This window comes from Jiangella asiatica (assembly GCF_004349065.1).
Lineage (GTDB): Bacteria > Actinomycetota > Actinomycetes > Jiangellales > Jiangellaceae > Jiangella > Jiangella asiatica.
In genome coordinates this window covers 1-57671 of the sequence record NZ_SMKZ01000002.1, presented here as the reverse complement: position 1 = coordinate 57671, position 57671 = coordinate 1, and the positions used below count along the sequence as shown (strand labels likewise).

The following is a 57671-nucleotide window of genomic DNA, read 5'->3' as shown; positions in this document are numbered from 1 at the left end:
ACGGTGCGCGGCCGGCTGATCGGCGGCCTGCGCGACGGCGTCCGGCTCACGCGGTGTGGCCGCGCCCCTGCCTGGACCTGGCGGCGCGGCCGCGGTCGGCGTCGAGCCCGTTCCCGGCGGCTGGCCCGCTGCGTCGTCGGGCACCGACGGCGCACCTGGTGCCGGGACGGCCGGCGCCTGCGGGCTCCGCGACGTGACAGTGGCCCCCGGCGGCAACGAGGCACCCCCGCCAGGGCCGGCGTCCTGGTCCTCCGTTCTCGCCTCGGCGCGTGCCTCCCGCTCGGCGGCGGCCCGCGCGACCCGCTCGCGGACATCGTTCCACCAGCGGATCACGCGCTCCATGCGGTCCAGCACAGGGGTCAGCCTGACACACGCGATCAGTGGCCTCGCGATTCGGCCCGGATTAGTCGACGCCGCCGCGTCATGATGCCATTGCTCCCCCGTCGTGATAGAGCAAGGGACGATTCCGAAGCGTGCGTGAAGGCGGGGGAATGCCGGAGATGACGGGCTGTGACCACGGCGGCGTGCCGATGCCGTCGCTGCTGACCGCATGGCTGGAGCGGCCGGGGCGGGCCGCGACCGGTTCGCGAGGATCGGGTGAGACCACGATCTCACCCCACGACGTGGGGGCAGCGTCCGGGGCGCTGCCCCCACCAGGGGTCGAGGCGGTGCTCGACGCGCTCGCTGCCGACCCGCCGGATGCCGAGGAGATCTCTCATGCGCTGACGGTGTTCGCGTGGGAGCGCGCCGCGGAGACCCGCGACCTGACTTGCGTCATGGCTGAGGTCGACGAGCTGTGGGCCACCTTGGAGGACGCCGGGGGCGTGCCGCTGCGGGCGCCCGCCGCCCGGCACCGGCTGGTCGACGCGTGGGTCGACGCCGTCGCTGCCGAGCGCGGGTCGCCGGGCATCGACCCGCTGTCGGGGCTGCACACCGCCGGCTACCTCTACGGCCGGGTCCAGGAGCTCGACCGGCTCTCCGGCACCGAGCCGACGGCGCTGGTCCTGATCGTCATCCGCTGGGCCGGCGCGTCCGGGCCGTGGCTGCGGATCGCCCGCATCCTGCAGGCCGCCTCGGCGCTGCGCTCGCGGGTCCGGCCGGACGCGACCCTGAGCCAGGTCGGCACGACCATGGCGCTGGCGCTCGTACCTGACGATGCGCGGGCCCGAGTGGAACGGATCTCCTTGACGAAGGCGGTCGAAAACGGTGAACTGAGCACTGCACACGTACAGGTCGACGTCTTTGCTGTCCCGGACACCAGAGCACGATTGCCTGAACTCGTGACACGGCTTCGTGGGGGGGCTAATGTCGATCACGCCGTTGGGCTGCCCAGTTACCGCCACTCAGGGACCGGATCCCTGGACTGACCTGCCCGAAGGGGATGGATAGCGAGATCAGGTGACCACACCAGCAGATGCCGCCGGCGATGAACAGCTCATCGCGCGCACGCGCGCGGGCGACATGGCCGCCTACGACGAGCTGTACCGCCGTCATGTCGACGACGCCTCGAAGGTCGCCCGCATCGTCACCGACAACAGCGACGAAGCACAGGACGTCGTCGCCGAAGCCTTCACGCGGGTCCTGACCCGGCTACGTGAAGGCGGTGGTCCGGACCTCGAGTTCGCGCCCTACCTGAAGACGGTGGTGCGCCGCCTGGCCATCGACCGGCACCGCAGCTCGCAGCGGGCCAATCAGGTGGCCGACCCGTCCATCCTCGACATCCTGCCGCACACCGACGACCCCATGGCCCGGTCCACCGACCGCCAGCTGGTCCGGCACGCGTTCGAGACGCTTCCCGAGCGGTGGCAGCAGGTGCTGTGGCACACCGAGATCGAGGGCCGCTCCCCGGCGTCGCTGGCGCCGGCGCTGGGCGGTTCCGCCAACTCCGTCGCGGCGCTGGCCTACCGGGCTCGCGAGGGCCTGCGCCAGGCCTACCTGGCGGTGAACTTGTCGGCCGAAGTACAGCCGGAGTGCCGGCCGTACGCGCCGAAGATCGCGTCCTACGTCCGCGGCACACTGTCCGCGCACGACACCCGCGAGATGAGCGCCCACCTGGCCACCTGCACGCACTGCCGCGAACGCCGCGACGAGCTGCTGCTGCTGGTCTCGGACATGCGGGGCGTGCTTTGGCCGGCTCTGCTGCTTCCCGCGTCCGGTGTCGGTGCGGCCGCGGTGGCCGGTGCCGGCGCTGCCGGTGGCGGCGTGCTGGCGATCCTGTCCCCCTCCAGATGGGGCAAGCAGGCCCGGCAGCTTGCCGTCGGCGGTGCCGCCGCCGCTGCCGCCGCCGCGATCGCCATTGCCGCGTACGTGGCGGTCAACGACGACGGACCGCCCGACGAGCCGGCCGCGGGACCGTCGGCCACATCCGAGCAGGAGGAGCCGGGCGGCTCCGACGACGCCGACCCACAGCCGACCGAGCCGCCGACGGAGGAGCAGCCGCCCGACACCGAGCCCGACCAGCCGCCGGTGCAGGAGGAGGAGCCGCCGGTCGAGGACGAGCCGGTCGAGGAGGAGCCCGAGCCGCCGGTGGTCGACCCGCCCGACGTCGAGCCGTCCGAGCCGTCGGACGAGCCGACGTCGCAGCCGACCGAGCCGCCGACGGAGGAGCCCAGCGAAGAGCCGACGGACGAGCCCAGCGAAGAGCCGACGGACGAGCCGAGCGAGCCGCCGGCCGAGGAGGCACCGAGCATCGAGCAGCAGCCGCAGCCCAACCCCGTCGTCGTGGCCGGCGAGCCGGTCGTGCTCACCGTCGAGGTGTCGGGCAACCCGCCGCCGCAGCTGCAGTGGCAGTTCGCCGACCCCGAGTCCGAGCAGGCGCCGGCGCAGACCACGGCCGCGGCCACCAGCGCCGCGCCTGCGACGTTCATGCTGGCGCCGTCCGACGCGCCGAGCTTCGTGCCCGCCGTCGAAGGCGAGAAGCCCGACGACGACTCCGGCGCGCCCCCCGACCAGGAGCCGCCGGAGGAGAACTGGGTCGACATCACCGGCGAGAACAGCGACACGCTGGTCATCCCGGAGCCGACGTCGGAGATCGACGGTCGCGCGTACCGGGTGCGGGCCACCAACCCGCTGGGCACCATCACGACCGAGCCGGCCGTGATCTCGGTGCAGTACATCCCGGAGATCGAGAGCCACCCGCGGAGCGCCACCGCGGACGAAGGCCAGGAGGTCACCTTCGAGGCCACCGCGAAGGCCAATCCGGAGGTCGCCAGCATCACCTGGCAGGTCCTGCCCCCCGGCGGCGACTGGCGCGCTCCGCGACCCGAGGTCGCCACGACGCGTCAGGAGGGCACCACCTCGACGCTGCAGGTGACTGCCGACCGCGACCTCGACGGCTACCAATACCGAGCGGTCTTCACCAACGACGTCGGCGGGGCGATCTCGGAGCCGGCCGGCCTGACCGTGCGGTGGGCGCCCGAGGTCACCGAGCATCCTGCCGACGTCGAGGCCGAGCCCGGTGACGACGCCGAGCTCGCGGCGAGCGTCTCCGGCAACCCCGAGTCCACCTGGCTCTGGGAGACCGCGCCGGCCGCGGACGGGCCGTGGACCGCGGTGGACGACGCCACCGGCACCGGCAACGCGGCCACGCTGGCGCTGCCCGGGTTGGAGCTGGCCGACGACGGCACGTTCTACCGGGCCGAGTTCACCAACGAGCTTGGGACTGTCACGACCGATCCCGCCGAGCTGGACGTGGTCCGCGCCGGTCGGTTCGAGATCGACCTCGGCGACCAAGGCACCCGCTGCATCGTGGTCGGCGCCGACGGGCAGCCGCGGGCCGGCGACTGCGCAGACTCGCCGGCCCGGGCGTGGGAGGTGCCCGAGGACGGCACCATCCGCTGGCTGGACACCGGCCGGTGCCTCGACGCGACCATCCCGCTCGACGCGGTGATCCTGGCGCCCTGCGACGGCAGCAGCAGCCAGCAATGGACGCTGGACCCGACGTCGGCCGCGGCCCAGAGCGTCAAGAGCGACGCGTTCCCCGGCTTCGTGTTCGACATCGAGCAGGTGGCGCCGGACGGACGGCTCATCCTCTTCCCGCATCACGGGGGCGTCAACCAGCAGTTCCGGTACGTCCTGCCGTAGCGCGCAATCGGGTCCAAGCGACCCGACAGGGCTGCGATCCCGAGGGGGTCACGCTGGCGCCACGTTGGTGTGCCGGCGTGACCCGCTCGGCCGCGTTGTCTGCCTGCCCAAGGCCCCGCCGGCGCGGCGGAGACCCTCGCCGAGGGTGACGACGATCAGGTCAGAACGCGTGGTTCACCCGGTTCGTCCGGCCACGCGGCCGGCCCGCGGAAATTTCTCGAGATTTTCCGCGTAGGCGCGTCATCACCAGCCCGCTCCACTGTCCAGGTGATCAAAGGCACTGATCCATCCAGGACGGCGAAGGGGGAAATGGCCGCATGACTGCACTGGCCGATCACATGAACACGCACGCCGAGGACTGGTTCGAACTGCGGGACGCATGGCGGGCGTACGCCGCCTGCCGAGGCATGGACACAGATCTGTTCTATCCCGAGGGCCGCGGCAGCACCCTGCGCGCCCGGGAGCAGATCGCGAAGAACATCTGCACGACGTGCCCTGTCGCCCAGCAGTGCCGGGAGGCCGCAGCGGCCCTCCCGGAGCGCTACGGCATCTGGGGCGGGCTCACCGAGAGCGAGCGGGGCTGGTCGCGCCGCTGAGCCGGCGCACAGCTCCGTCCCGACCGCCCCTTGCCCACAGCTCGCGGTCGACACGAACACCGTCGCTGCCGGGTTCAGACCCCGCCCCCACGGCCACCGACCACCCCTTCACCGGCCGGCCGCCTGATCACCGGCCGATCCGCGCGAACGCCGGGCCCGCACTCCGCCGGCCGGCAGGCTCGCCGATGAGCATCCTCACTTCCCCCAGCGCAGACCCGCGCCGCGCTCACCGCTGCCCAGACCCCCTGGCACCGGCAGCGGCTGCCGCCGGTGAAATGCAGATGTGACCTGTCAGTGCCACGTGCTAGAACTCCAACGGTGACGACCGCGCGGACCGAGTTCACCGTCGCCGGCCGCAGGGCGTTCGACCGCCGCGGTCCGGTGCGCTGGATCCTTTCCCACCAACGACGCAATCCATGGCACCTCGCCGGCTTCCTGATCGGCTCGGTCGTCATGGTGGTGCTCAACTCCGCCATCCCGGGCCAGGTCGGTGAGGCGTTCGACATCGTCCTCAGCGACCGGTCCGACCGCGACGCCGCCCTGACCGCCGTCGTCGTCGCCCTGCTGGTCATCGTGGTCGCGCGGACCGTGCTCGACTTCGTGGCCAGGCTGTGCACCGAGGTACTGGCCAAGCGGATGGAGCGCGACGCCCGCGACGAGCTGTACGTCAGCCTGCTCGGCAAGAGCCAGACGTTCCACAACCGACAGCGGGTCGGTGACCTCATGGCCCGCGGCGCCAACGACGTGCGGCAGTTGGGCACCATGTTCAGCCCTGGCATCGACCTCCTGGTCGACTCCCTCACCCAGGGCATCGTGCCCATCGTGTTCATCGCGTTCCTCGACCCCCGGCTGCTCGTCGCGCCCCTGGTGTTCGCGGTCGCGTTCGTCGTGTCCGTCCGGTGGTTCACACGCCGGCTGTCGCCGGTGTCCGCCCGGCTGCGCGAGGACTACGGCAACCTCAACGCCGGGCTCAACGAGACCATCCGCGGCATCGAGGTGGTCAAAGCCACCGGCCAGGAGGAGCAGGAGGAGGACCGTTTCGAGGGCAACGCCAGCCGCTACCGGAACTCCTTCGTCGAGCAAGGGCTGATCCAGGCGCGCTACCTGCCGACGCTGCTCCTCTCGATCACGACCGCCGGAGGGCTGCTGCACGGACTGTGGCTGCTCGACGCCGGTGAGCTCACGCTCGGCCAGCTGATCACCTACATCGGTCTCATGGGACTGCTGGGCTTCCCGGCGTTCATCTCGATCTTCTCGTTCTCGCTGGTGCAGAACGGCATCGCCAGCGCCAACCGGCTGCTGACGCTGATGCGCGAGGAGACCGAGCTCGACCACAACGAGCGCGGCCACGCCGCGGAGATGCGCGGCGCCATCCGCTTCGAGAACGTCACGTTCTCCTACGGCGGACAGGCGGTGCTGCGCGATCTGTCCTTCGAGATCGAGCCGGGCCAGACGGTCGCCGTCGTCGGCGAGACCGGCGCGGGCAAGACCACGCTGACGAAACTGGTCAATCGCATCTACGACGTCACCGTGGGCCGCGTCCTCGTCGACGGCACCGACGTGCGCGATTGGAAGCTGGACTCCCTGCGCTCGCAGATCTCCACCATCGAGCAGGACATCGTGCTGTTCTCCCGGCCGGTGGCCGAGAACATCGGCTTCAGCCGGGGCCAGCAGGTCCACCGCGACGACATCGTGCAGGCCGCGAAGGACGCCAAGGCCCACGAGTTCATCACCGCGCTCGACGACGGCTACGACACCGTCATCGGTGAGCGCGGCGTCACCCTGTCCGGCGGCCAGCGGCAGCGGCTGGCCATCGCCCGGGCGCTGCTCACCGACCCGGCCATCCTCGTCCTCGACGACTCCACCAGCGCCATCGACAGCGCCACCGAGGACCAGATCCAGCGGGCCATCCAGCGGGTCCTCGAGGGCCGCACCACCCTGCTCATCACCCATCGGCTGTCGCAGATCCGGTGGGCGGACAAAGTGCTGCTCCTGCGCGGCGGCCGGCTAGTCGACGAGGGCAGCCACGACGAGCTGCTCGCCCGCAGCGCGCTGTACCGCCGCATCTTCGCGCCACACCGGCCGCGCGTCGACTCGCACGACGACGTGGAGGTGACCGGCTGATGGCCTTCATCATGGACGGCCTCGACGCCGAACAGTACGACCGCACCTACGACGACCGCGAGCTCCTGCGCCGCATCGTCCGGTACTTCCGGCCCAAGCGGGCCACCATGGGGCTGGTCGCGTTCGGCATCGTGGCGCACTCGCTGATGCAGGCGGCACTCCCGGTGGTCATCAGCGCCGGACTGGACCGCGTCGTGGACGACCGCTCCACCGGCCTGGTGGTGGCGCTGGTGGCGGCCGTCCTCGTCGCCGGTGTCTTGAGCTGGGTGTTCAACTTCATCCAGCGCTGGTACACCGCGAAGGTCGTCGGCGACGTGGTCCTCGACCTGCGCGAGGACGCCTTCGCCGCCGTCCTGGAACGCGACATGTCCTTCTACGACGAGAACCCGTCCGGCAAGGTCGTCAGCCGGGTGACGTCGGACACCGAGGACTTCGCCACCGTGGTGACGCTGACCCTGAACGTGATCAGCCAGGTCTTGATGGTCGGGCTCATCACCGCGCTGTTGTTCGCCCGCAACGTCGGCCTCGCGCTGATGGTCATGGCGGTGGTGCCCATCATCGTCGCCATGGCGCTGGGCTTCCGCCGCATCGCCCGCGACACCACCCGCCACCAGCAGCGGTCCCTGGCCCGCGTCAACGCCACGCTGCAGGAGACCATGAGCGGCATCTCCGTGGCGAAGAACTTCCGCCAGGAGCACACGGTCTACGACGAGTTCCGGCCCATCAACGGGCAGAACTACCGAGTCACCCTCAAGCAGGGGTTCGTGTTCGCCGCCATCTTTCCGGCCCTGTTCGCGGTGGCCGGCTTCGCCACCGTCATGCTGGTGCACGTCGGCGGCGGCCGGGTGCTCGACGGCACCATCTCCGCCGGCGACTGGTACCTGTTCCTGCAGAGTGTGTTGCTGTTCTGGCTGCCGCTCACCTCGATCGCCTCGTTCTGGTCGCAGTTCCAGCAGGGCCTGTCGGCGTCGGAGCGGGTGTTCGCGCTCATCGACGCCGAGCCGCTGGTAGTACAGCGCGACCCGCGCCCGGTGGGCCGGCTGGCCGGCCGGATCGAGTTTCGCGACCTCACGTTCGGCTACACGCCCGACCGGCCGGTGCTCGACCACTTCGACCTCACCATCGAGGCCGGCGAAACGATCGCGCTGGTCGGACACACCGGCGCCGGCAAGTCCACCATCGGCCGGCTGCTGGTGCGCTTCTACGAGTTCGGCGGCGGCAGCATCCTCATCGACGGCATCGACCTGCGCACCGTCGACCTCACCAGCTACCGGCGCCAGCTCGGCGTCGTGCCGCAGTCGCCGTTCCTGTTCTCCGGCACCGTGGCCGACAACATCCGTTACCCGCGTCCGGACGCCACCGACGACGAAGTCCGGGCGGCGGCCGGCCAGGTGGCGGACGGCGACTGGATCGCGGCCCTGCCCGACGGCTTGGACACCGAGGTCGGCGAGCACGGTTCGGCGCTGTCGATGGGTCAGCGTCAGTTGGTGGCGCTGGCCCGGCTGCTCCTCCAGGACCCGTCCATCGTCATCCTCGACGAGGCGACGGCGAGCGTCGACCCGCTGACCGAGGCGCAGATCTCCGAGGGCCTCGACGTCGCGCTGGCCGGCCGCACGTCCATCGTCATCGCGCACCGCCTGTCCACCATCGAGCACGCCGACCGCATCATCGTCATGCGCGAGGGCGCCATCGTCGAGGAGGGCACGCACGAGTCCCTGCTCAGCGCCGGCGGCGCGTACTGCGACGTCTACAACACCTACTTCCGCCACCAGTCGCCCGACTACCAACCCGGATCCGGCTTCGTCAGCGTCACCGCACCCTAGCCGGCGCCGCGGTCCTCGCCGTCATTGGCTCGGCACGAGGTCGCGCAGGGTCTGGTCGATCTCGGTCGTGCAGCGCCGGGTCCGGTCGCCCCGCGGTCGGAGAAGCCCGCGCTCGCCGGCCAGGTGGAGCTCCGCGATCTCGGCTGCCAGTGGAGCCGGCAGGCCGGCGTCGGTGAGCGCGGAGATCCACCCCAGGCGTGGGATGGTCACGACCCGCAGCTCGGTACCGAGCAACGCGCCGAGCTTCTCCGCGACCTGCCGTTCGGTGTAGTGAGGGCCGTCGAGGTCCACGACCTCGCTGGCCGATGGCGGCGCGAGGAGGCTCTGGGCGGCGACGGCCCCGACGTCGCGGGTGGCGATCAGCGGCGTCGGCATGTCGGCGACGTCGCCGAACACCGGGTAGATCCCGGCGTCGATGGCCGCGCCCAGCACGTCCTCGACCTTCTCCTGGAAGTGCGATGAGCGGATTGCCGTCAGCACCGTGCCCGTGGCGCGCAGCCTGTCCTCCAGGTGGTGCAGCCAGCGGACCGGTCCGGTGCCGTCGGCCAGGTCGGCGCCGACCGACGACAGCATGACGACGTGGGTGACCGGCTCACCGGCGGCGGCCGCGGCGGCGACCCGGTCGGCCACCGCGGCGGCCAGGGTGTCGGCGAGCCGGCGTTGCTCGGCGTCCGTCGTGGTTGGGCTGGTCGGCAGCATGGCGAAGACACCGCGGCAGCCGGCGAAGGCGGCGCTCAGCGCCTCCTGGTCGGCGAGGTCGGCGACGGCGACCTCGGCGCCGCGCGTTTTCCAGTCCTGGCCGTTGACTTCGTCGCGGACCACGACCCGGACCGGCGCACCGGCGGCGAGCAGTTCACGAGCAGTAGCGCCACCGACGTGGCCGGTGGCTCCGATGATCGCATACATCAGCGGGTTCCTTCCTCGGCTGGATGGATCGAGTTAGTCCCAGTGAAGCCGTCGCGGATCGAGACGATCCATATTCGTTCGACTCGATTCCATGTCAAAGCGTCTAAACTGCTGATCATGGACGCGCTCGCCAACCTGCTCGACGGTGTCCGGGCACGCAGCGCCGCCTTCTGCCGGGCCGTGCTGGAGCCGCCCTGGGCGCTGCGCATCGCCGACCGTGCGCCGCTCGCCCTGGCCGCGGCCGTACACGGGCACGCCTGGATCGTGCCCGACGACGCCGAGCCGCTGCTGATGCGCACCGGCGACGTCGTCGTGATCAAGGGACCGCACCCCTACACCGTCAGCGACCACCCGGAGACCGAGCCGTCCCTCACGCTTCATGCCGGCAACCGCCTGACCGACGCCGACGGCCGGGACGTCACCGGCGAGCTGAACCTGGGCCCCAACACCTACGGCCACGGCGCGGACGGTTCCGCCGTCGTCGCCAGCGGCACCTACCAGGTCACCGGTGACGTCGGCGCGCGCCTGCTCAGCGCCCTGCCGCCACTCGTGCACGTTCCCCGCGCCGACGCCCGGATACCCATCCTCACCATGCTGGAGCAGGAGGTCGCCGCGGACGAGCCGGGCCAGCGGGCGGTCCTGGACCGGCTGCTCGACCTCACGCTGATCGCCACCCTGCGCGCATGGTTCGCCCGGCCCGACGCCGCGGCGCCGGGCTGGTACCGCGCACACAGCGACCCCCTGGTGGGCCCGGCGCTCGAATTGATCCACGACGATCCCGCCCGGCCATGGACGGTGGCCCGGCTCGCCGCCGCGACCGGCGCCTCCCGCGCGGCGTTCGCCCGCCGGTTCACCGACCTCGTGGGCGAGCCGCCCATGACCTACCTCACCGGCTGGCGGATCACCCTCGCCGCCGACCTGCTGCGCGGGACCGACACCACGATCGACGCCATCGCCCGGCGAGTCGGGTACGCCAACGCCTTCGCACTCAGCGTCGCCTTCAAACGGGTCCGGGGCATCACGCCTCGGCAGCACCGCGGCCAGGAGGCCGGCGCCGACGACGGTCCCGGCCAGTTGAGGCTCGCTGGAACCGCACGCGGCAGGACGCTCTGACCAGCTGGCCGGGAGCGTCGCCGGTAGCACGACCTCGATCTCTGACACCAGGACTCTGTGCGCTACACCACGCATGCAAGCCTCCGGACGCACACGAACACCTGGTGATGTCAGAGATCGTGATGATCAAGCGGCCCGTGGCCGCCGGGCGCTGGCGCCGAAACGATCTCACGCTAACCCGGTTCCACACCACAGACAGCCCTCACAGCCCAACAGGCACAGACCCGGGTGAGCGCAAGGACCCCGGGCCACCACCCGACCGCCGGCCCGGCCCTGACATGCAAAAGCCCAGGCCACCGACGCCTGATCCGGCCTACGTGGTAAACGGGGGCAGTGTCCTGGCCCAGCACATGGGGAACCCATGTCTTACGACATCGGAAACCGGCGTGTCGGGTCACTGAAGACCTCAGGGCCGGGACAGCCTCGGTCGTGTCGAAGGCCAGAGTCGTCATCACTGCAGTCGTCGAGGGTCGTAGCCGGGCCGAGGTGGCCCGCACTTACGAGGTCTCCAAGGGCTGGGTCTCCAAGCTCGTGGCCCGCTACCGGGCCGAGGGCGAGGCGGCGTTCCAGCCACGCTCGCGGGTCCCGAAGGCCAGCCCATCCGCGACAGCACCGAGACCATCGACCTTGTGCTCAGGCTGCGCAAGCAGAACGGCCTTGCACATCTCAGCTCACCACCGGATCACCGCACCGATCGTGCTGGCCAGCTTCGACGATGCCGCAGCCCAGCACAGCCACCCGGCCTCCACGCTCACCGATAACGGCATGGTTTCCGTCCGGTTCGCCGGCGGACGCGGCAGCAGGACCAAGCTGGTGCCTGGCCTGTGCCATAATTACGGAATACATTCTGCAGAATGGGGAAGCGATGCCCGGACAGTCCCTCGCTCCACTCATCGACCCTGGCGTAGTGGTGATCGCCCGACTCAGCGGAACCGACGGTCTGGACGACGCCGCGGACGCCGCAATACGCGGCGGCGCTTTGGCTCTAGAGGTGACGCTCAACACACCGGGAGCACTGCCGTGGCTGGAACGGGCCGCCGCTCGATACGGCGAGGACATCCTGCTCGGTGCAGGGACCGTCCGCACGGCAGGTCAGGTGCGTGACGCCGTTTCCGCCGGGGCCCGGCTCATCGTGTCGCCTGGAACGGTGCCCACCGTCGTGGCCGCGACGAAGGACGCCGGGGCCGCGGCCATGCCGGGCTGTTACACCGCGACAGAGATCGAAGCGGCCGTGGCGGCAGGAGCCGACCTGGTGAAGTTGTTCCCGGCCGGTATTTCCGGTCCGCAGTACGTCGCCGATCTGACTGCGGCGCTCGACGATGTGCAGCTGGTCGTCACAGGCCGGGTGACAGCCGAGGACGCCGGCGCGTACGTCTCCGCAGGCGCGACCGCGGTGGGCATCGGAACCTGGGCCTTGTCCGACAAGCTGATCAACGAAGGACGCTGGGACGTCATCGAAGGTCGCGTGCGACAGACCTGTCAGCAGATCGCCGGAGCCCGGCCAGTCCCCCCGCCGGTCGTGTCGTGACCTTCCTCAATGGCGTCCAGATCGCCGAGATCCGGCCTGTGATCGTCGGCGCGACCGAGGGTTCCAACTGGTTCTTCGTCGAAGTGGTGTCCACATCCGGCGTGTACGGAGTCGGCGAGGCAACGCTGAACGGCCGAGAAACAACGGTCAGCGCCGTCATCGCCGAGTTGGCGCCCCGGTTGCTCGGTTTCTCCGTTCTCGACGACCAGGTGTTCCAGCCGCTGACCGTCACCCAAGGGATGCCGCTGACTCAGATCACCCCACGGAGCGGTATCGAGATGGCCCTCTGGGACCTGCGCGGCAAGCTGCTCGGCCGTCCGGTCGTCGATTTGCTGGGTGGCCGTCAACGCCGGTCGGTCCGCCTCTACGCGAACGTCAACCGCAGTCTGCTGGCCGACCGGTCCCCGGCTGCCTTCGCGGCCGCGGCAGGCGGAGCCCGCGACGCCGGTTTCACGGCTGTGAAGTGCGCGCCGTTCGACGGTGTGTCTGCAGAACTGCTCGGCACTCCAGAGGGCGATCGCCTGGTCGACGAGGGACTCACCCGGCTGAGCGAGGTCCGCCGAGAGCTCGGCGCAGATTTCGACCTCTTCGTCGATTGCCACGGCCGATTCGGGGCCTCTGCACATGAGATGGTCGACCCCATTATGGCCACCGCGGCGCCGGCGTGGATCGAGTCGTTGCTGGGCGATGACGAAGCCGATGGGTGGCGGAGTGTCCAGACACCCCCTGGTGTGCTCAAGGCGGCCGGCGAGACCTTGGCGACAACGCCGGAGCACTTGGCCCTGTTCGACGAAGCGAAGATCGACGTGACCATGCCGGATGTGGTGTACGTCGGCGGCATCAAGCCGTTGCACGACATCACGCGCGCCGTACAGGCGGCTGGACATCGGAGCAGCCCACACTGCCCGCATGGGCCGGTCGCCGTCCTCGCCAGCCTGCACGCGATGTGCGCCGCACCCGACGACGACCTTTTGGAGTACGCGGTAGAAGGCGTCCCGTGGCGAAGCGCGCTCGTGGGCGATGCCGAGGTGTTCCGCGATGGCTGCCTCGTCCTGTCCGACCGCCCCGGCCTGGGCATCGAGCTGGATCGTGAGCTGGTTCGGAGGCACCCGGCGCGAGCACGATTGCGTCCGTTGGGTGCCCAGGCCTAGGTGTACCGGCGACGACACCGCACCCCGAAGGAGTCGAGATGATTGCACGAGATGATCTCTTCGGTCCGCTGACCGGACAGCCGACCGCGTTGATCACACGCTACGCGGATGACGGCAGCGTCGACCCACCAGGCTTCGACAACCAGCCCGAGAATCGGGTGAAATGCCTTGTGGCGGCTGGAACCAGCGGACAGTCCTCGACGCTCACGCCCGACGAGCGGCTTCAGCTGATCAGCACACTCGTCGAGGAAATGGGCGACGACGGCGTGACGATCGTCGGTATCAGCGCCGACCGGCCTGCCGATGCTATGGCATTCGCCGAAGCCGCGGCCGATGCCGGCGACGATCTTGTGCTCGCCACGGTGCCGAAGTACGCCGTCCCGGCGACGCGAGCCACGTGCGAAGCCCGCGTCCTGCCAGCCGACCCGCCGCAGGCTCCGTTGCACGCGGCCTCGGCGAAGCTCCGCCGGGCCATCGAGCACCACGTCACCGGGCTTTCGACCACGTGGAGTTCCTCGTGCGCATCAGTTCGGTGACGGCGACACCCGTGCGGGTGCCCATCTACGCTCCCCGTCTGCATTCCGACGGTGTCACGAGATCACTCGACCGGATCGTCATCGAAGTGAGGACCGACGAAGGAGTGACCGGACTCGGCGAGCTGGGCGGCCGGTCGCCCCACGCCCGGGTTCGTGCCGCCGGTGACGACATCGTAGGCCTCGACCCGTTCGCCACCGAGGAGCTACGTGGGCGGCTGACCGGCGGGAAGTTCGCCGACCGTGGGGGAAACATCCTCTACGCCGGGTTCGAGATGGCCCTGCTCGACATCCAGGGCAAGACGTTGGGTCGACCGGTCTCAGATCTGCTCGGCGGGCAGCTGCGGACGTCGGTTCCCACGACAGCCTATGTCTTCCGGCTGCTCGACCACGACGGACGCCCGGCCGTCCGCACTGCCGACGACATCGTGGCCGAGACGGAGCGGTTGGTCGCGGCGACTGGCTGCACCACGATCAAGTTCAAGGCGGGCTCAGCTGCGTGGGCCGAAGACGTGGCGGTCACACTGGCTCTACGCGATCGCTTCCGCGACCATCAGCTGCGCGTCGATCCCAATGCGGTGTGGTCGTTGGGCACGTCCTTGCGTGCCGCGGCCCAGCTCGCCGAAGCCGATCTGGAGTGGCTGGAGGACCCCGTGCTGGGCATCGAGGGAATGAGCCAGGTCACGGCACGCGGTGGCATCCCCACTGCTACGAACATGTGCCTCACCGACTGGCCTGAGCTTCCAGCAGCCGTCGCGGCCCATGCGGTGGACGTCGTCCTTCTGGACATCTATTATCTCGGCGGCATGCGCTCAGCGGCAGGTTTCGCCCGGGCGTGCGCCGCCTGGCAGCTTGGAATCGGCCTGCACAGCGGCGGTGCAGGAGCGTCAGAGCTCGGCATCGGTACCGCCGCAGTCCTGCAGCTCGCCGCCGCTCTGCCCACCCTGATCCCGGCAATGGACAGCATGTACAGCCACGTCATGGACGACGTCATAGTCGGCGGCCCGCTCACGTTCCGAGACGGCAGCCTCACGATCCCACAGCAGCCCGGCCTGGGCGTGGAGCTCGACGCCGACAAACTGGCGCACTACGCCTCCGTGGCAGCGGAGGCCACTTCAGCCAACCGACGTGGCCCCTCGAGCCACGGTGGCAAGCGCCCGCAGTACCCGGCTTACTGAGAGACCGCACTACCGAGTGTCGTGGTCTTCTCGGTGTCGAGCGCACGCAGGACGGTCTCCTTGACACCAGCGATGTGCGCTCCGACCAGACGCTGTGCACGGCGGGGGTCACCGTCGCTCACGGCCCGCACGATCTCGAGGTGCTCGGCATGGGAACGTGCGAGCCGGTCTCGAAGATGAACCGCGGCGCGTGACCTGGCCGCCTGAATCTGCCGGTGCAGTCGCTCGGCCTCGCGGGCCAGGACGACGTTACCACCGAGATCGGACAGGGCGCGGTGGAAGGCGACGTCGAGAATGCTGAAAGCACGATGATCGGTCGCCTTCACCGCCGCTTCTTCCTCGGCCAACACCGCCTCGACCCGCGTCAGGTCCCTATCGGTGGCTGCTGCGGCCAGCTTCACGGCAGCACACTCCATGAGCGCCCGCGTCGTGTACAGATCTGCGATGGTCGACAAGTCGGGTTCCGCGACGATCGCGCCTCTCCGCGGCAGCAGCTCCACTAGCCCCTCGAAGGCCAGCCGCCGAAGCGCTTCCCGGACCGGGGTGCTGGAGAGCGAGTAGTGCTCGGCGAGCTCGTTCTCGCGCAACCTGGTTCGAGGCGCCAGCTCGCCCACCACGATGGCGTCGCGCAAGGACAGGTAGACGCGGTCCACCAGTCCGGGAGCACCCTCCGCAACAGGCAGCCCAAGATCCGACACAGACTACATAATACATGAACCGACCGATCGCGGTCACAAAGCGAGCAGGAGCGCTACCGTGGACTCTCGGCGTTCCACCGATAGTGTCGTAGTGCGTCCTCGTTGATGACGTCCCCCGGCGCTTGCCACCTCGCGGCGCGTTCCAATTGGACTACTGCGGCGGCGTGATTCGCGCGCATCGCGTCTTCGGTGTGGCCGAGCGAGTGCGGCGTGAGAATCACTTGGTCGAAGCCCACTAGCCGATGGCTGGCCGGCAGGGGTTCTTCCTCGAACACGTCCAGCCCGGCACCGGCGACAGCACCCTCGGCGAGGGCGTCGCACAGCGCCTCCTGGTCGATGACCTCACCGCGCGACACGTTGATGATGTAAGCGCTCGGCTTGAGCATGCGAAGCGCCGACTGGTCGACGAGATGGCGGGTGGCCGGGTTGAGAGCGCAGCTCACAACCGCATAATCGGCTTTGCGCATCATCGTCTCGAAGGTCACCAGCTCAACCCCGAGCCGTTGCGCCGCGGCCTGGTCGCCTCTGCCTGCGACGCCGAGCAGCCGGACGCCGAACGGTGCAAGCAACCGGGCGACCTCGGTTCCAATCCGGCCCATGCCGAGAATGCTCACCGTGCGGCCTCGAAGCCCCCGGCCCGGGAACGTCCGCCGCTTCGTCCATCGGCCGGCAGCGATCAAGCGCTGCTTCTCCGGCAACCGGTACGCCAGCGAGAGGATGAGCGTCATGGCAGCCCCGGCTACCGACGCAGCACTCCCGTACGTCGCCGATACCGCAACCCCTCGCGCCGAACACGCGCCAAGGTCGATGGCATCGGCGCCGGAGCCCCACCGGCAGATGTGCCGCAACGCGGGATTCGCGTCCAGCGTGGCGGCCGTGACGGTCTCTCGCATGACCACGACCGCGTGGTACCGCTCAACTGACGGCTCGATACGTTCGGGCCAGTCGGCCGGCATCGGGACGACATCGATGCCCTCCCCCTTCAAATCCTCCCGAAGCCGGTAAAGGGGATCATCCACCGCGCCCGCCACGACGTCTGGCGAAATGCCGACGACAAAGGGACGTCGCTCGGCCGCAGTCATCCCCTACCGGTCCCGGACCGTTGCCGACGCGCCAGCTGTCGACCCGCCGTCTTCATGACGACCGGGAGGACCACGACGATGAGCGTCACGATGATCAGCCCAAGTGATACCGGACGGCTGACGAAGATTCCCAGTCCGCCACCGGACATAAGCAACGACTGCCGGATGGCCGTCTCCAGAATTGGCCCCATGACGAAGGCGAGCAGGAGCGGCGCTGGCGGAAGTCCCACCCTCTTCATCACGTAGCCCGCGACGCCGAAGAAGAGCATCACCCACACATCGAAGAAGTCGTTGTGCAACGCGTAGGCCCCGATGATGGTCACGGCGACGATCAGACCGGTCATGATGCCGGTACGCACCCGGAGGATCTGGATGAAGATCCCGACCAGCGGCAGGTTCAGCACCAACAGAATGAGATTCCCGATGTACATTGAGGCAATGACTCCCCAGAACACCTCGGGGTGCTGTTCGACGAGGAGCGGGCCGGGGGTCACGTTGTGCAAGAGCAACGCCCCGAACATAATCGCAGTGGCCGCGCTGCCCGGTATTCCGAGCGTCAGCAGGGGCACGAACGAGGCACTAGCCGCCGCGTTGTTCGCCGACTCGGGGCCGGCTACTCCCTCGATGGCGCCTTTGCCGAATCGGCTGGGGTCCTTGGCCCACTTCTTCTCGACGGCGTACGACCCGAGCGACGCCACCGTACCGCCGATTCCGGGCATGACGCCGACCAGGAATCCCAGCCCGGAGCCACGGACGATGGCCCCAGCCGACCGCCTGAGATCGTTCTTGCTCGGCAACACGCGGCCGACGTGCGTCTTGACCGCGTCGCCATAGCGCTTCCCAACCGTGTCCAAGACCTCGGCGATGCCGAACAGACCCATGGCGATCGGAGCGATGTCGAGACCACCCAGCAAGCCCACCGCGTCGAACGTGTAGCGGGGCTCGGAGGTGAACAAGTCTTGACCCACAGTGGCGATCAGCAGTCCGAGACATGCACTCAGCAGAATCGCCCCGGTCGATCCCGTCCCCACTCTGACCACCAGGCTGAGCCCGAGCAACGCGAGCAAGGCGTACTCCGGCGGGCCGAACTCGAGCGCGACGCTGGCCATCCACGGTGAGAAGAAGGTAAGAGCGACCACCGCCGCCGTACCGCCGATGAATGACCCGATGGCGGCGATTCCCAGCGCCGGCCCGGCCCGACCCTGTTTGGCCATCGGATGCCCATCGAAGGTCGTGACCACTGAGGCGGCCTCGCCGGGCAGCCGTAACAACACCGAGGTGATCGTGCCGCCGTACATGGCGCCGTAGAAGATCCCGGCCAACAGAATGACGGCCGATGCCGGTTCCACCTGGTAAGTCAGCGGGAGGAGCAGCGCGATCGTGGCCACCGGGCCGAGGCCGGGGAGGATGCCGACGATCATCCCACACAGCACGCCCAGCGCGACGTATGCGAGGTTCGCCGGCGACGCCGCCACGGCGAAGCCGTCGGCCAGTCCGTTGATCGCGTCCACGCGTCCCTCCCGGGGCTCGAGCGAGCTTGGTCAAGTGATCAATGAGAAAGTTCCCTACTCAGGGAAGTGGCACGTGGAGGACCTCGACGAACAAGAAGTGGAGGCAGACAGCGGCGACCAGCCCGATCACCGCAGACGACACCCAGGACTCGCGGCCGAACCAGCGCAGCCAGGCGATCGTGCCCAAAGCGGCGGCAACCACGAAGCCGAACTGTTGCAGCACGATCACGTACGCCACCAGCACCGCGACGGCGATCACCACGAATCGGCCCGACGGTCCGGCCTCCTCCACCACGGTGTCCGAATCATCACCGGTATCCGCGTCCCGCGGGCGCCGCACTACCAGCACGACGCCCGCAACGAGAAGACCGACGCTCACGATCAGCGGCCACAATCCCGAGCCGGGCTGCGACAGTGCCCCCAATGACAGGGCAATCATCGAATAGCCGATCGAGAGCGCTCCGCCGACGATCGCGACAACACCCGCGTAACGCTGTCCGCGGTCCAGCGTCATTGCACCGTGTCCAGCTCTTCCATCCAGCTCTCGTAGGTGGATCGCTCAGTGTCGAGCTGCTCCTTCAACGCATCTCCCGTGACGTCTTCGGGCAACGACGACGAGGACGACGCGACGAACTCCTTGTAGGTCGCGTCCTGCATGGCCGCAGTGGCCGTCTCTTCGATGACAGCCACGATCTCGGGCGGGGTGTCCTTCGGGACAAGGATGAATTTGCGGGCGACACTCTGCCCGGCGTCATAGCCCAGCTCCGCAAGCGTCGGCACGTCCGGATACGACTCGAGCCGCTCAGACGCGAACGTCGCGAGGAACCTGGTCTGACCGTTCTCCACCATTGGCACGCCGGCCGCCAACGACTGCGCGATCACGTCGACGTCGCCAGCGAGCAGCGCCGTGTTGCTCTCGCCGCCGCTGGAGAACGGGATGCCAGTGGCTTCGATACCTGCGTCGGTGAACACTCGCGCTTGGATCAGCCGGAGGAGATCGGCCGAGTGACCGAACTGGATGGTCTCTCCGCGCTCGAAGGCGTCCACGAGGTCATCGAAATCCTGCCATTCCGACGACGCATTGACTGTGAGCATGTTCGCTTCCTCGATCAGCCCCACGTAGCCGGCGAAGTCGTCGATGGTATAAGGCACGTCCGCAGTCAACGGCGCCACACTGAACTGTCCGGATGCCGCGAGGCCGATGGTGTACCCGTCGCTCTTGGCGTTCATCAGCTCGGTGAGCCCTGTCACTCCACCTGCGGCGCCCTTGTTGACGATGTTGACCGGCTGACCGAGCTCCTGCTCTAGGGCTGGAGCAATGGCCCGCGCCGTCAGGTCGCTGGATCCGCCGGTGTCGAACGGTACGAGGAACGTAATGGCCCGTTCGGGATATCCTGCTGCGCCGTCCGAGCTCGTCTCGCCCGTCGTAGAACCGCACGCCGTCGCCGCCACCCCCACGGCAAGCACAGAGATCGCCACTGTTCTCATTCTCATATCTTCGCTACTCCTCCCGCTGGGCCGCGGGATCAGCACGGTGTTGCCTGACCCTCGTGGCTGTCTCGACGGTGGCTCCTTCTATGACGTGGCCGCCGTACTACGGCGGATCAGTCGAACGTCACCCTGACCCGGCTTGGATCTGGAACATTCTACATGATGTTTACTGCGGGGCAACCGGTTCGAGGCCTGATCGGGCAAGCAATGATCTTGAAGTTCACGCGTACGGAACGTCACTCTGAGTGACTGTCTCCGGAATCGGCAACTCATTGGGTTGCGCGGAGTAGACAAACCCTGTGCGAGGCCCCCAATAGACTATGACCATCGAACTGCATCGCTACCAGACGAATAGTCTCCCGGAAGTTTGCCGAAATGCCGGTCAACCGTTACATGCCCGACTCAAATGAATCGACAGGGGCTATAGTGTCCGCGCTTTGCGACCGGACCGTGACGGTGTGTAGCCGTCCTGCCATGATCCCTCGTCGTGATGTTGCCGGCAAGGGAGCCAGCTACCTGCAGCTTCCCCGCAATTCCGCACGCGCTGCTCGTGACGGTCGGCGCAAGACATGCGCACAGGGACGCATGAGCGTTCACGACGAGATCGGCGAGAACTACGCGACCACGTCATGCTCCAGATGTCGTCATCTACCGAACCCAGCTCGGAACCATGAATGAGATCATCTTTAGTCAGGCCACTCTCCGGACGACCGCGCTGAACGTCGTCGGAGGACACCTCACCCCTGCGCCATCTGAACCTCCTGCCAAGCCGTCGGACGTCATTTGAGGCTCTTCTGACACATCCGTGGGTGGGTTTGGCGTCTCGTGGGGCGCACGCCGGTGTCGTCCCCTAGGTTCCTGGCTTGTCACAGAACAGGGTCCGGGGACGGAGCAATGCCGAGCATCTCAGCTGCGGTCTGGCGTCGGTCGCGCGGGCGATGACAGTTCGCGAACTTGCCCGTCCGGGCGGGGTCCGCTGACCGACTTGCCGGTGCGCCAGGTTCGGGCAGCATTGCGGACCTGCTCGACCTCCTCGTACCTCACGCCTTCGGCTGGCTCTTCGGCGCCGAGAGGCGGGCGGCCCCGGCGACCGGGTTCATGTGGACGGCGTCGTGGCGCAGCGCGAAGTTGAACATCATCGACACCATCCGGCGGCTGTGCTTGGCGTGCGCGTATGAGACGGTTGCCTGGCGCTTGATGAGCTGCTCGATCCGTCCGACGGTGACCTCCCGCAGTCGCAGGATTTCCAGGTGCGGAAGGATCAGACTCTTCCTCGCGGGCGTAGAGGTCCCTGGTGCCCTCTGCCAGATCGGTGCGGACCTGGACGTCATCCAACCAGGCGGCCGCTAGCTCGGCGACCGTGCTCTCCGGGGACAGCGTCGTGCCGGATCCAGTCGCGGTGACGTGCCGGGCAAGCTTCTGCCGCAGGGCTTGCTTGGCTGCCTTGACGGTCGGGCCGGTGGCGGTGACATTGCGGACCTCACCGTCCAGTCCGGAAGCGTGCCTCGGCTCGGACGGTGCCCGCGGGGTGTGCGAATGGTGCTCATGTCGCCGTAGGTGCCGATTTCCAGTCGGCTGCGTCCTGCGCTCATCGAACCTCACCGGCCCGAGACGAGGCAGCGTCGTCGTGCTCCTCGAGCTCGGTTAGCCATGCCTGGATCTCGGAGAGGCGGAAGCGCAGCTCGCGTCCGACGCGGATGCCGCGAGGTCCGCGACCACGATGGCGATGGTCGTGGATCGTCTGGACCGGGACGCCCAGGTGGGCGGCCAGCTCCGACATCGTCAGCACCGGCTCGAGGCCGGAAACGGGGTGTGCAGGTTCGCTCATGCACGTCGGGTGTGCGAGGCGGACCGAGCGCCGCCGAGCGGTGTCGAGTACGCACCTGGTGGGAAATGAAGAAAGTCGGCGCGACTGGTGATCGCGCCGACTTTTCGCCGAGTCTTGCATGGTTTCTCTCCCCATCCGAGAAGGGGAAACCTTGCCTGACCTGCGGTTTTGGTAGCGGGGGCAGGATTTGAACCTGCGGCCTCTGGGTTATGAGCCCAGCGAGCTACCGAGCTGCTCCACCCCGCGTCGCCGACTCCCGTGCTGTACGGAAGCCTGACAAGAACCCTTGCCAGATGCGGCTTCTGCCGTTCCGGCCCTCGATCTTGCCTGCCCGAGGATAGCGCATCGCCGGAGTTGGGGCGAACCGGCTGCGAGCTCCTCACCGCCGGCTTCGCGCCGAGTTGGTCAGCCGGCGGTGATGAGTTCGCGGGCCCGCGAATACACGGGCGCGACGTCCGCGTCGTTGCAGAGGACGACAGCCACCCAGTCGATGCCGGGGAACCACCCGCCGTGCGCGACGTCGGCGCCGACGAGATCATGTTCGACCCACGGTCTCACCGGTCGCCAGTCGCTGCGCGGGCTCCTGGAGAGCCTCGACCAGCTGACGCCGCTGGCGACCGCGGCCTTGATTCAGCGGCGCGTCACGGCGACGACCCCGCTGAGCGGTCGGGCGGGGATCCGCGCGAGGTCGACGGTGAGGTCTTGCGGTGGCAGGTCGTATCGGGTCAGCGCGAGCCGCCGGACCGCCTCCTCGAGTAGGACGAGGGTGGCGGCTTCGCCAGGGCAGCGGTGGCCGGTCCGCAGGTCTCCGCCGCCCTGCGGTACGAGTGTGCCAGGGGCGATCGTCGGGCCGAGGAAACGGCCGGGATCGAACCTGTCCGGGTCAGGCCAGTGCCGCGGGTCCCGGTCGGTGCCGTCCACATCGAGGATCACGTAACCGCCGTCCGGCACGGGAACCCCAAGGACGTCCTGGTCGGTGCGGGCACGAGCGGCCAGCACCGGAACGAACGGATATCGGCGGCGGACCTCGTGTGCGAACGCGGTGCACGCGGCCGCGTCCCCGTCGGCGATGCGCGCACGCCACCACGGCTGGTGGTCCAGTGCGACACCGGCGAAGGCCACGAACCAGGCAACGGCGACCATGGGGCGCACCAGGTTCAGCAGGGCCACCGCCGCTGCCGGATCCGCTGAGAGCCGTCCGGTCACGTCCCGCGCTTCAGCCGTGGTCTCCAGCGCGGTTCCGGGGTCTGGAACGATGTGGTGGGTGCGAACGGCCCGGATCAGCGCGGTCGCCCATCGGTCGAGCCGCCGGCGCGCGAGGCGTGCCCTCAGGTAGCGCGGGCCAGGGCTGGCGAACCCGTCGAGGACGGCGACCAGCTGGCCAGCGCGGCGCGAGACCTCCCCCGGCCCGCACGGGATGCCCGACCACGCGATCGCCACCGCCGACAGAACGTGAACGGCCTGATCGAACAGGACGAACGGCCTCCCGGGCTCCCAGGCCCGGGCGGCGGCCGCCCACTGCCGGCGTGCCTGGTCACGCAGCCGGCCCAGCGAGTCCGGACCAAGGGCCTCGATGTACATCGTCTTCTGGTGGTGGTGCTCGTCGCCGTCGAGACCATGGATCGACGCTCGCCCGAAGAGCACAGAGCTCACCGGCGTGGGAACCGCACCCTGGCGGCGCAGCCGCGGGTCATAGAAGCGCCTCACCCCAGCTGGACCACCGATGACGGCGGCGGGTCGGCCGAGGAACCGGGTCTCGACGGCAGGCTGCCCTCGCCGAAGCTCCGCTGCCCACCGATACCCCAGGCGGACCAGGCCGATCGAGCCGTCGACGCGCATGGTGACCATCTACCCCGCCAGCGGCGCCTCAGACGGTACCCGGGCACGGAACCACGGCCGTGTGAACCGGTAACGGAAGGGTAGGAGACCCTCACGAGCAGCACAGACGTGGAGGTGGCAATGCCCCGCAAGTCGGCGAACGTGAAGAACGAGAAGCAGTACGAAGCCCTCAAGGACAAGGGCATGTCGAAGGAGCGAGCGGCACGCATCGCCAACTCCCCCGGCTCATCGAGCCGTGGCGGCACGAAGAGTGGTTCCGGTGGCGACAGCTCGCAAGGCGGCACCACCGCCCAGAAGAAGAAGGCCGGCAGCAAGGGCGGCAAGGCGGCCGCTCGGAAGAAGAGCTGACCAGAAGAGCCCTCCCTACGCCGGTCACGACGGTGATGTGCTCGATGTGCCTGCTGGGGCTGTCGCCCGGTGCGAACACCTGTGGCCGGCCGGTCCGGGTCGACCGGCTCAGGCTTCGTGTGTCGGCGGCCAGCCGGCTACGCGCGACGCCGCCGGGTGGGCCGGTCGGGCTCCGGCGCGCCGAGGCCGGATCGCAAGGCACCGAGGATTCGGGCCAGCAGGCGTGACACCTGCATCTGGGTGACGCCCAACTCCTGGGCGATCTCCTGCTGTGTCCAGCCGCGGAAGAACCGGAGGTAGAGAATGCGGCGATCCCGCTGCGGCAGCTCGCGACACAGCGGCGCCAGCATCACGACAGCGTCGGCGCGGGCGAAACCGCGCTCCTCCTCGCCGAGTGAGTCCGCCATCGGCGTCTCGTCACCATCGCCACCGCGATAATCGATGGAGGCGGTCGTGAAGCACTCGTGTGAAGCGGTGGCCTCCCTGATCTCCTCGACGTCGACGCCGAGATGCTCGGCCAGTTCCGCATGCGTCGGCGCCGCGCCGAGAGACTGCGAGAGCTGGGCCGTGGCCACCCTCAAAGCCGCATGCAGTTCCTGGACCCGACGCGGCGGCCGGACGGCCCAGCCATGGTCGCGGAAGTACCGCTTCACCTCGCCGGTGATGGTGGGCATCGCGAAGGAGACGAAGTCCTTGCCGAGGTCGGGATCGAACCGCTGGGCGGCGTTGACCAGCCCGAGGTTCGCGACCTGGACGAGGTCGTCACGCTCGATGCCGCGGTTGCTGTAGCGCCTGGCGACGGATTCCGCGAGGCCGAGATGGAGCAGGACGATTTCGTCGATCAGCCGCTGGCGCTCGTGGCCTTTGGCCCGGGCGGCCCTCCTGAACAGGTCGTTCGCCGCCTCTCGGCGATCTGTTCTCTCGGGGTGCTGGCGGTGGTGCTGTGCGCGCTCGTCGATGGACGAGAAGACCTGGGCCTGCATGCCGACACCTCTCCAGAAAATCGAAGGGCGGTGGCGATTGCTTGACCACGCTAGATCCACGAAAGCACGTTGCGTTGCCGCTATCAACCCCTTGCGGTACAGAACGGTCCGTCTTCCAGTCCAATGGGCCGCGGCCAGCTGCCGTCAGGTGCGTACACCTGATCGAGGCGCCCGGAACACCAGCCCGCCGGCGGGACCGACCCGGGAACCACGATCAGAAATTTCTCCGCGAGGATGGTCCGGACCACCGGGCCGCACCGCATCCAGGAGGCACATCCACGCGGGTCGCGGCGGCTAGACCCTGATGCCACGTCAGCCGCCGCGACCCACGGACCTTTCATACCCTATGCGCGGCCGTTCATTCAGCGGACCATCGCCGCACGGCGTGCGGTCGAGCCCTCAGCCGCGCGGGCGCCGCCACCGACATCGCGACACATGTTGACGAATATCGACTGTGGGGCGAATGTGATGTACCGGCCGGTAGCGCCATGCCCCGGATGGTCCGGCCGTACCGGGCGAGGTGCCCGCCCCCTCCGGCGCCCGCCAGCGGGGGTTCGGCGGGCGCTCGTCTCTCAGACGCCATCCGCCCGCCTTACCTGCGGCTCGCCAGTGCTGTGCGCCGGGGGAGCGGTCACCGTTGGCCCGGGACGTACTCCTGTGCTTTTGCCCGCACACCGTGGACGAGGCCCCGCCATGCGCTCGGGTCGCCCTTGAGCAGCGCCTCGGTGGTGTCCTTGAGCTGCTCGAAGGTGACGTGCGGCGGGATCGGCGGGATCTCCGGGTCGCACCGGACGTCCAGCAGGACCGGCCGATCCGCGGACAGCGCCCGATCCCAGGCGTCCCCCAGCGCACCGGGCTCGTCGACATTGATCGCCTCGAACCCGAGGCCGCGTGCCAGGCCGGCGTAGTCGACGTCAGGCAGGGTCTGCGAGTCCTCGAACTTCGGCGCGCCGCCCATCGCCCGCAGCTCCCAGGTCACCATGTTGAGATCGTTGTTGTGGAAGACACAGACGACGAAGCGTTGGTCAACCCACCGGTCCCGGTACCGGGTGACCGTCATCAGCTCGGCCAGCCCGTTCATCTGCATCGCTCCGTCGCCGACCAGTGCGACGACCGGCCGGTCGGGGTGGGCGAACTTCGCACCGATCGCGTACGGCACGCCCGCACCCATCGTCGCCAGCGTGCCCGACAGCGAACCGCGCATCCGCCCGCGCATCCGGAGCAGGCGCGCGTACCAGGTGGTCGACGAGCCCGAGTCGGCGGTGACGATCGCGTCGTCCGGGACGCGCAGCGACAGCTCGTGCACGATGCGCATCGGGTTGACCGGCCGTGCGTCCATCATGGCCTGGCGCTCGACGATCCCCCACCAGTCGGCGACGTGACCCTCCACCTCCTCACGCCACGAGCGGTCGGTCGTCGGCCGGAGCAGTGGGAGCAACGCCCGCAGCGTCGCCCGTGCCTCGCCCACCAGGTTCACTTCGGTTGGGTAGCGCATGCCGACCATGCGGCCGTCGAGGTCGATCTGCACGGCGCGGGCCTGGCCGAAGTCGGGCAGGAACTGCGTGTACGGGAAGCTCGAGCCGACGATCAGCAGGGTGTCGCAGCCCCGCATCAGCTCGTAGCTGGCTCGGGTGCCGAGCAGGCCGATCGAGCCGGTGACATAGGGGAGATCGTCGGACAGCACGTCCTTGCCGAGCAGGGCCTTCGCCACGCCGCCCCCGGTCGTCTCAGCGACCTGCATCACCTCGTCGGCGGCACCCCGGGCACCCTGGCCGACCAGGATGGCGACCTTCCGTCCGGCGTTCAGCACGCCCGCGGCCGCCGCGAGCTGATCCTCGCTCGGCACTACCACGGCCTCCGGGGCGTCCGGCGGTCCAGACGGCACCTGCCGGAACACGTGACCGGGCGCGCTGTAGTCGAGCTCCTGCACATCGGCCGGGACGATCAACGCCGTCGGCCCTCGCCGGGCCAGAGCGGCCCGGAACGCCCGGTCCACGGCGTTGGGCAGCTGCTCCGGCACGTTCACCTCCGCGAGGTAGTCGCTTGCGACGTCCTTGAACAGCGCTTGGAGGTCGACCTCCTGCTGGTAGTGGCCGCCCATCGCCGCGCGTGCCGTCTGGCCGACGATCGCCACGACGGGCACGTGGTCGAGCTTGGCGTCGTACAGGCCGTTGAGCAGGTGGATCGCGCCCGGGCCGGACGTCGCGGCGCAGACCCCGGGCCGGCCGCTGAACTTGGCATAGCCGACCGCTTGGAACGCCGACATCTCCTCGTGCCGCGACTGGACGAACCGCGGCTCGCCGTCCGCCGCCTCGAACGCCGCGACGATGCCGTTGATGCCGTCGCCCGGATAGCCGAAGACCTGCTGAACGCCCCACTCGCGCAGCCGTCCCACCAACCGGTCCGCCACGGTCTCGGCCATGATCACTCCTCGGTCCGTCCGACACTCGTCGACCGGTACCCGATGACCTGGTCCTCACGCGCTCGCCGCGGGCACGCCAGGTTCGAGAACCCGCTCGCCACGGACCGCGGTGAGCTGGAGACCGAGCACCGACTCGCTGTCGCGCAGCGTCTCGTCGCCGAGGTATCGGTGCGAGTACGACACGTTCGTGAGCGAGGTGACGGCGAAGCGCCGGGAGATGGCCTCGACCATGAGTGGGCGTCCAGCTGTTCCGCAGGATCCCGCGTGGCGTCGCGCCCACGGCGGCGGGAGTCACGGCCATACGGGAGTCACGGCCATAGATGAGGCGCGCGAGATCCTCGCCCGGCTGGGAGCCCTGGAGGCACGGATGGGTGCGTTCGCGCGAGCCGTACCACCGTCTCGTTGCGCGAGCTGCGCGGCGGCCCGGATCGAGGGCAGCCACCCGGACTGCCTCGGGCCGCTGGACCCCTCGCGAAGGCCCTCGGAGGCCCACCGCACATCGGCTTCACCTGCGACGACTGGACCGGAAAGCAAGCACTGGTCGCGGCGGGACGGGCGTCACCATCATGTCGACGCTGGCCAGCTCGGCCGCCCGGGACGGCCGCGGCGAGCGCGATGCTGACGGTACTCACCTCGCTCGCCGCGCGATATCGCTGAGTCCGGCTACGTGCAGGACGGGTCGGGTTCCCCGGCGTAGTTGCGGTTCCAGATCGCGGTGAAGTTCGAGACATACGCGCGCACGACGTCGTGTTGCTCGACCCAGACGTTGCTGTTGGCCGAGCTCCACGCCGACCCAGGCCCCAGGTTGCTCGACCCGGTCCACACGTACTCACGGCTGCCTGGATCGCCGCCGTTCATGCCGTTGCTCACCGCGTCGACGATGATGTACTTGCTGTGCAGGCACGACACCGTCACCACCTCCGCACCCGTGCTGGTCAAGGTCGAGAACACGTCGTCGGGGTCGGCCGGGTCGTCCACCGACTTGGTGATGATCTTGACACCACATCCCAGATTCACGAGGCTGGTCAGCAGGTCGAGCAGCTGGTTGTCGTTCGCGGTCAGCCGGCTGTTCTTGATGGAGGGCTCGGCCAGCCATATCTTCCGATCGCCCGAGGACGGGCAGCTCTGCACCTTGCCGAGAATGTTGGCGACCGTGTCTTCCGGCTTGGGATGCGGGTAGACGTAACCCCGTGTCTCGACCACGCCGGTGAAGGGGTTCGCGTCGCCGTTCGAGCGCCGGTCCGCCGCGGTGGTCCAGCCGTCCCAGTCGTTGTCGACCAGGCGCCGGTAGTAGTCGGCGAAGAAGTCGTAGAGCCGGACGTCGTCACGGATGCCGACGAGGTTCTGGTACTGGTCGCCCATCCCCGGGGCGCCGAGGTTCGCCGACGACACGAGAACGTGCTTGGTGCCGCCGAGCCTGAAGAGGAAGAGCTTGTTGTGCTGGATGGCGGAGTCGTTGCCGGGCGTCTGCAGGCACAGCGAGTCGGTCGCGGTCGTCTCCCCGCACGAGACGAAATCGACGTTCGCGGCTACTGAGAGCTCGTCCCACGGCTGGGCGAGGCCGGGCACGTCGATGTCGGCGTAGTGGTCGGGGTCGGAGTGCTCGTCGAGCGCGATGTGCACACCCACGCCGCGGTCGGCGGCGTCGATGAGCGCGTGGGTGAAGTCGTACATCTCGCTGTAGTCGTAGGTGGGCTGGTCCACCTTCCGGTACCACCAGTTGTACATCGCGATGTGGATCTGGTCGCCGGCGACGGCCAGCTCGGTCAGCCGGGTCAGCTCCTCGAGGTACGGCTCGCGCTGCGCCGGGTCGCTGGAGCTGGGGTCGTTGGTGCACACCAGGTACCGGCCGCCGACGGTGTCGCCGGGTGTCGCCGGCAAGCAGCCGAACGGCGCCGGATCGGTGATCGGCGGCAATGACCCGACTGGGGCGGCGTTCGCCGGTGCGGCGAGGCTCACCAGGACGAGCGTCGAGGCGAGCGCGGCCAGGCGCGCGGCCGCGCTCAGGGACGTGCCGGTTCCGCGTTGCATGATTCCACCCATTACTCATCCCTTCATGGCGCCGGCGACGGACTCGACGAAGTAGCGCTGGAGGAAGAAGAACAGCAGGATGATCGGCAGGAGGGCGATGGTCGACGCCGCGGCCATCCCGGACCAGTCGGTGAGGTGCTCGCCCTTGAACGCGTAGATGCCGACGGCGAGCGTGCGCAGGTCCGGTTGCGACAAGGTGAGCACCAGAGGCAGCAGGAAGTCGTTCCAGCTGTGCATGAACTGCAGGATCACGGCGGTGGCGATGACCGGTTTCGCCAATGGGAGGTAGACGCTGGCGAAGATCCGCAGGAAGCCGGCGCCGTCGATCCGCGCCGCCTCCTCCAACTCGCCCGGCAGCTGGGCGAAGAACCCCGCGAACAGCAGGATGATCACGACGTGAGCGCCACCGGCCTCGGCCAGGGTGACTCCCCAGAGCGAGCCGGTCAGCCCGAGCTTGGAGATCAGGTCGAAGACCGGGATGATCGTGTACCCCTCGGGCAGGAAGATCGCGGCGGCAAAGATCCCGATGATCACCTTCTTGCCCCGGAACCGGTATCGGCCGAGCACGTACCCGATCATCGAGGTGGCGGTGACGGCGATCAGGACGGAGAAGACCGTCACGAACACGCTGTTGAAGAAGTAGCGCCCGACGTTGGCCTCGTTCCAGGCGCGCACGTAGTTGTCCAGCCGGACGACGTCGGTGAACAGCCCGAGACCGCTGAAGACTTCGGCGTTGGTCTTCAGCGAAGCCGACACCATCCAGATGAACGGGTAGATCCACACGAGACAGATCGGCACGAGAACGACACTGAGGATGGTGGCGCGGACCACGTTGCTCCGGCGGCGCCGGCCACGGCCTCGCCGCCGGCCAGCACGTCGCCGGCCAAGCATCGTCGCCGTCTGATCGTCCACCATGGACGGGCCGGCCTCACTGGTCGATGTCATCGGCTCTCACGCCTTCAGCTGCTTGCGCATACGGGATGTCTGGCGGACCGCGATGCCCTGGATCAGGGCGAGGACGAGCGCGGCCGTGCCGAAGAAGCAGCCGGCCGCCGAGGCGTAGCCCAGCCGTGGCACGCCCCCGCCGGTGGCGTCGGCCGCGAACGCGGTCTGGTAGATGTACACCTCGATCACCTGGGTACTGAAGAAGGGCCCGCCCGCGGTCATGGCCTGCACGAGCGCGAACGCGTGCAGGTTCTCGTTCGCCGTCAGCACGATGATCACCACGGCGAAGGGCAGCAACACGGGCAGCGTGATGTGGCGGAGCAGGGCGAATGCGCCGGCGCCGTCGACCTTGGCTGCCTCGTAGTAGCTCTGCGGAACGGTCTGCAGGGCGGCCAGCCAGTAGATCATGGTGATGCCGAAGTTCTTCCATGTGTGGGTCAGCAGCACGGCCCAGATGGCGGTGTCGCTGTCGCCGAGGAAGTCGACCGGCGCGTCGACCACGTCCAGGCTCACGAGAACCTCGTTCAACGGCCCGCCGTAGGGACCGAAGATGAAGGTCATGACGATGCCGACGATCGCCGCCGTCGTCACGACGGGCATGAAGAACATCGTCCGGAACGCGGGGCTCAGCTTGAGCGCCTGCTGGTTGAGCACGATCGCGACGAGGAGCGCTCCGATAACCCGCAACGGGGTGCCCACCAGGACGAAGATCAGTGATCGCCCGAACGCGTCCCAGAACAGTCCGTCACTCATCAGCTCGCGGTAGTTGGCCAGGCCGACGAACTCGATGTCGGACGAGAAGCCGTTCCAGTCGACGGTCGAGTACACCCACGACATGACCATCGGGTAGAAGGTGAACAACGCGGCCAGCACCAGCGCGGGCAGCATGAAGGCGTAGCACCACGCGGGCGTGGCGAAGCGGCTCCAGTCCCGGCTGGATCGGCGTGGCTGGGTGACGGACACGGATCGGCCTCGTATCTCCTAGGCGGTGTAGTCCTGGGTGGGGTCCCAGTCGGTGAAGACCCAGTCGTCGCGGGAGATGTCGGCTCCCTTGGCACGGGCTTCGGCGATGGACTCGTCCAGGGAGCGGTTCAGTGTGGCGTTGTACTCGGCGAATGCCTTCGCCGCGTCGGTGATGTCGCCGGTGAAGACGCCCTGGACCAGCTCGTTGAAGTCGGGCTTGATCGTCTGTGCCTCGACCAGCGCGGCCGAGACCTCCGGGTTGCGCGCCGACGGGATCGGGCACTTGCGCATCTGCTCGCGGGCCAGCTCGGCGGACTTGACACCGTGCGGGTCCAGGTCGAACCCCTGGGCCGCCTCGTTCGCCTCGGGGATGACCGACTGGAGCAGGCCACTGGTCATCCGCACCAGCTGGGTCTGCCCTTCCACCGAGCCGACGTAGGAGAGCAGGTCGGCCGCTATGGTCGGATACGGCGTGTCGGCGTAGACCCAGACGTTGTTGTTGCCCAGCGCCTGGTACGGCTCGAAGACGGCGCCGCCCTCCTCCTGCGGAGGCTGTCCGGCGAACCCGAACTCCCACCCGGGCGAGCCCTGCTTCCACTCCGCGACGTAGTAGTTCCCGTGGAACGTCATGCCGGCCACGCCGTTCGGCATCCGGCCGACCACGTCGTCGTTCTTGAAGGTCAAGGAGCCGGGGAACAGGCTGCCGTCGGCCTCGAAGGCCCGAAGATGCTCCAGCGCCGCCATGATCTCCGGCGCATCGAAGGCGTACTCCCCCGTGCTGAAGTCGAAGCCCCAGATGGTCTCCGACGACCGCCAGCCGGCACTCACGGCGAGCTCCATCACGATCCGGCCGATGCGCTGTCCGCCGGGGATGATGAGTCCGAACACGTCCCCACCGCCCTGCTGGGTCACCGTCCGCGCCGCGGCGCGCATCTGGTCCCACGAGCCCAGGTCCCGCTCCGGGTCGACGCCGGCGCTTTCGAGGACGGCCACGTCGTAGATCAGCAACTGGCTGAGCACGAGGCTGCTTCCCAGCGGAAGCGTGTAGACCTTGCCGTCGAAGATGTGCTCACCGGGCACGAGAGCGTCCGCCGGCCACTGCTCCCGCCAGGCGTCGAAGTCGGGGATCAGATCGTCGATCGGCTGTACCCAGCCTTCCTCCACCGCGGTCGCCGGCGGTACCGACTGCGGCATGGCGAAGATGTCCGGCGCGGTGCCGTTCCTGATGCCCAAGGTGACGGTGTCGTTGACCGTCGGCCAGCCCTGGCCGGTGTAGTCGGTCGTAACGTTGGGGTGCTTCTCGTGGTACGCCTCGAGGACAGCCTCGTTGAACAGCGCCTTCAGCGACCCGCTGTCGACCCATCGGAAGGTGAGATCCCCGTCCGGCAGCTCGAGCTGTGGATCGGGTATCGACACCGTGGCGGCCGGCCGGGGCGCAGCATCGTCGTCGACCTTGACCTGGCAGCCGGCGGCGGCCAGCCCTGCCAGGCCGAATCCCATCCCCAGCAGGCGTCGCCTGGACAGCTCGCCCCGACTCCGTGGCGTGGCCTTCATGACTTTCCCCTTCGCGGTGTGCCGGTGACGTCCCTCTCCCACTCGTCGCGAGGCGACCACTGCGGGGATCGGAGAGGTGAACCGCTCATCCGGAGACGGATGGATCTCGGACGGAAATGTTGAGCTGTGGGCCAAACGATTAACCACTATGCTGGGGTTGTCAAGGCGTTCGAGTCGACCGATCCGTTCCGGCCACGCAGGCTTCACTTCGCCTCCCGAATCCCCTAGACTCTGGCCAAACGATTAACCAACCGATGACGACGGTGCGAGGGAGCGCCGCGCTTTTCGTCCTCGTCAGCGCCCTACGGCTGGAACGAGCACCGTCGCGAATCCGGCGGTCGCCCACCCAGCGCGAGATAATGTGCACGGACCCTGCTGAGGCCGTCCTCGAGAAGGAGACCAGGATCAAAACCACCGAGCCGGCGCAGCCCCGGCGGCCTCCGACGCTCAAGGACGTCGCCGAGCTGGCGGGCGTCTCGATCACGACGGTCTCCTACGTGGTCAGCGGTCGCGCCAACAGACGCTCGGGGGTTCCGGAGCCGACGCGGAGCAAGGTCCTCGCCGCCGCGGAGAAGGTCGGCTACCGGCGCAACCGCACCGCTCGCGCGTTGCGCAAAGAACGCACGGAGCTGGTGGCCCTGGTCTGGCACGGGCCCATGACACCGTGGGTCGACGCGATCAGCGAGCAGATGGAAGAGCTCTCCGACCGGCGTGACTACGGCGTCGTGCACCTGCCGTTCCGCGACACGGCATCGGGCCGGCGCGTCGCGACGCTGTTGCAGTCCGGCATGGTCGACGGCGCAATCATGCTCGGCACCCAGCACCTGGAGACACGAGTCATCCGTGCTCTGGCGGCCGCCGGGCTGAGTCTCGTCGTGCACTCGGAGACGATGCGGCCCCACGGATTCGACGTCGTCAGGCACGGCGAGAAGGCGGCTCTCGCGGCGGCCGTCGATCACCTGGTCGAGCAGGGGCATCAAAAGATCCGCATCCTGGCCCAGCACCGCCAGATGGCCGACCATGCCGCGCGGCTGGCCGGCGCGGTGGAAGCCCTCGCCAGGCACCAGCTCGACCCGGAGCCGATCACCACCAGCAACCGGCGCGAGGACATGTATGAGGTGACGACCAGGCTGCTGCGAACGGATCTGCCCGAGGCGGTCCTCTCGATGACCGACCGCGGTGCCGTCGCCACGGTGTGGGCGGCACATCGTCTGGGTATCGACGTTCCGGGCCGGCTGTCCGTGATGGGTGTCGGCAACACCGAGGAGGGCGAGCGGATCGAGCCGTCCCTCACCTCGGTGGGAGACCCCACCCGATCCGCGGACGCCTCGGTCGAACGTCTCTTCGCGAGGATCGACGAGCCGGGTCAGCCGGGCCGGATCATCGAGCGGCCGTGGGAGCTGATCGTCAGGTCGTCCAGCCGGGACCGCAGCGCGGACCAGGCGGGGGGTCCCGGCCGGTGACCACCTCCCGTCCGGACCTGATCATCTTCGTGGCCGACGAGTGGCGCGGCGACGCGCTGGGCCACCACAATCCCGTGGTGGCCACGCCCCAGGTGGACCGGCTGGTGGAGTCGGACGCGGTCTCCTTCTCCCGAGCGTTCTGCCAGAACCCGATCTGCGTACCCAGCCGGTGCTCGGTGCTGACAGGCTGGTACCCACACGTCCGCGGCCACCGTACGCAGCACCACCTGCTGCGCGAGGACGAGCCCAACCTGCTGCGGCGCTTGCGCGAGGCCGGCTACTTCGTGTGGTGGGCAGGGAAGAACGACATGCTGTCGCCGCGCGCCATCGACGGGTCGGTCGACGTGCGTGTCGAGAACCAGCAGCGCCCGACGGGGTTGTCGTGGGCCGCGCGCTGGCGGGAGTGGTGGCCGAGCACCGATGTGCCGGGGTACTACTCTTTCTATGCTGGCCGGTTGCCGGACGAGCTAGACGTCGACGACGATCGTCATCACGTCGACGCGGCCGTCGACCTGATTCTGAACCGGCCCGTCGACCAACCGCTCTGTGTCGTGCTGACACTGCTCACCCCGCATTGCCCCTATGGCGTCGCGGCACCGTGGTACGGCAGCACCGACCGACGGCTCGTGCCCGATCCGCTGCCTCGCCCGGCGGCCGGCGACCACAAGCCTCGGACGATCACGGAGCTGGCCCGGCGCCAAGGGCTCGAGGACTGGCCGCCCGAGCGATGGCGGGAGCTGCGGGCCACCTACTACGACATGTGCACCCGCACGGATGCGATGTTCGGCGAGGTCGTACAGGCCGTTCGGCGGTCGGGTCGTTATCCTGACACCGCCATCGTCCTGCTCGCCGACCACGGCGACTTCGCGGGCGACTTCGGGCTGCCGGAGAAGGCCCAGAACGTGTTCGACGACTCGCTCACGCGCGTCCCCCTGGTCATCAAGCCGCCACGCGACCGAGCCGGCCGCGTCGGCGTCACCGATGCGCTCACCGAGCTCGTCGATGTGACCGCCACCATCGAGGAGCTGGCCGGCCTGGAGCGCGACTACGACCACTTCGGCCGATCGCTCCTCCCACTGATCAGCGACGGCGCGAACGAGCACCGCCCGGACGTGCTGTGCGAGGGGGGCCGGCGGGAGAGCGAGACGCACGCGGCCGAACTGGCCTCGCCACAGGAGCCCGAGGGTCTCTACTACCCGCGGATGAGCCTGCAGCGCGAGGACCCCGTCGCACATGGCAAGGCGACCATGATCAGAACAGACCGATACAAGTACGTGCGCCGGATGTACGAGGACGACGAGTTCTACGATCTCACGCTGGATCCCGCGGAACAGCGCAACCTGATCCATGTCCAAGCGGCGGCGGGCGCGATCGACGAGCTGCGCGTCAGGCTGCTGGATCGCATGATCGCCACGGCCGACGTCGTCCCACACCACCAGGATCCCCGGTGAACGCGCACCCGACCACGAACAGGACACGACCGTGAGCGAAACGGACCGTACCAGCCGCAGACCCAACGTCGTGGTCTTCCTCACCGACCAGCAGCGCTGGGACACCACCGGTTACGCGGGCAATCCGCTGCGGCTGACACCGAACCTCGACCGGATGGCTCTGCAGGGCACGCATGCCGCGTGCGCCATCACGCCGAATCCGCTGTGTGCGCCGGCGAGGTCGTCGTTGCAGACCGGGCTGTACCCGACCGCCACCGGCGTCCACCGCAACGACCTCTCGCTCGCCACCGATGCGGACACCGTCGCCAGACGGTTCGGTGCCGCGGGCTACGCGTGTGGCTACATCGGCAAGTGGCACCTGGCCGACGGCCCGGCCGCGGTGCCCGCCGATCAGCGCGCCGGCTACACGTCCTGGCTCGCCTCCAACATCCTGGAGTTCACCTCCGACGCCTACCGGACCATCCTGTTCGACGACGACGACGACCCCGTGGCCCTGCCTGGATACCGTGCGGACGCGCTGACCGACGCGGCCATCAGGTTCGTGGCCGATCACGACCGCGAACCGTTCTTCCTGTTCCTCTCGTTCATCGAGCCGCACCAGCAGAACGAGACCGACAGCAACGATGCGCCCGAGGGCTACGCCGAGTACTACGGCGGGCGCTGGATGCCCCCCGATCTGGCCGAGCTGGGCGGAACCGCGGCCCGCCAGCTGGCCGGCTACCTGGGGCAGGTCAAGCGCCTGGACGAGTGCCTCGGCCGGCTGCGGGAGGCCCTGCGCAGCCTGGACCTGCTCGACGACACCATCATCGCCTTCACGTCCGACCACGGCTCTCACTTCCGCACCCGCAACAAGGAGTTCAAGCGGTCGAGCCACGACGCCTCCATCCGGGTCCCGATGGTCCTCGACGGCCCGGTGTTCCGCGGCGGCGGCCGGATCTCGTCGATCGTGAACACGGTGGATCTCGTGCCCACCCTCCTCGACGCCGCGGGCCTGGAGGTGCCGGACAGCATGCAGGGCTCGTCGCTCGTGCCGCTGCTGGGCGGGCACGCGCCGGAGGCCGGTGGCGAGGGGTTCAGCCAGGTCGGCGAGAACGAGGTCGGCCGGGTCCTGCGCACACCCAAGTACAAGTACTACGTCGCCGCCCCCGACGCCGATCCACGAAACACCGGAACGGCAGACCGGTACGTCGAGCGTGAGCTGTACGACCTGGAGTTCGATCCGTACGAGCTGGTGAACCTGATCGACAACGACGAACACGTCGCGGTCCGGCTCGAGCTCGCCGACCGGCTCGCCGGCTGGGTGAAGCGGATCGAGGGGGTGACGCCCACCATCGTGGCCTCCTCCGGTGAGATGGTGCGGCGCCGCAAGCTCGCGCCCCGGGTGCGGACCAACGGCCTGCGCGGCGTCCGCTACGGCCATCAGCCCGCCAGGGCCGCGGCGCCCGATCCGCTCGACTCGTGAGCCGCGCCTCTCGGCGGGCCATGGTCTCCTTCGGAGTCGTCGCCGACTGTCAGTACGCCGACGCCGATCCACCGGTGTCCGGTCAGCCGCGCGCCTACCGCGCTGGGTTGAGCCGGCTTCACGACGCCGTGGCGCTCTTCACAGGCCGGCACCTGGACTTCATCGTCCAGCTCGGCGACCTGATCGATCGCGACCCGGCCGACCTGGCGCCCCTGTTGCGCGTTCTGCGCACGTCCGGCGTCCCCGTGCTGCACGTCCTGGGCAACCACGACCTCCAGAGCTTCCGGGGCGACCGCCGCGGGGTCATGGCGGCCCTGTCCATGACCGCCGCGTACTACGAACACCGTGCCGGCGGCGTGCGGTTCCTGGTCCTCGACACCAACGAGTCAGCGGCCCTGGACCAGCCGACCGGATCGCCGCGGTGGCTGGAACGGCGCCGGGTGCTCCGCGAGCAGCTGGCCTCGGGACAGATCAACGCGCATCCGTGGAACGGCGGCGTCGGGCCGGAGCAACTGCGCTGGCTGGAGTCCCGCCTGGCCGCCGCCGACGACGACGGCGAGCGCGTCATCGTCCTCGCCCACCAGCCGCTCCTGCCGGCGGAGAAGCACACCGTCCTGAACGCGGGCGACGTGCTGCGCGTGCTGGACCGTCACCCGAGCGTCATCGGGTACCTGAACGGGCATCGGCACCGCGGTGACCTCGCCGACCGGCAGGGCCGGCCGTTCCTCACCCTCGCCGCGATGGTCAACGGCGGCGGCACGGCGTTCGCGATCTGTCACGTCGAGCCGGACCGGCTCGTGGTCGAGGGGTTCGGCGCCGAGCCCAGCCGCCAACTGGGGCTGGCCTAACGGCTGTTGGCCGTCAGGCCACGCGTACTGTCCGTCAAGCCGGCCGCCCGCAGGTGCGATGTGTCGCCGATGGCCAAGGCGCGCGGGACGGCCAGACCAGGTGAACGACGCTCCATCAGCACCGTGGTGACCGAGGTCGGCGCGAGGTAGAGGCCGCACCACGTCAGGGTCAACGGCAGCGCGAGAAGGTGCGCCAGCCAGGCCAGGCCGAAACCCGCGTGACAGAAGACGGCGACGACATCCTCGTCCGGCGCGGCTGCCCGGTAGACGCCGTTCTCGCGCCGATAACCCAGCTCGGCCAGGAAGGCGTCGGAGTCGCGTCGCAGTTGCTCGAACCGAGCCCGGAAGTCGTACCCGGTCAGTGCCGGCAGCCGGTCCCAGTCCACGGTGGTGGGCAGGTCGCGGCCGCCCCGCACCAGCTCCCCGGGCAGGTTCCATACCGGGCCGACCCCGCCGAGGGAGTCGGCGACCTTGACCATCCGCAGCTCTGCCGTCCAGGGCAGGACGTGCGGACGAAGACCGGTGGCGGCGGCGGTCGGCCGCGCCGTCTGCCGGGCACGGCCCATCGGCGAGGTGAACACGTGCGTCACGTCCTGGCTGCTCAGCCACGCGGCCAGTGCATCGGCCTCGCGCCGGCCGCGCTCGGTGATCGCGTCGGCGGCGTAGTCGGGATCGGCATGTCTGATCACGAGCAGCCGCACGGATGTCCACCTTTCGCCGGTGTCGGGCATGACCGACTCGCCGGGAATCGATCGTTTCGATAACGTTCAGCTACCAACGGCCAAACGTTTCACCACTTTATCGTATGGTCTGCCCCATGACTCCTTCCCGGTTCCTGCCCAGTCGCCGAGAATTCCTCCAGGCCACGGGGGCGGCTGCCGCCATGGCGACGCTGCCAGGAGTCGCCAGCGGCGCCGCCCGTTCCGCGCGAACCACGACGTACGCGTTCATCAGCGACACCCACGTCGATCCGGAGATCGAAGACCGCACCGCGGCCCTGCGTGCCGTGCTGGCCGCGATCGAGGCGAAGGACCCGGCTCTCGTCGTCAACGGCGGGGACGTCACCGACGACGGCAGCGCCTACCAGTACCAGGCCTACTGCGACCTGGTACCCGACTCACTGCGCGGCCGGATGCTCCACGTGCCGGGGAACCACGACGCCAGGCACGATGCCTCGGCCTACGAGACCTGGGACCGCTTCCTCGCCAACGACGAGTTCGGCGGGGCCCGTAACTCCTCCGTCGTCACGCCCGATGGCCTGCACTGGTGCCTGCCCGACCTGACGGTGGCTCAGCAGAGCGCGGTCAGGCTCGATGAGCCCACGCGGGACTGGCTCGGAGGAGCCCTCGAGCGCAACGGTGCGGACCGCCCGACGGTCATCGTCAGCCACCATCCGCCGATGGGCGACGAGTACTACTTCCTGCAGAACTCCGAGACGTTCGCGGAAACCATCCAGCCCTTCCGGGTGCGCGCGATCCTGTGCGGCCACATGCACGCCGAGCGGGTCCGGCGGCTCAACGGGCTCACCGTGGTAGCCGGCAAGGCCCTCAAACAGGTGACCGGCGACATCGGCTTCTACCTGCTGACCAGGGTCCAGGACGGGGATCGCGACGTCTTGACGGTGGAGTTCGTCTCCGTGCCGCTGACGCCGGCCACGGCAGCCGCCGAACCCCGCCCGGTGACCTCCATCGACCTGGCCGCCGACGTCGCCGACCTCGAGCCGGCCGAGATCTCGGCGGGCGTCGACCGCACCGGCGACGCGCTCACCGTCCGGGCCGGCTTCGACCGTGGGCAGCCGGTCGCATCGGTCTCGGCCCTGGTCTACAACCAGGACATCTGGGTCGGGAGAGACAAGGACGGCCAGACGTGGACGCCCCTGGTCGCCGACGGCAACGGCTTCGCGGGCGACCTGCCGTTCGGACACGAGCCGCCCGGCGAGCACCGCGCCATCCTCCGGGTCGAGGGGACCAGCGGCGAGATCTGGCGCGAGATCGTGACCGTCACCAAGCCCGGCGACGGGTTCGCGCCGATGTGGCGGCACTCTATGGGCGACATGGTCCACAGCGCCCTGGCGCACCACGACGGCCTCCTCGTCGCGGCGACGGTCGCTGGGCGGGTCTCGGCCTTCCGGCCGGGTGCCGGGCGCAGCCGGCCGCAGTGGACCCGCCGGATCGGTCCGGTCTACTCGCGGCTCGCCTTCGCTGCCGACGGAGGGACCATCTACGCACCCTCCAGCGACCACCACCTGTACGCACTCGACGCCCGCACCGGACGGGAGCTGTGGCGGACCGACCTGGGCGTGCCGGTGATGGCCGATCCACTCGTGACGCAGATCGACGGCGAGCCCCAAGCGATCCTCTTCGCCGGCGAGACGCTCTATTGCCTCGATGCCGGCTCCGGCAGGGTGCGATGGCGGCGAGACTTCGGCGTGCGGTCGATGGGCCGCGCGGCCTGTGACGGAGAGCTGGTCTACGTCGGCGTGGGCGACGGCCGGGTGCATGCCATCGACGCGCGCGATCCGCGGCGCACGGCCTGGACGCAGCTGCTCACCGACCGGCCCGACACCCATGGGAGGCTGACCAAGGGCCCGTGGGACTGCCAGGTCCTGCTAGCCGGGCGCACCGCGGTGGTCGGCACGAAGGACAATGGCTTCGGACTGCGACTCGACGACGGTGGCACGCCGGCCTGGTCGAGGCCGGGGTCGTTCATCTTCTGCCCGCCCGTGCTGGTCGGGTCGGACGTCCTGACGATCGACGAGGCCGGCCACGCCCTGCTGGTGGACCCGTCGACCGGTGCGGCACGGTGGGAGGCGAGCCTTCCGGTCCAGCTCTTCGGTCCGGGCGTGGTCACGCGTGGCTCGGACGCCTACGTGACCAGCTCGACCGGCAGCGTCCACCTCCTCGACCTGCGAACCGGCGGCCACCGCGAGCTGCGTCAGGTCTGCAAGGAGGGCATCATCGCCACGCCGGCGTTGTGCGACGGCGACACGACGTTCGTCGTGGCCGGGATGGACGGCATGCTTCAGGCCTTCGAGGCCTGATCCGCACCGGCGCGCTCCCGCCAGAGCGCGCGCAGTGTCCGGTCGAGGTCCGGCCCGCGCACGGCGTAGGTCCATCGATGCGTGCGCACACCCCCGGACGACACCCGTGGCGTCGCCCGGTCGGCGATGACGTAGAGCAGGTTCGCGGCGGTCATCCGCACCCTTCCTCGGCGACGCCTCGCGGACATCCGCTAGACTCGCGCTGGTGGTGAAACGTTTCCCCACCTAGCGCGACGATGCCGAGGAGGCACGTGGGATGAGCGAACCGTCGTGGCCCGCCCGCGAACCACGTCAGGGGCCCAACGTCCTGCTGGTCCTGCTGGACGACGTCGGCTTCGGCCAGTTCGGCTGCTACGGCGCCTCCATCGCCACGCCAACCATCGACGCGCTGGCCGCGGCCGGCCTGCGCTTCACGAACTTCCATGTGCCGGCGCTGTGTTCGCCGACCCGGGCCAGCCTGCTCACCGGCCGCAACCATCACTCCGTCGGCATGGGCTTCCTGGCCGCGTTCGACACCGGCTTCCCCTCCTACCGCGGCCACGTGTCACCAGCGGCTGCCACCATCCCGGAGATGCTGCACGGCCGCCACTACGGCAGCTACGCGGTCGGGAAATGGCACCTGACACCGCCCGGGCAGCTGAGTACCGCCGGACCCTTCGACCAGTGGCCGACTCAACGCGGGTTCGACCGGTACTACGGCTTCCTCTGGGGCGAGGACGACCAGTGGCACCCTGAGCTGTTCTACGACCAGCACCGTGTCGACACCCCGGACCGCCCCGGCTACCACGTCAGCGAGGACCTGGCCGCCCGCGCGCAGGAGTTCCTCGCCGATCACCTCACGTCGCGGCCGGACGACCCGTTCTTCTGCTATCTGGCCTTCGGGGCCTGCCATGCGCCGCACCAAGCCCCGCGCGACTACATCGACCGCTACCGAGGCGCCTTCGACCATGGGTGGGACCGCGAGCGAGAACTCGTCCTGCAGCGTCAGATCGACCTCGGAGTGGTGCCCGCGGGGACCCGGCTACCCCCGGCGGACCCCGGCGTTCCGGCGTGGTCGGACCTGAGCGAAGACGAGCGCCGCCTCTATGCGCGCATGCAGGAGGTGTTCGCCGGCTTCATGGAGCACACCGATGCCCAGGTCGGTGCCGTCGTCGACGTCCTGCGAGCGCGCGGGGTGCTGGACGACACGCTCGTCATCGTCATGTCCGACAACGGTGCCAGCGGCGAGGGCGGAGCACACGGCACCGTCAACGAGTACCGGTACTTCCTCGGCCTCGACGACTCCGTGGCCGACGGGCTGGCCGCCATCGACGAGCTCGGCGGCCCACGGACGCACAACCAGTATCCGGCCGGCTGGGCACAGGCCGGCAACACTCCGTCGCGGTACTACAAGAGGTTCACTCACGGCGGCGGCGTCAGGGTGCCGCTGGTGGCGCACTGGCCCGGACACCTGGACACCAGCCAGCCGATCCGGACAAAGTTCCACCATGCGATCGACCTCGCGCCGACCATCCTCGAGCTCACCGGCACGACGGCACCGCGGACCCACCGCGGTGTCGCCCAACTCCCGCTGCACGGCACCTCGATGCTGCCTGCCCTCACCGATGCGAAGGCCACGACCGAGCCCCGGTGCCAGTACTTCGAGACCGCCGGCCACCGGGGCATCTACGCCGACGGCTGGAAGGCGGTCACCGCGCATCGGCCCGGGACGCCGTTCGACGAGGACCGCTGGGAGCTGTACCACCTGGAAGAGGACTTTTCCGAAGCCGTCGACCTGGCCGGCACCGAGCCGGAACGGACCCGCGAGCTGGCCGACCTGTGGTGGCGTGAAGCGGAACGCTATGCGGTGCTGCCGCTCGATGACCGCATGGGCGAGCGGGTACTGGCGCTCGACCCCGCCACGGACCGGCGCCGTTACACCCTGCTGCCGGGTACCCGGCTGCTCAACCACGTCGTCGGGCCCAGGTTCTCCGAGCGGGCGTTCCGCATCACCGCCACCGCGCGGTGCTCGCCGTCGGACGAGGGCGTACTGCTGGCGTACGGACGGCGCGCGTTCGGTTTCAGCTTCTTCGTCAAGGACGGCCGGCTGATGCTGGACTACAACCTGGCCGGCCGGCACACGGTGCTCACGGCCACGGAGGTCCTGCCCACCGGGCCAGCGCTCCTCCGGCTCGACATCGAGCCCGCCGGCCCCGGCGCGCACGCCGTCCTGTCGATCGACGGCCGCCCCGTCGGCCGCCGCACTGTTCCGCGGCTGGTGCCCGCCGGCATCGCGTGCGTGTCGGTCCAGTGCGGACACAACGCCCCGTCACCGGTCAGCGACGAGTACGAGGCTCCATTCACCTTCACCGGCGCCCTCGACAACGTCGTGGTCGAGCTCGGGCCACCGGTGCACGAGCAGGCAGACGTCGACGAGAGGGCCCAGCTGACATGGCAGTGACCGAACCGAACCGGCCGACCGGGCAGCGACCGGGCGAAGCATCACGCGAAGCAACGATCGGCACGACGTACCGCGACTCGACCCCGTCCTGGCCCCCGGTCCCGACCTCGGCCGGTCGCCCGAACGTCGTCTTCCTCGTGCTCGACGACATCGGGTTCTCCAGCCTCGGCAGTTACGGCTCGGAGATCGCCACGCCGACGATGGACGAGCTCGCCGCGCGCGGCGTGCAGTTCACCAACTTCCACGCGACGGCACTGTGCTCACCGACGCGGGCCTGCCTGCTGACCGGCCGCAATCACCATGCGGTCGGCATGGCGTATCTGTCACACGTCGACGACGGCTACCCCGGCTACCGTGGCAGGGTCGGTCACGACTGCGCGACCCTGGCGGAGATGCTGGTGGCCGGGGGCTACAACACGATGGCCGTCGGAAAGTGGCATCTCGCGCCCATGGACCAGACGACGGCGGCCGGCCCGTACGACCAGTGGCCACTGGGGCGGGGCTTCGAGCGCTACTACGGGTTCATGGAAGCACTGACCGACCACTACTACCCGGAGCTGTACCACGACAACCACCAGACGACGGCGCCGCGAACACCGGAGGACGGATATCACCTGACCGCCGACCTCGTGGACAAGTCGTGCGAGTTCCTCCGCGACCAGACATCGATCGCGCCGGAGAAGCCGTTCTTCCTCTACCTCGCGTTCGGCGCCACGCACACGCCGTTCCAGGCACCGGCGGAGTTCGTCGAACGGTACCGCGGCGCCTACGACGAGGGCTGGGACGTCATCCGGGAACGGCGCTACCGGCGGCAGCTCGAGACCGGAGTGATCCCGCCCGGCACCGCACTGCCGCCGCGCAACGACGACGTGCGCCCGTGGGACGAGCTGACCGCGGACGAACGGCGACTCGCGGCACGCTTCCAGGAGGTGTATGCCGGGTTCCTCGAGCACACCGACGCCCAGATCGGCCGGCTCCTGAGCTACCTGGACGAGCTGGGCCGCCTGGACGACACCATCGTGGTGCTGCTGGGTGACAACGGCGCGAGCCAGGAGGGAGGGGAGCACGGCGTCCTGAACACCACGCACTACGAGAACGGCCGCTTGCCCTCCCTGGCGGAGAACCTCGCCCGGATCGAGGAGATCGACGGGCGCACCACGCACGTGAACTACCCCCTCGGCTGGGCGCAGGCCGCCAACACGCCCCTCCGGCGGTACAAGCAGAACACGCACGCCGGTGGCATCCGCACCTCGATGATCATGAGCCTGCCGAACAGGATGGGTGCAGGGGAGCGCCGCTCGGGGTTCCAGCACGTCACCGACATCGTGCCCACGGTCCTGGACCTCATCGGCATCGAAGCGCCGCGCACGTACCGGGGGGTGCCGCAGCGAGCGCTCGACGGCGTCAGCATGCGCGCCGTGCTGGACGACGCGTCGGCCGCGACCTCTGAGCGCACGCAGTACTTCGAGACCGACGGGCACCGGGCCATCTGGCGCGACGGGTGGAAGGCCGTCGCCTGGCACCGCCGCGGCGCGGACTTCGACACCGACCGGTGGGAGCTGTACCACGCGGCCGAGGACTTCTCCGAGGCCGAGGACCTGGCAGCGGCCATGCCCGGCAAGCTTCGCGAGCTGGTCGACACCTGGTGGCGGGAAGCCCGCCGCAACAACGTCCTGCCACTGGACGACCGCGGCTTCGCCGAGCGCGCCAACGCGAACTTCCGCCCGCACTCCCCCAAGGATCGCCACCGATTCGTCTACCTCGACGGAGTCCAGCACATCCCCACCGCCGCGGCGCCCCCGGTCGCGGGCCGGTCCGTTCAGATCTCGGCCCGGATCGTCCGCCCGGACCGGTCAGCGGACGGCGTGCTCATCGCGCACGGCAGCGTCAACAGCGGCTACTGCCTCATGGTCGAGGACGGCCGGCTCGTCTACGACTACAACTACTACGGCGACCACAAAATCTTGCGCTCGTCCGTTCCCGTCCCGCTCGGCGCCTCGGAGGTGGCCGTGCGGTTCATCAAGGACACCGACAGCTCCGCGGGCACGGCCACCCTGCTGATCGGCGGGAACGAAGCGGGGCACCTGCGCCTCGACGAGACCTTCGAGCACTTCGTGGCCTTCCAGGGCCTGGACATCGGCGGCGACCGGCTGTCCCCCGTCCGCGCCGACGCCGACGGGCCGTTCGACTTCAGCGGCCGGCTCGAACAGGTCGTCGTGGATCTCCTCGACCCCGCGACGGGACGGCCGTACGAGCCACGGGACTGATCCCCCGACCTGCGGCCCGATCCGGGCCACACCGACAGGAGCTGATCGACTCGTGCCACGACACCTGCTGGACCTCGACCGCGGTTGGCGCCACACGGCCCCGGCCTCGCCCGGAGACGAGGCCGCCGACCTCGACGACTCCGGATGGGAGCGCGTCACTCTGCCGCACAGCACCACGACCCTTCCCTGGCATGGCTTCGATCGCGCTGCCTACCAGTTCGTCTCCGTCTACCGCCGCACCGTCGAGGTGCCGGAAGGGTTCACCGGCCGAGTGTTCCTCGATGTCGACGGCGCCATGACCGCCTCCACCGTCTGGTGCAACGGCGTTCTCGTCGGAGAGCACCTCGGCGGATACACACCGTTCTCCATGGAGCTGACCGCTCAGGTCGCCCGGGACCGCCCGAACGTGATCGCCATCCGGGTCGACGCCACGGAACGGCCCGACATCCCGCCGTTCGGCGGGCGGATGGACTACCTGACGTTCGGCGGCATCTACCGCGACGTGACGCTCCGCCTCGTTCCTCAGGTTTTCGTCGCCGACGTGTTCGCCAAGCCGGTGCGCGTCCTCGAGGCCGAGCGTGCCATCGAAGTGTCGTGCGAGCTCGACGCGGACGGCGCGGTCCCCGGACCGCTCTCGATCGAGGCGGAGCTGCGCGACGGTGCCCGGATACTGGCGCGGTCGCAGCGTGAGGTGCGGGTCTCCGATCGGGGCACCGCGACCGTGGACCTGCTGCTCGAGAACCTCGGAGACATCGAGCTGTGGGACATCGACCGGCCACGCCTGTACGACGTCGTGGTCAGGCTGCACGGCCCGTCCGACGACGAGCACACCCGCCGCATCGGCCTGCGCGAGGCGCGGTTCACGCCGGCCGGCTTCTTCCTGAACGGGCGCCGCCTCAAGCTGCGCGGGCTCAATCGACATCAGACGTTCCCGTTCGTCGGCGGCGCCATGCCCCGGCGAGTGCAGCGACGAGACGCCGAGATCCTCCGGCACGAGCTCAAGTGCAACGTCGTCCGGACGTCTCACTACCCGCAGTCGCCACACTTCCTGGACCGCTGCGACGAGATCGGCCTGCTCGTGGTCGAGGAGATACCCGGTTGGTCCCATGTCGGCGACGCGGCGTGGCAGGCGCTCGCCTGTCGCGACGTGGAAGCGATGGTGCGCCGCGACCGCAACCGGCCGTCGGTGATCCTCTGGGGCGTCCGGATCAACGAGTCGCGCGACCACCACGACTTCTACACCCGCACCAATCAGCTGGCACGCACCCTCGACGACTCCCGTCAGACCGGTGGAATCCGCAACTTCTTCGACTCAGAACTGCTGGAGGACGTCTACACCGTCAACGACTTCGACATAGGCGAGCTACGGCGACCCAACCATCAGCTGTACCTCGTCACCGAGTTCGGCGGTCACACCTTCCCGACCAAGCAGACCGATCACCTGGACCGGGTCCAGGAGCACGTTCTGCGGCACGCTCGCGTCCTCGACCAGATCTACGGCGACGACCGGCACGCCGGGGGCATCGGGTGGTGCGCGTTCGACTACAACACCCGCGGCGACGCCGGATCCGGCGACCACGTCTGCTACCACGGCGTGTCGGACATCTTCCGCATCCCCAAGCCCGCCGCCGCACTGTATCGGTCACAGTGCGATCCGGCCGAGGCCATCGTGCTCGAGCCTGCCTTCCACTGGTCGCGCGGGGAGTTCCACCCGCACGCCGTCGAGACACACAACACGATGTACGACGACCGCGCCGGGCATCGATCGAGCGGGCTGGCCGTCATCTGCTCGAACTGCGACGAACTGCGTCTGTACGTCGGTGATCGGATGGTGTCTCGCCTAGAGCCAGCTCGCGAGGCCTTCGGCCACCTGCCACACCCTCCGTTCATCACCGATGCCCTGTCCGCCAAGTGGGGACCCGACTGGCACGACCTGTGCATCGAGGGGTACCTGGAAGGCCGCCTGGTGACGACCCGGCGGTTGAGCGGACGCGGCGTGGACGCGCTGTTCCAGGTCGAGCCCGACGACACCACGCTCGTCGCGGACGGAAGCGACGCCACCCGGGTGGTTCTGCGCGTCACCGACGAGTTCGGCAACCGCCGGCCATACGCCACCGGCGCGGTCTCGCTGAGAGTGGAAGGGCCGGCTCGAATCATCGGAGACAACCCGTTCGCGCTGGTGGGCGGCGGGGGCGCGGTGTGGCTGCGAACCACGGAGACGCCAGGGCCCGTACGCCTGCACGCCGAGCACACCGCACTCGGTGCCGCCACCGCCGAGATCCAGGTGCTCCCTGCCGGCACTCCGAGCGCTCCGAGCGCCCCGCAGCTCGCACCGCGATGACCGTCCAACCGCCCTGCGGGAACGGACGTGGTCAGGATCGCGGGCCGACCCCATCGTTAGCATGCCGATCGTAGAACGTGTTCATGCACGGCGAGCGAGCTGTCCAGGAGGCGTCGCGGCCGGCGAGGCTAGGGAGCAACGGTCCATGACAGACACGGTCACCTCGAGGCCGAACATCGTCCTGATCCTCGTCGACGACCTCGGCTGGCGTGATCTGAGCTGTTACGGCTCGACGTTCTACGAGACGCCGAACCTGGACCGCTTGGCGACCAACGGCATGGCGTTCACCGACGCCTACGCGGCGGCTCCGGTGTGCTCGCCCACCCGGGCGAGCGTTCTCACGGGCAAGTACCCGGCCACCGTCGGCGTCACGAACTACATCGGCGGCCATGCGGTGGGACGTCTGTGCGACGTGCCCTACCACCACTGTCTTCCGAGCCAGGAGATCTCCCTAGCCCGAGCGCTGCGAGACGGTGGATACCGCACCTGGCACGTGGGAAAGTGGCACCTCGGCTCGCGCATGACGTGGCCGGACCGGCACGGCTTCGACGTCAACGTGGCCGGCTGCGACTGGGGGCGCCCGCCCACCTACGTCAGTCCGTACGGATGCCCCACCCTGACCGACGGCCCCGACGGCGAGTACCTCACCGACCGGCTCACCGACGAGGCCATCGCACTGATCAACTCAGCTGACGACCGCCCGTTCTTCCTCAACCTCTGGCACTACGCCGTCCACACGCCGATCCAGGCACCTGAACACCTGATCCGCAAGTACGCGGACAAGGCACGCGAGCTCGGCCTGGCCGACGTCGAGGCCCTCGAACCCGGCGAGCGGCTGCCGCCCTGGCATCTGCGGCACCTACGGGTGCAGCGCCGGACCGTCCAGTCCGATCCGGCCTACGCGGCGATGATCGAGAACCTCGACTGGAACCTCGGCCGACTGCTCGACGGCCTGGAACGGTGCGGAAAGCTCGACGACACGATCGTCATCTTCACCTCCGACAACGGGGGCCTGTCGACGGCGGAGCGATCGCCCACCTGCAACGCGCCCCTTGCCGAGGGGAAGGGATGGATGTACGACGGCGGGGTTCGCGTGCCGCTCATCGTGAGCTGGCCCGGCGTGGTGGCACCGGGAACGACCACCGGCGAGCTGACCACCAGCCCCGACCTCTACCCGACCCTCCTGGCGGCTGCCGGGCTGCCGCTGCGTCCGGAGCAGCACACCGATGGCGTCAGCATCCTCCCGCTGCTGAGCGGCGAGACGTTCGACCGCGGTCCGGTCTTCTGGCACTACCCGCATTACGGCAACCAGGGCGGCACGCCTGGCGCCGCCGTCCGGTGGGGCGACCTCAAGCTGATCCGCTTCTTCGAGGACGACCACCTGGAGCTGTACGACCTCCGAAACGACATCTCGGAGACGGAGGACCTCGCGGAGAAGAGGCCGGCTGACACGCGCCGGCTGGCCCGGACCCTCGACACGTGGCTGACGGAGGTGCGGGCCGCCATCCCCGCGCCCAACCCCAACGACCGTCCCGCCTCCCCCGGTGGCGAGGACTCTCACGACAGGTGGGCACGGAACCAGGACACCGCCTCGGCCACCGCAGGGCCGACCAGCTCGTCTCGATCGTAGATGTCTCGTCGCATCAGCTGGACGACCTCGTCGATCGGCGCGGAAGGCGACACGGTCATGATGTCGCCGCCTGCACGTCACCACGTCTGTCGCCATCACGTCGACCACCGACTGCAGCTGGACGACGCCCGCGAGAGCGGCGTTCATGAGTCGCTGCCGGTACCGGCGGAATGATTCGCCGCCGCCAGTCCTCGAGCCGATCGCGGCTGGCGCGTTCCATGTCCTGCAGGTCGCGCTCCGCGCGATCGCCCGGGCTCCATCCGGCCGCGTGTCCGCAGGTGGCATCTGGCTCGTCGCCGGTGGCCACGCCGCCGGTCGCCCCTGAAACCGAGCCGCAGAAGCCGGCGGCCGTCACGGCGCCGGACACACCGGCCACGGTGCCGGAGGCCGTGCCGGGCAGTTCTGAGAAGGAAGACGAACTGCAAGCCCAGCGCCCAGGTCACCTGCCCGCCGAGCACCGTGATGAGCACGCCGGGGACGCACACCCGAACCGCCACCAAAACCATTCATGATGGCTGTCGTGACCGTCGGTCGGGACGATAGCTCCACGCGCCCGGAGGCCGACCGACCGGCTCGGCACCCCCGAATGGCCGTGTCGTCTCGGGGTACACCGACCACACCGAGACGACATCACGGGAGAGGACCAGCGCCATGAGGGCCGTGACCTGGCAGGGCAAGCGCGACCTCCGGGTCGATGATGTCGCCGATCCCCGGATCGTCGAGCCCACGGACGCCATCGTCCGCGTCACCACGACGGCGATCTGCGGGTCGGACCTGCACCTGTACGAACCGCTGGCTCCGTTCATGGAGCCCGGCGACGTCATGGGTCATGAGTCGATGGGCATCGTCGAGGAAGTCGGCAGCCAGGTCACCCAGATTGGCCCCGGCGACCGGGTGGTCGTGCCGTTCCAGATCTGCTGCGGGCGCTGCTACATGTGCCAGCACGGCCTGCACACCCAGTGCGAGACGACCCAGGTGCGCGAGCACGGCATGGGCGCCGCGCTCTACGGATACACGAAACTGTACGGCCAGGTGCCCGGCGGGCAGGCCGAGTACCTGCGTGTGCGGCAGGCGCAGTACGCACCGATCAACGTGCCTCAGGACGGACCGGACGAGCGGTTCGTCTACCTCTCCGACGTCCTTCCGACAGCCTGGCAGGCCGTCGAGTATGCCGCAATCCCGCTGGATGGCACCGTCCTGGTGATGGGCCTCGGACCGATCGGCGACATGGCCGCCCGCATCGCACTGCACCGCGGCCACCCCGTCATCGGCGCCGACCCCGTCCCGGAACGCCGAACGAGGGTCGCCGAGCGCGGTGCCACCGTCCTCGACCCGGACGCCGAGCACGATCTCGCCGCCACCGTACGGGACCTGACCGACGGCCGCGGCGCGGACTCGGTCATCGACGCCGTCGGCATGGAAGCGCACGGCTCACCGACCGCACAATTCGCCCAGAAGCTGGTCGGACTGTTGCCTGACACCTTCGCCGAACCGATGATGCAGAAAGCCGGCATCGACCGCCTCGCCTCGCTGTACACGTCGATCGACGCGGTACGCCGCGGCGGGACGATCTCCCTCGTGGGCGTCTACGGCGGCATGGCCGACCCGCTGCCGATGCTGACGCTGTTCGACAAGCAGATCCAACTGCGCATGGGCCAAGCCAACGTCCGGCGTTGGACCGACGACATCATGCCCCTGCTCACCGGCGCCGGCGACCCCTTGGGCGTCGACCACTTCCACACCCACAAGCTGCCGCTGAACGACGCACCCAGGGCCTACGACATGTTCCAGAAGAAGACCGACGGCACGATCAAGGTCCTGCTCACCCCGTGAGTTCTGGAAGGTGGTGTCAGGTCGCCTGCACGGCGGCGCTGGCGTCGCAGGAAGGAGCACGCAGGCAGGACGATGACTTAGCCGGGCGGTTCACGAGCCGATGGTCATGAGACAGACACCTTCAGGCTGGATCACTACAAGCTCCATTCGAACGCCGCTTCGCGTCCGATGTGCCTCTGTGTTCTGGCGGAGTTTCGGCGTGGACGGTTGCCGGGCGTGTCAGCGGGTGGATTACAAGGGTCTTCAGGACGTAAAGCTGGTGTTGGCTCCCGATAGCGCCGGTGGTACGGCCGCCGTACGGCCGGGATCCGCCGACGGTGATCCGCTGGCAACGGTCCTGGCCGGCAGGGAGGAAGCCCTCGCGCGCGTGGCGGCAACCTGGACCTGGCCGCGTTCGCCACTGCGACGGACCACATCAGCGATGCCGGCTGCTGCAGTCCCTGCGACCCGAAACCAGGACAACCCGCCCGTGTCGGTGACGCTGCCCGGCATCGATGGTCTACGGTTCTCGACCGCACCGCTCCACCGCGCGAACGGCGACTGAGGGCCCCGGATTGATCGGTCATGTGCCGGAGGATTTGACCGTCGGCCGCCGCATCGCTTGGCCGCTACAGGCCGCGTACGGCAGGTTGACCGGCATGGAGCATCGCAGCACCGACGCACCCGTCGAGTCCACCCGACGACGGTCGTTCCTGGGCTTGGCCGGCCTGGCCACTGGCCTGGGCGTTGCGGCGACGGCGGGTATGTCATCCCCGGCCGCCGCCGCCGAGAACGGCCCGGTCTACGATGTCACCGACTTCGGCGCGAGGGGTGACGGCGAGACCGACAGCAGTGGCGCTTTCATCGCCGCGTTCGACGCTGTCCGGGAGTCCGGCGGCGGGTGTGTGATCGTCCCGCCGGCGCCGAAGCCGTACTGGATCAGCCCGAAGACCGGCTCTCCACCTCCGTTGATCCTGCCCAGCAACCTGACTTTGATCGGCTACGGTGCCACTCTGACCCGCGCCCGAGGAATCTCGTTCGCGGTGACCTCCCCGGGCCGGCCCTGGTACGGCGGCGGGGCCACGAACATCACCATTCGAGGGCTGACCATGCGCGGCTCCTACGCCGAGGCCCGGCCGATCTCACTGTTCAACCTCCATCACGCCAGCGACGTGGTGATCAGCGATTGCTCGTTCATCGAGTGCCAGGGGTCGCGGCACTGCATCCCGCTGGCGGGCTGCGAGCGGGTGCTGATCGAGCGCTGCACGTTCGCCGGGTTCCACGACGACGAGGGACCGAAGTCCGCCGGGCGCGAGTGCATCCAGCTGGACTACTCCTATTTCGGCGCCACAGGGACCACCGAGCCGACCGGGTCATACAGCGGGCTGCTCACCCGCGACGTCACAATCGATCACTGTGCCTTCCTCCCCTTAACCGTAGGCGGCGTGACCTATCCGTCGCCGAAGCCGGTCGGGTGTCATGGGTACAAGCAGGATTCGTGGATGGAGCGAATTCGGTTCACCAACAACCTGGTGGTGGATCCCGGGCATCAGCCGGCGGTGGACGACACTCCGCACGCGTCGGCCGACATCGGGATCCTGCATTTGCCGACCTGCGCCGATGTGCTCATCGCCGACAACAGGTTCATCCAGACCACCCCGGGGATGGGACGGGTGCTGACCTTCGTCGCACCGAACGTCGTCATCCCCAAGACCTGGGACCCCAACGTGCGCCCGCCGGTGAAGATCACCCTGGACAGCGGTATCGGCGCCAAACGCATTCGCATCCTGGGCAACACCTTCACCGGCTTCCGCCGCACCTCGAACGACGTGCCCGGGCAGCAGGTGATCTGGTTGCGCGGCCTGCCCGGCGGCGGCGAGATCACCGACGTGGTGATCGCGGACAACACCTTCGACGACCTCACCGAGCCTGGCGACGACACTTACGTCATCAGCGCGAACTACGCCGACGGCCTGGAGATCCGGGGCAACACCTTCGGCGCCGCACCTGCGGGGATCCATGTCGCGACGTGCCGACGGGTCCGGGTGACCGACAACACCTTCTCCGCCATCGATGAGCTCTGCGTGGACCTGGAACGCGTGACGGTGGGGAGCGTGTCGGGCAACACCAGCCAGAGCGGCAGTCCGGCCGGGCTGGTGCGGGTGGACGACAGGTCTGCAGGGGTCAGCGTGACAGCGAACGTCGGCACCGATATCAGCCCCTCGCGCGGTGGAGCGGCCGTGTACGTCGGGGGAGACGGCTTCACAGTTACCGGTAACGTCCTGTCCGGTCGCGGCGATGCCGGCATCCGGGTCTCGGCGACGGCTACCGGAGCGGTGACCGGTAACGCTGTGAACGGATTCGACGATGACGTTGTCGCACCACGCGGCCGCAAGCAGGTGGTCGTCACCGGCAACGCGTGACCTGGACCGAGGAGGCCAGCCTCGGGCATCGATTCACGGCACGTTCATCGAGCGCCGCCGCCACTCGCCAGGCGTCATGCGGTAGCGCCGGCGGAACAGCCGTGCGAAGTACTCGGCGTCGGCGAACCCGACGCGCCGAGCGACCTGACCGACCGTCAGCGTCCCCTCGCGCAACAACCGCGCACCCCGCTCCAGCCGCAAATGCTGCACCCAGGTCATCGGCGCCGCACCCAGGTGACACCGAAACAGCCGGCCGAGGGTCGTCGGGCTCACTCCGGCGGCAGCGCAGAGATCGGCCAGCTTAAATGACCGGTGGACGTGCCCGACCGCCCACGCGATGGCACGGCGCAACGTCGGTGGCAAATTCGGGTCGTACTGCGGGGCAAGCCGACGACGCGCGGTTAACACCTCGTCGAGGAGGACGGCACCGATGTGCCGGCCAACCATGGCGGTCACATCGCCGCGCCCCCAGTAATGCGCCGCGAAGGCGATGAGCAGTGCCAGGCCGACGCGATCACCGTGTCGGAGTTGGAACGGTACCTGCGGCAGCGCCGGAAGATCCTGTCGATGCGAGCTGTCCCACAACGGATCATCAGGCGCGTGGGCGACGCGCAGCGTGACCGGCACCGCCGCATCGTGTCGCGGAATCAAGTGCACGGTGCTGACCAGCAGCGGATCGTTGCGGGCCGGGCGATATTCGACGTGATGCCCCCACGGCATGCCGATCAGCGAACGAGGGCCGACCTCGTAGCCGATGCCGTTCACGACGATGTGCCCCGTCCCGGAGGTGACCAGGCAGTAGGCGCGAGACTGGACGCCGTCGTACGCCAACCGGTCCCGCGTCGAGATCAAGGTTGCGTCGGCCTGCGCGACGAGCGGGAACCAGCCTCGCGCATCGACCACTGGATCCAGCATCCCGGTGCAGACCTCGGGATGAGCACGAACTGTGGCGCGGTTCGGGCTCGATGGGCTCATTCAGGTGACCTCTCACTCCAGATGCCATCGAGTCGGGCGAGCGATTCGTCCAGGACGCTAGGAGATGCCCCTTACGGCGGTCAACGGCCTTCGCCGGGCCGGAAGCGCAGACGCGCAGCGTACGGCCCCTCCCGTAGGAGAACGTTCGCTCAGCCGTAAACGCGTCGCGATGCGCAGTACGCCTCGTCGTCGATCGCCGTGCGGGCAGGTAGGTGCCAGCCGGCGGATCAACGCCCAAATCCTCCACTGATATCACCCATCCAATCCGTCTGGGTGGCCTCGTTTTCGAGCGTCGCCGACACGGTCCGTTTCGGATCGGTCGGATCTCGAGGGAGCGAGAGGTGGCCCGCAAGGGTGGCACATAGTTCGTCGTCACGCAGGTGAGGTCCACATCGTCATCCACTGTGACGGCCAACACCTACCGGTTCGGCAAACGAATCGAGTTCGGGCCGGCCCTGTGGTCGGTGACGTCACCGTGAGCCCAAGGTCCGACCCGCCCGGGGCCCGGTGCTCGCCCGTGCCCGTGGCGGCCGCGTCATCGATGTCGGCTGTCGGCCTGCCAATCCTTTGATCAGGAGCGGATTGTGGTCACCAGGGCGATGACAACCCGCTTCTGATCAAGGTTCACGGAGCGAGGCCGACGGCGCCCACCGGCCGGTGCCGGCACCCGGACGCACGCGCCGCGCAGGACGAGGTCGCCGCGGCCCCAGGGGTCATCGTCGGCTCGTGCTCCCGGACCCGGATTGGGTCCGGGAGCCTCACTGGCGGGCTCCCACCCGACAGCGCTGATGTGCCAGATCGTCGGCCATGTCAAAGGCTCGCTTGGTCATCACGGCCCTGTTCGTCGAGGGTCAGACGCCTGCCGAGGTCGCCCGCCGCTAAGGGGTGCACCGTGCCTGGGTCTACAAGCTGAAAAAGCGTCCTACGTCTTTGCAAAGAACTGACCGAGCCGGTCTGGACGCCGGCGCGGACAGCATCGGCTGGCACACTTGACCCACCACCACGGCACGAAGCAGACGACGAAGAACTGGCTACGTGCCCGGACCCAACAATCCCAAACCATCTCCGAGCTGCAGGCCCTGCTCGACCAGTTCCGCGACACCTACAACCAGGACCGCCCGCACGGCTCGCTCCCGCACCGTGCGACCCTCGCGACGGCCTACCCCCACCGGCCCGAAAGCCACCCCGTCCGCCGACCGATCCGGCGATACCCACGACCGGGTCCGCACCAACTGATCGACGGCTCCGGCGTAATCACCCTGCGCGTCAACGCCGCCTGCACCACATCGGCGTCGGCCGAACTCAGGTCCTGTTGCTCGTCCACGACCTACACGTCCGCCTCGTCAACGCCACCACCGGCAAACGCCTCCGCGAACTCACCATCGACCCCACGCGACCACCAGCCCACCCACCAGGCCCGAAAATGACGACAGCCGAACCCACAACCGAGGGTTCGACTGTCGTCGATGTTTGAGACATCACATGGTAGCGGGGGCAGTGTCCTGGCGCAGGACATCGGAATGGGGTGTCTCACGACATCGGAATAGGGGTGTCTCGGGGCATCGGCATGGCGTCGCGAGGCTGACCGCTGGGCGTTGGACGCTTCGCCATGTCGAAGCGACGCCTGGTCATCACTGCCGTTCTCGCCGGTACATCCCAGTCTGAGGTCGCCCGCACCTACGGGGTCTCCCAGGGCTGGATCTCCCGCCTCATGGCCCGATACCGCGAGCAGGGCGAGGCCGCGTTCGAGCCCGTCTCCCGGGCCCCGAAGACCAACCCGGCGGCGACACCGCCAGCGGTCGTCGAGCAGATCCTGGTCCTGCGCAAGAAGTTGACCGAGGCCGGCCTGGACGGCGGCGCCGAGACCATCGCCTGGCACCTGGAACACCACCACGGCGCCAAGGTCTCCCGCGCGACGATCCACCGCGTCCTGGCACGCGAGGCAGCCGTCACCCCCGAGCCGAAGAAGCGGCCCCGCAGCTCCTACATCCGCTTCGAGGCCTCGATGCCGAACGAGTGCTGGCAGTCCGACTTCACCCACTACCGCCTCACCCGCCCCGACGGGCGACCCGGGGCAGACGTGGAGATCATCACCTGGCTCGACGACCACTCCCGCTACGCCCTGCACCTCAGCGCCTGGCCACGCGTCACCGCCAAGATCGTGCTGGACACCGTCCGCCAAGCCGCCAGCCTGCACGGATACCCCGCCTCCACGCTCACCGACAACGGCATGGTCTACACCGTGCGACTGGCCGGACAGGGCCGAAAGGGCGGACGCACCGCCCTGGAGCACGAGCTGCGCCGCCGAGGCATCGTGCAGAAGAACGGCAAACCGAACCACCCGACCACCCAGGGCAAGGTCGAACGATTCCAGGCCACGATGAAGAAGTGGCTGGCCGCCCAGCCCGTCCAGCCCACCACGATCGACCAGCTGCAGGCACTGCTCGACGACTTCGCCGACGAGTACAACCACCGCCGCCCGCACCGGTCCCTGCCACACCGCGCCACCCCGGCCACCGCCTACGCCGCGCGCCCCAAAGCCACCCCCGGCGCCGACCGCTCCGGCGACACCCACGACCGCGTCCGCCATGACCGGGTCTCCACAGCCGGATCCATCACACTGCGCCACAACGGCACGCTCCACCGCATCGGGATCGGGCGAACCCACACCGGAACCTACGTCCTGGCCCTCGTCCACGACCTCGACATCCGCATCATCAACGCCCCCACCGGCGAACTCCTACGCGAGCTCGTCCTGGACCCCACACGCATCTACCAGCCCACCGGCC

45 protein-coding genes, 1 tRNA gene and 1 pseudogene (1 of these 47 running past the window's edge) are annotated in these 57671 nt (G+C 69.0%); 25 read left to right on the top strand and 22 right to left on the bottom strand.

What is annotated here, in order from left to right:
* A protein-coding gene (locus tag E1269_RS02140; RefSeq protein ID WP_162606190.1) for an AI-2E family transporter crosses the window boundary here: on the bottom strand, positions 1-342 show its start. 1068 nt of this gene lie to the left of the window's left edge; only the first 342 of its 1410 coding nucleotides appear in the window; the start codon lies at positions 340-342; the stop codon falls past the left edge of the window.
* A 149-nt stretch (positions 343-491) separates the two neighbouring features.
* Here E1269_RS02140 and E1269_RS02135 point away from each other — a divergent pair, with 149 nt between their 5' ends.
* The 5 genes from E1269_RS02135 (at position 492) to E1269_RS02115 (ending at position 8626) form a co-directional block, all read left to right on the top strand.
* Positions 492-1367 (top strand): serine/threonine-protein kinase, encoded by an 876-nt coding sequence (locus E1269_RS02135; protein ID WP_162606189.1) that lies wholly within the window; start codon positions 492-494, stop codon positions 1365-1367.
* Between the two features lie 31 nt (positions 1368-1398).
* Entirely contained in the window at positions 1399-4083 is a 2685-nt protein-coding gene (locus E1269_RS02130) for a sigma-70 family RNA polymerase sigma factor (RefSeq protein ID WP_131890572.1), read from the top strand.
* 338 nt (positions 4084-4421) lie between these two features.
* The gene (locus tag E1269_RS02125; RefSeq protein ID WP_131891034.1) at positions 4422-4679 is read left to right on the top strand and encodes a WhiB family transcriptional regulator; all 258 of its coding nucleotides are present in this window, start codon (positions 4422-4424) and stop codon (positions 4677-4679) included.
* A 318-nt stretch (positions 4680-4997) separates the two neighbouring features.
* Positions 4998-6803 (top strand): ABC transporter ATP-binding protein, encoded by a 1806-nt coding sequence (locus E1269_RS02120; protein ID WP_131890569.1) that lies wholly within the window; start codon positions 4998-5000, stop codon positions 6801-6803.
* Positions 6803-8626 carry an ABC transporter ATP-binding protein gene (locus E1269_RS02115; RefSeq protein ID WP_131890566.1) on the top strand — a complete coding sequence of 608 codons (1824 nt, stop codon included), beginning with the start codon at positions 6803-6805 and terminating at the stop codon, positions 8624-8626. The genes E1269_RS02120 and E1269_RS02115 overlap by 1 nt, the downstream gene beginning before the upstream one ends.
* Before the next feature lie 21 nt (positions 8627-8647).
* Here the strand turns inward: E1269_RS02115 and E1269_RS02110 are convergent, their stop codons facing one another.
* Positions 8648-9532, bottom strand: a complete 885-nt coding sequence (locus tag E1269_RS02110; RefSeq protein WP_131890563.1) for an NmrA family NAD(P)-binding protein — start codon at positions 9530-9532, stop codon at positions 8648-8650.
* Between the two features lie 117 nt (positions 9533-9649).
* Here E1269_RS02110 and E1269_RS02105 point away from each other — a divergent pair, with 117 nt between their 5' ends.
* From E1269_RS02105 to E1269_RS02080, 6 genes and pseudogenes are all read left to right on the top strand, one after another.
* Complete coding sequence (locus E1269_RS02105) at positions 9650-10645, top strand: AraC family transcriptional regulator (protein WP_131890561.1); 996 nt, start codon at positions 9650-9652, stop codon at positions 10643-10645.
* A gap of 429 nt (positions 10646-11074) precedes the next feature.
* Positions 11075-11328 (top strand): annotated as a pseudogene (locus tag E1269_RS34100) (helix-turn-helix domain-containing protein); the annotation flags it as partial.
* A 224-nt stretch (positions 11329-11552) separates the two neighbouring features.
* Positions 11553-12173 carry a bifunctional 4-hydroxy-2-oxoglutarate aldolase/2-dehydro-3-deoxy-phosphogluconate aldolase gene (locus E1269_RS33235; protein WP_162606187.1) on the top strand — a complete coding sequence of 207 codons (621 nt, stop codon included), beginning with the start codon at positions 11553-11555 and terminating at the stop codon, positions 12171-12173.
* A complete protein-coding gene (locus E1269_RS02090; RefSeq protein ID WP_131890557.1) occupies positions 12170-13324 on the top strand; it encodes a mandelate racemase/muconate lactonizing enzyme family protein in 1155 nt (384 codons plus the stop codon). The genes E1269_RS33235 and E1269_RS02090 overlap by 4 nt, the downstream gene beginning before the upstream one ends.
* Positions 13325-13362: 38 nt before the next feature.
* Complete coding sequence (locus E1269_RS02085; RefSeq protein WP_131891031.1) at positions 13363-13860, top strand: dihydrodipicolinate synthase family protein; 498 nt, start codon at positions 13363-13365, stop codon at positions 13858-13860.
* Entirely contained in the window at positions 13830-15035 is a 1206-nt protein-coding gene (locus E1269_RS02080) for an enolase C-terminal domain-like protein (RefSeq protein WP_275263759.1), read from the top strand. The genes E1269_RS02085 and E1269_RS02080 overlap by 31 nt, the downstream gene beginning before the upstream one ends.
* Here E1269_RS02080 and E1269_RS02075 read toward each other — a convergent pair.
* The 10 genes from E1269_RS02075 to E1269_RS02035 form a co-directional block, all read right to left on the bottom strand.
* The gene (locus E1269_RS02075; protein ID WP_275263758.1) at positions 15029-15688 is read right to left on the bottom strand and encodes a GntR family transcriptional regulator; all 660 of its coding nucleotides are present in this window, start codon (positions 15686-15688) and stop codon (positions 15029-15031) included. The two genes, E1269_RS02080 and E1269_RS02075, sit on opposite strands and share 7 nt — an antisense overlap.
* A 98-nt stretch (positions 15689-15786) precedes the next feature.
* Positions 15787-16815: an NAD(P)-dependent oxidoreductase gene (locus tag E1269_RS02070; RefSeq protein WP_131890550.1), complete on the bottom strand. Its 1029-nt coding sequence runs from the start codon at positions 16813-16815 to the stop codon at positions 15787-15789.
* A complete protein-coding gene (locus E1269_RS02065) occupies positions 16812-18326 on the bottom strand; it encodes a tripartite tricarboxylate transporter permease (RefSeq protein WP_203432756.1) in 1515 nt (504 codons plus the stop codon). The genes E1269_RS02070 and E1269_RS02065 overlap by 4 nt, the downstream gene beginning before the upstream one ends.
* A gap of 58 nt (positions 18327-18384) precedes the next feature.
* The gene (locus E1269_RS02060; RefSeq protein ID WP_131890547.1) at positions 18385-18840 is read right to left on the bottom strand and encodes a tripartite tricarboxylate transporter TctB family protein; all 456 of its coding nucleotides are present in this window, start codon (positions 18838-18840) and stop codon (positions 18385-18387) included.
* On the bottom strand, positions 18837-19805 hold the full coding sequence (locus E1269_RS02055) for a tripartite tricarboxylate transporter substrate binding protein (protein ID WP_162606184.1): 969 nt from the start codon (positions 19803-19805) through the stop codon (positions 18837-18839). Before E1269_RS02055 ends, E1269_RS02060 begins: the two co-directional genes overlap by 4 nt.
* A 1052-nt stretch (positions 19806-20857) precedes the next feature.
* Positions 20858-21148, bottom strand: a complete 291-nt coding sequence (locus E1269_RS02050) for a hypothetical protein (RefSeq protein WP_131890542.1) — start codon at positions 21146-21148, stop codon at positions 20858-20860.
* A gap of 257 nt (positions 21149-21405) precedes the next feature.
* Positions 21406-21645 (bottom strand): helix-turn-helix transcriptional regulator, encoded by a 240-nt coding sequence (locus E1269_RS02045; RefSeq protein ID WP_131890539.1) that lies wholly within the window; start codon positions 21643-21645, stop codon positions 21406-21408.
* A gap of 169 nt (positions 21646-21814) precedes the next feature.
* Positions 21815-21891, bottom strand: a tRNA-Met gene (locus E1269_RS02040).
* A 159-nt stretch (positions 21892-22050) separates the two neighbouring features.
* The gene (locus tag E1269_RS32060) at positions 22051-22203 is read right to left on the bottom strand and encodes a hypothetical protein (RefSeq protein ID WP_162606183.1); all 153 of its coding nucleotides are present in this window, start codon (positions 22201-22203) and stop codon (positions 22051-22053) included.
* 72 nt (positions 22204-22275) lie between these two features.
* Positions 22276-23493 (bottom strand): cytochrome P450, encoded by a 1218-nt coding sequence (locus E1269_RS02035; protein ID WP_131890536.1) that lies wholly within the window; start codon positions 23491-23493, stop codon positions 22276-22278.
* 111 nt (positions 23494-23604) lie between these two features.
* On the opposite strand from E1269_RS02035, the gene E1269_RS02030 reads away from it, so the two are divergent.
* Entirely contained in the window at positions 23605-23832 is a 228-nt protein-coding gene (locus E1269_RS02030; protein WP_131890533.1) for a DUF7218 family protein, read from the top strand.
* A gap of 137 nt (positions 23833-23969) precedes the next feature.
* On the opposite strand, the gene E1269_RS02025 is transcribed toward E1269_RS02030, so the two are convergent.
* From E1269_RS02025 to E1269_RS02000, 7 genes are all read right to left on the bottom strand, one after another.
* The gene (locus E1269_RS02025; RefSeq protein ID WP_131890530.1) at positions 23970-24902 is read right to left on the bottom strand and encodes a SigB/SigF/SigG family RNA polymerase sigma factor; all 933 of its coding nucleotides are present in this window, start codon (positions 24900-24902) and stop codon (positions 23970-23972) included.
* Positions 24903-25446: 544 nt separating this feature from the next.
* On the bottom strand, positions 25447-27237 hold the full coding sequence (locus E1269_RS02020) for a thiamine pyrophosphate-requiring protein (protein WP_131890528.1): 1791 nt from the start codon (positions 27235-27237) through the stop codon (positions 25447-25449).
* Between the two features lie 54 nt (positions 27238-27291).
* Entirely contained in the window at positions 27292-27468 is a 177-nt protein-coding gene (locus E1269_RS32055; RefSeq protein WP_162606182.1) for a hypothetical protein, read from the bottom strand.
* A gap of 432 nt (positions 27469-27900) precedes the next feature.
* Positions 27901-29268, bottom strand: coding sequence for a phospholipase D-like domain-containing protein (locus E1269_RS02015; protein WP_162606181.1), 1368 nt, complete (start codon positions 29266-29268; stop codon positions 27901-27903).
* Between the two features lie 15 nt (positions 29269-29283).
* The gene (locus E1269_RS02010; protein WP_203432754.1) at positions 29284-30066 is read right to left on the bottom strand and encodes a carbohydrate ABC transporter permease; all 783 of its coding nucleotides are present in this window, start codon (positions 30064-30066) and stop codon (positions 29284-29286) included.
* A gap of 153 nt (positions 30067-30219) precedes the next feature.
* Complete coding sequence (locus E1269_RS02005; protein WP_131890523.1) at positions 30220-31176, bottom strand: carbohydrate ABC transporter permease; 957 nt, start codon at positions 31174-31176, stop codon at positions 30220-30222.
* A gap of 18 nt (positions 31177-31194) precedes the next feature.
* Positions 31195-32730 carry an ABC transporter substrate-binding protein gene (locus E1269_RS02000; protein ID WP_131890521.1) on the bottom strand — a complete coding sequence of 512 codons (1536 nt, stop codon included), beginning with the start codon at positions 32728-32730 and terminating at the stop codon, positions 31195-31197.
* Between the two features lie 254 nt (positions 32731-32984).
* On the opposite strand from E1269_RS02000, the gene E1269_RS01995 reads away from it, so the two are divergent.
* From E1269_RS01995 to E1269_RS01980, 4 genes are read left to right on the top strand one after another with little or no spacing between them, the layout of a single operon-like run.
* Complete coding sequence (locus E1269_RS01995; protein WP_131890518.1) at positions 32985-34193, top strand: LacI family DNA-binding transcriptional regulator; 1209 nt, start codon at positions 32985-32987, stop codon at positions 34191-34193.
* Positions 34190-35644 (top strand): sulfatase family protein, encoded by a 1455-nt coding sequence (locus E1269_RS01990; protein WP_162606180.1) that lies wholly within the window; start codon positions 34190-34192, stop codon positions 35642-35644. The genes E1269_RS01995 and E1269_RS01990 overlap by 4 nt, the downstream gene beginning before the upstream one ends.
* A 31-nt stretch (positions 35645-35675) precedes the next feature.
* Positions 35676-37106, top strand: a complete 1431-nt coding sequence (locus tag E1269_RS01985) for a sulfatase-like hydrolase/transferase (protein WP_131890512.1) — start codon at positions 35676-35678, stop codon at positions 37104-37106.
* Positions 37103-37954 (top strand): metallophosphoesterase, encoded by an 852-nt coding sequence (locus E1269_RS01980; RefSeq protein WP_131890509.1) that lies wholly within the window; start codon positions 37103-37105, stop codon positions 37952-37954. Before E1269_RS01985 ends, E1269_RS01980 begins: the two co-directional genes overlap by 4 nt.
* On the opposite strand, the gene E1269_RS01975 is transcribed toward E1269_RS01980, so the two are convergent.
* On the bottom strand, positions 37951-38655 hold the full coding sequence (locus tag E1269_RS01975; protein WP_131890506.1) for a histidine phosphatase family protein: 705 nt from the start codon (positions 38653-38655) through the stop codon (positions 37951-37953). The two genes, E1269_RS01980 and E1269_RS01975, sit on opposite strands and share 4 nt — an antisense overlap.
* A 116-nt stretch (positions 38656-38771) precedes the next feature.
* Here E1269_RS01975 and E1269_RS01970 point away from each other — a divergent pair, with 116 nt between their 5' ends.
* Positions 38772-40994, top strand: coding sequence for an outer membrane protein assembly factor BamB family protein (locus tag E1269_RS01970; RefSeq protein WP_162606179.1), 2223 nt, complete (start codon positions 38772-38774; stop codon positions 40992-40994).
* On the opposite strand, the gene E1269_RS32050 is transcribed toward E1269_RS01970, so the two are convergent.
* A complete protein-coding gene (locus E1269_RS32050) occupies positions 40976-41149 on the bottom strand; it encodes a hypothetical protein (RefSeq protein WP_162606178.1) in 174 nt (57 codons plus the stop codon). The two genes, E1269_RS01970 and E1269_RS32050, sit on opposite strands and share 19 nt — an antisense overlap.
* A 101-nt stretch (positions 41150-41250) precedes the next feature.
* On the opposite strand from E1269_RS32050, the gene E1269_RS01965 reads away from it, so the two are divergent.
* The 6 genes from E1269_RS01965 to E1269_RS01940 all read left to right on the top strand — a co-directional run bounded on the left by E1269_RS01965 (position 41251) and on the right by E1269_RS01940 (position 53907).
* Positions 41251-43434 (top strand): arylsulfatase, encoded by a 2184-nt coding sequence (locus E1269_RS01965; protein ID WP_131890500.1) that lies wholly within the window; start codon positions 41251-41253, stop codon positions 43432-43434.
* The gene (locus tag E1269_RS01960; RefSeq protein ID WP_131890498.1) at positions 43425-45701 is read left to right on the top strand and encodes an arylsulfatase; all 2277 of its coding nucleotides are present in this window, start codon (positions 43425-43427) and stop codon (positions 45699-45701) included. Before E1269_RS01965 ends, E1269_RS01960 begins: the two co-directional genes overlap by 10 nt.
* 52 nt (positions 45702-45753) lie before the next feature.
* Positions 45754-48042: a glycoside hydrolase family 2 protein gene (locus E1269_RS01955; RefSeq protein ID WP_131890496.1), complete on the top strand. Its 2289-nt coding sequence runs from the start codon at positions 45754-45756 to the stop codon at positions 48040-48042.
* 145 nt (positions 48043-48187) lie between these two features.
* Entirely contained in the window at positions 48188-49672 is a 1485-nt protein-coding gene (locus E1269_RS01950; RefSeq protein WP_131890494.1) for a sulfatase, read from the top strand.
* Between the two features lie 651 nt (positions 49673-50323).
* The gene (locus E1269_RS01945) at positions 50324-51505 is read left to right on the top strand and encodes an alcohol dehydrogenase catalytic domain-containing protein (RefSeq protein ID WP_131890491.1); all 1182 of its coding nucleotides are present in this window, start codon (positions 50324-50326) and stop codon (positions 51503-51505) included.
* Between the two features lie 638 nt (positions 51506-52143).
* Positions 52144-53907: a right-handed parallel beta-helix repeat-containing protein gene (locus E1269_RS01940; protein WP_162606177.1), complete on the top strand. Its 1764-nt coding sequence runs from the start codon at positions 52144-52146 to the stop codon at positions 53905-53907.
* A gap of 33 nt (positions 53908-53940) precedes the next feature.
* Here the strand turns inward: E1269_RS01940 and E1269_RS01935 are convergent, their stop codons facing one another.
* Entirely contained in the window at positions 53941-54882 is a 942-nt protein-coding gene (locus E1269_RS01935; protein ID WP_131890485.1) for a helix-turn-helix domain-containing protein, read from the bottom strand.
* A 989-nt stretch (positions 54883-55871) separates the two neighbouring features.
* Between E1269_RS01935 and E1269_RS34095 the strand changes: the two genes are divergently transcribed.
* Positions 55872-56309: an integrase core domain-containing protein gene (locus E1269_RS34095; protein WP_203432752.1), complete on the top strand. Its 438-nt coding sequence runs from the start codon at positions 55872-55874 to the stop codon at positions 56307-56309.
* A gap of 182 nt (positions 56310-56491) precedes the next feature.
* Positions 56492-57671 (top strand): IS481 family transposase (locus tag E1269_RS01925; protein WP_131890483.1); only part of this gene is annotated, 1180 nt, incomplete at its 3' end.

Excerpts from the sequence above, each read along its gene's own strand:
- E1269_RS02135 (WP_162606189.1), top strand. The coding sequence starts at position 492 with ATGCCGGAGATGACGGGCTGTGACCACGGCGGCGTGCCGATGCCGTCG.
- E1269_RS02125 (WP_131891034.1), top strand. The coding sequence starts at position 4,422 with ATGAACACGCACGCCGAGGACTGGTTCGAACTGCGGGACGCATGGCGG.
- E1269_RS02115 (WP_131890566.1), top strand. The coding sequence starts at position 6,803 with ATGGCCTTCATCATGGACGGCCTCGACGCCGAACAGTACGACCGCACC.
- E1269_RS02110 (WP_131890563.1), bottom strand. The coding sequence starts at position 9,532 with ATGTATGCGATCATCGGAGCCACCGGCCACGTCGGTGGCGCTACTGCT.
- E1269_RS02105 (WP_131890561.1), top strand. The coding sequence starts at position 9,650 with ATGGACGCGCTCGCCAACCTGCTCGACGGTGTCCGGGCACGCAGCGCC.
- E1269_RS02085 (WP_131891031.1), top strand. The coding sequence starts at position 13,363 with ATGATTGCACGAGATGATCTCTTCGGTCCGCTGACCGGACAGCCGACC.
- E1269_RS02070 (WP_131890550.1), bottom strand. The coding sequence starts at position 16,815 with ATGACTGCGGCCGAGCGACGTCCCTTTGTCGTCGGCATTTCGCCAGAC.
- E1269_RS02060 (WP_131890547.1), bottom strand. The coding sequence starts at position 18,840 with ATGACGCTGGACCGCGGACAGCGTTACGCGGGTGTTGTCGCGATCGTC.
- E1269_RS02050 (WP_131890542.1), bottom strand. The coding sequence starts at position 21,148 with ATGACGTCCAGGTCCGCACCGATCTGGCAGAGGGCACCAGGGACCTCT.
- E1269_RS02045 (WP_131890539.1), bottom strand. The coding sequence starts at position 21,645 with ATGAGCGAACCTGCACACCCCGTTTCCGGCCTCGAGCCGGTGCTGACG.
- E1269_RS02035 (WP_131890536.1), bottom strand. The coding sequence starts at position 23,493 with ATGGTCACCATGCGCGTCGACGGCTCGATCGGCCTGGTCCGCCTGGGG.
- E1269_RS02030 (WP_131890533.1), top strand. The coding sequence starts at position 23,605 with ATGCCCCGCAAGTCGGCGAACGTGAAGAACGAGAAGCAGTACGAAGCC.
- E1269_RS02020 (WP_131890528.1), bottom strand. The coding sequence starts at position 27,237 with ATGGCCGAGACCGTGGCGGACCGGTTGGTGGGACGGCTGCGCGAGTGG.
- E1269_RS32055 (WP_162606182.1), bottom strand. The coding sequence starts at position 27,468 with ATGGTCGAGGCCATCTCCCGGCGCTTCGCCGTCACCTCGCTCACGAAC.
- E1269_RS02015 (WP_162606181.1), bottom strand. The coding sequence starts at position 29,268 with ATGCAACGCGGAACCGGCACGTCCCTGAGCGCGGCCGCGCGCCTGGCC.
- E1269_RS02000 (WP_131890521.1), bottom strand. The coding sequence starts at position 32,730 with ATGAAGGCCACGCCACGGAGTCGGGGCGAGCTGTCCAGGCGACGCCTG.
- E1269_RS01995 (WP_131890518.1), top strand. The coding sequence starts at position 32,985 with ATGACGACGGTGCGAGGGAGCGCCGCGCTTTTCGTCCTCGTCAGCGCC.
- E1269_RS01970 (WP_162606179.1), top strand. The coding sequence starts at position 38,772 with ATGACTCCTTCCCGGTTCCTGCCCAGTCGCCGAGAATTCCTCCAGGCC.
- E1269_RS32050 (WP_162606178.1), bottom strand. The coding sequence starts at position 41,149 with ATGACCGCCGCGAACCTGCTCTACGTCATCGCCGACCGGGCGACGCCA.
- E1269_RS01965 (WP_131890500.1), top strand. The coding sequence starts at position 41,251 with ATGAGCGAACCGTCGTGGCCCGCCCGCGAACCACGTCAGGGGCCCAAC.
- E1269_RS01960 (WP_131890498.1), top strand. The coding sequence starts at position 43,425 with ATGGCAGTGACCGAACCGAACCGGCCGACCGGGCAGCGACCGGGCGAA.
- E1269_RS01950 (WP_131890494.1), top strand. The coding sequence starts at position 48,188 with ATGACAGACACGGTCACCTCGAGGCCGAACATCGTCCTGATCCTCGTC.
- E1269_RS01945 (WP_131890491.1), top strand. The coding sequence starts at position 50,324 with ATGAGGGCCGTGACCTGGCAGGGCAAGCGCGACCTCCGGGTCGATGAT.
- E1269_RS01940 (WP_162606177.1), top strand. The coding sequence starts at position 52,144 with ATGGAGCATCGCAGCACCGACGCACCCGTCGAGTCCACCCGACGACGG.
- E1269_RS01935 (WP_131890485.1), bottom strand. The coding sequence starts at position 54,882 with ATGAGCCCATCGAGCCCGAACCGCGCCACAGTTCGTGCTCATCCCGAG.